This window comes from Verrucosispora sp. FIM060022 (assembly GCF_003977705.1).
GTDB lineage: Bacteria > Actinomycetota > Actinomycetes > Mycobacteriales > Micromonosporaceae > Micromonospora > Micromonospora gifhornensis.
Genome location: NZ_RQIV01000009.1, coordinates 226,473 through 272,970, shown reverse-complemented (window position 1 = coordinate 272,970; position 46,498 = coordinate 226,473). Strand labels below are relative to the sequence as shown.

48 protein-coding genes (1 of these 48 running past the window's edge) are annotated in these 46,498 nt (G+C 71.3%); 19 read left to right on the top strand and 29 right to left on the bottom strand.

Going from position 1 to position 46,498, the window contains the following annotated elements:
- Positions 1–313: 313 nt before the first annotated feature.
- Positions 314–520 carry a PspC domain-containing protein gene (locus EG812_RS23225; RefSeq protein WP_043719459.1) on the top strand — a complete coding sequence of 69 codons (207 nt, stop codon included), beginning with the start codon at positions 314–316 and terminating at the stop codon, positions 518–520.
- A gap of 167 nt (positions 521–687) precedes the next feature.
- Here the strand turns inward: EG812_RS23225 and EG812_RS23220 are convergent, their stop codons facing one another.
- From EG812_RS23220 to pdxH, 6 genes are all read right to left on the bottom strand, one after another.
- Entirely contained in the window at positions 688–1,431 is a 744-nt protein-coding gene (locus EG812_RS23220; protein WP_126712742.1) for a DUF4230 domain-containing protein, read from the bottom strand.
- 145 nt (positions 1,432–1,576) lie between these two features.
- Positions 1,577–1,882, bottom strand: a complete 306-nt coding sequence (locus EG812_RS23215) for a type II toxin-antitoxin system VapB family antitoxin (RefSeq protein ID WP_013731128.1) — start codon at positions 1,880–1,882, stop codon at positions 1,577–1,579.
- A gap of 189 nt (positions 1,883–2,071) precedes the next feature.
- Positions 2,072–2,674, bottom strand: a complete 603-nt coding sequence (locus EG812_RS23210) for a nitroreductase family protein (RefSeq protein ID WP_126712741.1) — start codon at positions 2,672–2,674, stop codon at positions 2,072–2,074.
- Positions 2,675–2,733: 59 nt separating this feature from the next.
- Positions 2,734–3,660: an aldose 1-epimerase family protein gene (locus EG812_RS23205; protein WP_126712740.1), complete on the bottom strand. Its 927-nt coding sequence runs from the start codon at positions 3,658–3,660 to the stop codon at positions 2,734–2,736.
- 35 nt (positions 3,661–3,695) lie between these two features.
- Positions 3,696–4,994, bottom strand: a complete 1,299-nt coding sequence (locus EG812_RS23200) for an MFS transporter (protein WP_126712739.1) — start codon at positions 4,992–4,994, stop codon at positions 3,696–3,698.
- Complete coding sequence (pdxH, locus tag EG812_RS23195; protein ID WP_126712763.1) at positions 4,991–5,617, bottom strand: pyridoxamine 5'-phosphate oxidase; 627 nt, start codon at positions 5,615–5,617, stop codon at positions 4,991–4,993. Before pdxH ends, EG812_RS23200 begins: the two co-directional genes overlap by 4 nt.
- A gap of 278 nt (positions 5,618–5,895) precedes the next feature.
- Here pdxH and EG812_RS23190 point away from each other — a divergent pair, with 278 nt between their 5' ends.
- From EG812_RS23190 to sepH, 3 genes are all read left to right on the top strand, one after another.
- On the top strand, positions 5,896–7,002 hold the full coding sequence (locus EG812_RS23190; RefSeq protein WP_013731123.1) for a citrate synthase 2: 1,107 nt from the start codon (positions 5,896–5,898) through the stop codon (positions 7,000–7,002).
- Positions 7,003–7,342: 340 nt separating this feature from the next.
- Complete coding sequence (gene serC, locus EG812_RS23185) at positions 7,343–8,470, top strand: phosphoserine transaminase (protein WP_126712738.1); 1,128 nt, start codon at positions 7,343–7,345, stop codon at positions 8,468–8,470.
- A 288-nt stretch (positions 8,471–8,758) separates the two neighbouring features.
- Positions 8,759–9,841 (top strand): septation protein SepH, encoded by a 1,083-nt coding sequence (gene sepH, locus EG812_RS23180; protein ID WP_013731121.1) that lies wholly within the window; start codon positions 8,759–8,761, stop codon positions 9,839–9,841.
- Between the two features lie 131 nt (positions 9,842–9,972).
- On the opposite strand, the gene thpR is transcribed toward sepH, so the two are convergent.
- From thpR to EG812_RS23155, 5 genes are all read right to left on the bottom strand, one after another.
- Positions 9,973–10,545: an RNA 2',3'-cyclic phosphodiesterase gene (gene thpR, locus EG812_RS23175; protein WP_126712737.1), complete on the bottom strand. Its 573-nt coding sequence runs from the start codon at positions 10,543–10,545 to the stop codon at positions 9,973–9,975.
- A 92-nt stretch (positions 10,546–10,637) separates the two neighbouring features.
- Positions 10,638–11,141, bottom strand: a complete 504-nt coding sequence (locus EG812_RS23170; protein WP_126712736.1) for a hypothetical protein — start codon at positions 11,139–11,141, stop codon at positions 10,638–10,640.
- Between the two features lie 91 nt (positions 11,142–11,232).
- Positions 11,233–12,510, bottom strand: coding sequence for an MFS transporter (locus tag EG812_RS23165; RefSeq protein WP_013731118.1), 1,278 nt, complete (start codon positions 12,508–12,510; stop codon positions 11,233–11,235).
- Positions 12,511–12,588: 78 nt separating this feature from the next.
- Positions 12,589–13,038 (bottom strand): MarR family winged helix-turn-helix transcriptional regulator, encoded by a 450-nt coding sequence (locus EG812_RS23160; RefSeq protein ID WP_043719449.1) that lies wholly within the window; start codon positions 13,036–13,038, stop codon positions 12,589–12,591.
- A 106-nt stretch (positions 13,039–13,144) separates the two neighbouring features.
- Entirely contained in the window at positions 13,145–14,620 is a 1,476-nt protein-coding gene (locus EG812_RS23155) for an NCS2 family permease (protein ID WP_126712735.1), read from the bottom strand.
- A gap of 91 nt (positions 14,621–14,711) precedes the next feature.
- On the opposite strand from EG812_RS23155, the gene EG812_RS23150 reads away from it, so the two are divergent.
- Complete coding sequence (locus tag EG812_RS23150; RefSeq protein ID WP_013731115.1) at positions 14,712–14,954, top strand: DUF2530 domain-containing protein; 243 nt, start codon at positions 14,712–14,714, stop codon at positions 14,952–14,954.
- A 34-nt stretch (positions 14,955–14,988) separates the two neighbouring features.
- Here EG812_RS23150 and EG812_RS23145 read toward each other — a convergent pair whose 3' ends face one another.
- The gene (locus EG812_RS23145; protein ID WP_043719444.1) at positions 14,989–15,825 is read right to left on the bottom strand and encodes a DUF3027 domain-containing protein; all 837 of its coding nucleotides are present in this window, start codon (positions 15,823–15,825) and stop codon (positions 14,989–14,991) included.
- Between the two features lie 87 nt (positions 15,826–15,912).
- Between EG812_RS23145 and EG812_RS23140 the strand changes: the two genes are divergently transcribed.
- From EG812_RS23140 to EG812_RS23130, 3 genes are all read left to right on the top strand, one after another.
- Positions 15,913–17,559, top strand: coding sequence for an MFS transporter (locus tag EG812_RS23140; RefSeq protein ID WP_043722704.1), 1,647 nt, complete (start codon positions 15,913–15,915; stop codon positions 17,557–17,559).
- Positions 17,556–18,206 (top strand): futalosine hydrolase, encoded by a 651-nt coding sequence (locus EG812_RS23135; protein ID WP_013731112.1) that lies wholly within the window; start codon positions 17,556–17,558, stop codon positions 18,204–18,206. Before EG812_RS23140 ends, EG812_RS23135 begins: the two co-directional genes overlap by 4 nt.
- A 166-nt stretch (positions 18,207–18,372) precedes the next feature.
- On the top strand, positions 18,373–19,221 hold the full coding sequence (locus EG812_RS23130) for a 1,4-dihydroxy-6-naphtoate synthase (protein WP_126712734.1): 849 nt from the start codon (positions 18,373–18,375) through the stop codon (positions 19,219–19,221).
- Here the strand turns inward: EG812_RS23130 and EG812_RS23125 are convergent.
- On the bottom strand, positions 19,182–19,568 hold the full coding sequence (locus tag EG812_RS23125; RefSeq protein ID WP_013731110.1) for a cold-shock protein: 387 nt from the start codon (positions 19,566–19,568) through the stop codon (positions 19,182–19,184). The genes EG812_RS23130 and EG812_RS23125 overlap by 40 nt on opposite strands.
- A gap of 28 nt (positions 19,569–19,596) precedes the next feature.
- Positions 19,597–20,220 (bottom strand): HAD family hydrolase, encoded by a 624-nt coding sequence (locus EG812_RS23120; protein ID WP_126712733.1) that lies wholly within the window; start codon positions 20,218–20,220, stop codon positions 19,597–19,599.
- 87 nt (positions 20,221–20,307) lie between these two features.
- On the opposite strand from EG812_RS23120, the gene EG812_RS23115 reads away from it, so the two are divergent.
- The gene (locus tag EG812_RS23115) at positions 20,308–22,782 is read left to right on the top strand and encodes a helicase-associated domain-containing protein (protein WP_126712732.1); all 2,475 of its coding nucleotides are present in this window, start codon (positions 20,308–20,310) and stop codon (positions 22,780–22,782) included.
- Positions 22,783–22,797: 15 nt separating this feature from the next.
- Here the strand turns inward: EG812_RS23115 and EG812_RS23110 are convergent, their stop codons facing one another.
- Positions 22,798–23,037 carry a hypothetical protein gene (locus EG812_RS23110; protein ID WP_013731107.1) on the bottom strand — a complete coding sequence of 80 codons (240 nt, stop codon included), beginning with the start codon at positions 23,035–23,037 and terminating at the stop codon, positions 22,798–22,800.
- 427 nt (positions 23,038–23,464) lie between these two features.
- Between EG812_RS23110 and EG812_RS23105 the strand changes: the two genes are divergently transcribed.
- Positions 23,465–25,144 carry a DNA repair helicase XPB gene (locus EG812_RS23105; RefSeq protein ID WP_126712731.1) on the top strand — a complete coding sequence of 560 codons (1,680 nt, stop codon included), beginning with the start codon at positions 23,465–23,467 and terminating at the stop codon, positions 25,142–25,144.
- A gap of 92 nt (positions 25,145–25,236) precedes the next feature.
- Here the strand turns inward: EG812_RS23105 and EG812_RS23100 are convergent, their stop codons facing one another.
- Both EG812_RS23100 and EG812_RS23095 read right to left on the bottom strand, forming a co-directional pair.
- Positions 25,237–25,581 carry a type II toxin-antitoxin system HicB family antitoxin gene (locus EG812_RS23100; RefSeq protein WP_013731105.1) on the bottom strand — a complete coding sequence of 115 codons (345 nt, stop codon included), beginning with the start codon at positions 25,579–25,581 and terminating at the stop codon, positions 25,237–25,239.
- Positions 25,581–25,835: a toxin HicA gene (locus EG812_RS23095; protein ID WP_415877987.1), complete on the bottom strand. Its 255-nt coding sequence runs from the start codon at positions 25,833–25,835 to the stop codon at positions 25,581–25,583. The genes EG812_RS23100 and EG812_RS23095 overlap by 1 nt, the downstream gene beginning before the upstream one ends.
- Before the next feature lie 146 nt (positions 25,836–25,981).
- On the opposite strand from EG812_RS23095, the gene EG812_RS23090 reads away from it, so the two are divergent.
- Positions 25,982–28,306, top strand: coding sequence for an esterase-like activity of phytase family protein (locus EG812_RS23090; RefSeq protein ID WP_126712730.1), 2,325 nt, complete (start codon positions 25,982–25,984; stop codon positions 28,304–28,306).
- 183 nt (positions 28,307–28,489) lie between these two features.
- On the opposite strand, the gene EG812_RS23085 is transcribed toward EG812_RS23090, so the two are convergent.
- The 3 genes from EG812_RS23085 to ligD (EG812_RS23075) form a co-directional block, all read right to left on the bottom strand.
- Positions 28,490–29,242 carry a TIGR03089 family protein gene (locus EG812_RS23085; RefSeq protein ID WP_126712729.1) on the bottom strand — a complete coding sequence of 251 codons (753 nt, stop codon included), beginning with the start codon at positions 29,240–29,242 and terminating at the stop codon, positions 28,490–28,492.
- Positions 29,243–29,333: 91 nt separating this feature from the next.
- On the bottom strand, positions 29,334–30,248 hold the full coding sequence (gene ligD / locus EG812_RS23080) for a non-homologous end-joining DNA ligase (RefSeq protein ID WP_126712728.1): 915 nt from the start codon (positions 30,246–30,248) through the stop codon (positions 29,334–29,336).
- On the bottom strand, positions 30,238–31,179 hold the full coding sequence (gene ligD / locus EG812_RS23075) for a non-homologous end-joining DNA ligase (RefSeq protein ID WP_043722697.1): 942 nt from the start codon (positions 31,177–31,179) through the stop codon (positions 30,238–30,240). Before ligD (EG812_RS23075) ends, ligD (EG812_RS23080) begins: the two co-directional genes overlap by 11 nt.
- An 85-nt stretch (positions 31,180–31,264) precedes the next feature.
- Between ligD (EG812_RS23075) and ku the strand changes: the two genes are divergently transcribed.
- The 6 genes from ku (at position 31,265) to EG812_RS23045 (ending at position 36,632) form a co-directional block, all read left to right on the top strand.
- On the top strand, positions 31,265–32,284 hold the full coding sequence (gene ku, locus EG812_RS23070; protein ID WP_013731099.1) for a non-homologous end joining protein Ku: 1,020 nt from the start codon (positions 31,265–31,267) through the stop codon (positions 32,282–32,284).
- Positions 32,285–32,457: 173 nt separating this feature from the next.
- Positions 32,458–33,105, top strand: coding sequence for an FKBP-type peptidyl-prolyl cis-trans isomerase (locus EG812_RS23065; protein ID WP_013731098.1), 648 nt, complete (start codon positions 32,458–32,460; stop codon positions 33,103–33,105).
- Between the two features lie 48 nt (positions 33,106–33,153).
- Complete coding sequence (locus tag EG812_RS29350; protein ID WP_199743932.1) at positions 33,154–34,017, top strand: SCO6745 family protein; 864 nt, start codon at positions 33,154–33,156, stop codon at positions 34,015–34,017.
- 95 nt (positions 34,018–34,112) lie between these two features.
- Positions 34,113–34,766 carry an HAD family hydrolase gene (locus EG812_RS23055; RefSeq protein WP_126712762.1) on the top strand — a complete coding sequence of 218 codons (654 nt, stop codon included), beginning with the start codon at positions 34,113–34,115 and terminating at the stop codon, positions 34,764–34,766.
- Between the two features lie 80 nt (positions 34,767–34,846).
- The gene (locus EG812_RS23050; RefSeq protein WP_013731095.1) at positions 34,847–35,857 is read left to right on the top strand and encodes an NADPH:quinone reductase; all 1,011 of its coding nucleotides are present in this window, start codon (positions 34,847–34,849) and stop codon (positions 35,855–35,857) included.
- A gap of 283 nt (positions 35,858–36,140) precedes the next feature.
- Positions 36,141–36,632, top strand: a complete 492-nt coding sequence (locus EG812_RS23045; protein WP_013731094.1) for an NUDIX domain-containing protein — start codon at positions 36,141–36,143, stop codon at positions 36,630–36,632.
- Between the two features lie 33 nt (positions 36,633–36,665).
- On the opposite strand, the gene EG812_RS23040 is transcribed toward EG812_RS23045, so the two are convergent.
- Together EG812_RS23040 and EG812_RS23035 are read right to left on the bottom strand one after the other, a co-directional pair.
- Positions 36,666–38,342, bottom strand: coding sequence for an MDR family MFS transporter (locus tag EG812_RS23040; RefSeq protein WP_126712726.1), 1,677 nt, complete (start codon positions 38,340–38,342; stop codon positions 36,666–36,668).
- Positions 38,343–38,469: 127 nt separating this feature from the next.
- Entirely contained in the window at positions 38,470–39,018 is a 549-nt protein-coding gene (locus tag EG812_RS23035) for a type 1 glutamine amidotransferase domain-containing protein (protein WP_126712725.1), read from the bottom strand.
- 157 nt (positions 39,019–39,175) lie between these two features.
- Between EG812_RS23035 and rfaE2 the strand changes: the two genes are divergently transcribed.
- Complete coding sequence (gene rfaE2, locus EG812_RS23030) at positions 39,176–41,062, top strand: D-glycero-beta-D-manno-heptose 1-phosphate adenylyltransferase (RefSeq protein WP_126712724.1); 1,887 nt, start codon at positions 39,176–39,178, stop codon at positions 41,060–41,062.
- Positions 41,059–41,928, top strand: a complete 870-nt coding sequence (locus EG812_RS23025) for a glycosyltransferase family 2 protein (protein ID WP_126712723.1) — start codon at positions 41,059–41,061, stop codon at positions 41,926–41,928. The genes rfaE2 and EG812_RS23025 overlap by 4 nt, the downstream gene beginning before the upstream one ends.
- Before the next feature lie 45 nt (positions 41,929–41,973).
- Here the strand turns inward: EG812_RS23025 and EG812_RS23020 are convergent, their stop codons facing one another.
- The 7 genes from EG812_RS23020 to EG812_RS22990 all read right to left on the bottom strand — a co-directional run.
- Positions 41,974–43,083 (bottom strand): glycosyltransferase family 9 protein, encoded by a 1,110-nt coding sequence (locus tag EG812_RS23020; RefSeq protein ID WP_126712722.1) that lies wholly within the window; start codon positions 43,081–43,083, stop codon positions 41,974–41,976.
- Between the two features lie 3 nt (positions 43,084–43,086).
- Positions 43,087–43,605 (bottom strand): Hsp20/alpha crystallin family protein, encoded by a 519-nt coding sequence (locus EG812_RS23015; protein ID WP_126712721.1) that lies wholly within the window; start codon positions 43,603–43,605, stop codon positions 43,087–43,089.
- Positions 43,606–43,619: 14 nt separating this feature from the next.
- Positions 43,620–44,105: a DUF2231 domain-containing protein gene (locus EG812_RS23010; RefSeq protein ID WP_126712720.1), complete on the bottom strand. Its 486-nt coding sequence runs from the start codon at positions 44,103–44,105 to the stop codon at positions 43,620–43,622.
- Between the two features lie 165 nt (positions 44,106–44,270).
- A complete protein-coding gene (locus EG812_RS23005) occupies positions 44,271–44,591 on the bottom strand; it encodes a hypothetical protein (RefSeq protein WP_126712719.1) in 321 nt (106 codons plus the stop codon).
- Positions 44,555–45,202, bottom strand: a complete 648-nt coding sequence (locus tag EG812_RS23000) for a 2'-5' RNA ligase family protein (protein WP_126712718.1) — start codon at positions 45,200–45,202, stop codon at positions 44,555–44,557. Before EG812_RS23000 ends, EG812_RS23005 begins: the two co-directional genes overlap by 37 nt.
- A 78-nt stretch (positions 45,203–45,280) precedes the next feature.
- The gene (locus EG812_RS22995; RefSeq protein WP_126712717.1) at positions 45,281–45,481 is read right to left on the bottom strand and encodes a hypothetical protein; all 201 of its coding nucleotides are present in this window, start codon (positions 45,479–45,481) and stop codon (positions 45,281–45,283) included.
- A gap of 393 nt (positions 45,482–45,874) precedes the next feature.
- A protein-coding gene (locus EG812_RS22990) for a YxiH-YxzG fusion protein (protein ID WP_126712716.1) crosses the window boundary here: on the bottom strand, positions 45,875–46,498 show its 3' portion. 291 nt of this gene lie beyond the right edge of the window; 624 of the gene's 915 nt are visible here — the last part of the coding sequence; the start codon falls outside the window, past its right edge; the stop codon is at positions 45,875–45,877.

The following is a 46,498-nucleotide window of genomic DNA, read 5'->3' as shown; positions in this document are numbered from 1 at the left end:
GCCGACGATGGACCATGCGCTGGAAAGCACCCCTGAACGCCTTCCAGATCGCCTTCGAAGGCCGACTCACCCCGGCCAACAACTGACCACCTCAACAACCAAGATCAGCCGTTAACTTGACACTCCCGGGCGGGGGCGGGGGGGGTGGGGCGGGTAGGGGTGGGTGGGTAGGGGTGGGGATAGGGAGGAGGGCGCGGGTATGTACCTACGGGTGGGCTGGGGAAGGTTCGTTCTCGGGACGGAGGGCGGGGGCAGGTCCTGGCCCTAGCGTTGACGCCAAGAGCGGCGGATCGCCGCAGAGGGGACTACCACGATGAGTCGCAAGCTTGTACGGCCCCGGCAGGGGCGCATGTTCGCCGGTGTCTGCGCCGGCCTGGCCCAGCGTTTCGGCATGTCGGCCGGGATGGTCCGGCTGCTGTTCCTGCTGTCGCTGCTGCTGCCCGGCACCCAGGTGATCATCTACCTGGCACTGTGGATCATCATGCCCAACGAGGACCGCTACCTCGCAACCGCCCGCTGACCTCCCCCACGCCGGGCTCTCGCCCCCCCCTGGGCACCCCCACGCGGGGCACCCCGCACGCGAGGCGCCAGGCAACTTCGGGGAAAGTGCTGCCAAACGGGGGCCGGAGGCAGCAACTTCCCCGAAGTTGCCCCACCGACCGGATGGGCCGGGCGGTGGGGCAGCGGTCAGGGGGCTACGTAGGTGACGGTGACGTGCTCGAAGCCGAGGGAAGCGAGCAGGCCGACCAGCATCTTGCGGGTGTTCTCCTCTGCCCGGGCAATTAACCCGCTGTCCCGTGCCGCAGCGGTGATCCGGTCCTCGGCGAGCTGGTAGACCTGCTGCTGCCGGTTCGGGTCACCGCCGATCAGGTCACCGACCCGGTTGAGCAGGCCCCGCTCCTCCGCGAAGACGTAGCTCTTGTCCAGGTCGAGGTTGGTCTCGGCGAGCTGCGGGGCCGGCAGCTTGATCTCGACGGACTTGCCGTCGGCCGACTGCACGATCGCCCCCTCGGTGAGGGTGCCGAAGTCGACGTACGCCTCGACGCTGCCTGATCCGACGAAGAGCGTGCGCTGGTTGAGCAGCCAGTCCGGCACGCTCCGGCGGTCGTTCTGCAGGTCGACGACGACCTGGAAGTTGCCCTCGGCGGCCACGTAACGGCTGAGATCCTGCATCGACTCCAGCAGCGCCGGCTGACTGCGGTCGGTCTGCTCCTTGCTGAAGGGATTGCGGAACTCGGGCAGGATCCCGGTGGTCTGCACGCCGAGCAGCACCACCACGGCGAGTGCGGCCGCGCCGAGCACCCAGAGCAGGGCCCGTGCGGCACCGCCGCCCGATGGCGGCGGGGGCGGAACATCGGACCGGTCGTCCGGGTGCAGGTCAGTGTCGGGGAACCTGCTGGTGGGCTCGTTGATGTCGCCGTCGCGTGCCATCGCCCTCACCGTCCTTGTCAGACGCGTTGTCTGTGATGACGGTAAGCCCCCTGTACGACAGCCGCTCGCCGAGTCACCCGATCGCGTGTCTGCGCAGGTCAGACCGCATGAACGTCTACTTGCCCGACGCTATGGGACCGACCGGTCACTCCACCGACTCGGCCAGCACGAACACCCGGGCGTGGATCTGGTTGCGCTGCTGCAACGCGGCGCGCAGCGCGCGGTGCAGGCCGTCCTCCAGGTAGAGACCACCGTTCCACTGCACCACGTGCGGGAACAGGTCACCGTAGAAGGTCGAGTCCTCGGCGAGGAGCTTGTCCAGCGCCAACTCGCGCTTGGTGGTGATGAGCTGGTCGAGGCGCAGCGGGCGGGGCGGGATCTCGGCCCATTGCTTGAGTGTCAGGTTGTGTTCCGGGTAGGGCCGCCCGTCCCGGACCGCTCTGAAGATCACGACGGCACGCTCCCCTCCCCCTGCCCGGGTCGTACCACGACGCCGACGCGGGTCGCGGCACGGTGCCGCGCCCCGCGGCACCGATGTCGGTGCCAGCGTAGCGGCCCCCCGCACCTCACGTTCTGCTCCCTGGTGCCAGTTTCGCTACCGGTAGTCCGGTTCTCAACAGGACGAAACCACCCGTTCGGGTCAGCTCCACCGTCCTCGGCGGACCACTTCGTCCACCGGACGACGCCCTCGACGCAGTGAGGGTGACCGATGGTCGGGTGCGCGATAACCGACAGTGACAGCCCCGATCGGGTGGTACTCCTCCGGCACACCGAACGCCTCCCGGTAGGGCTCCAGCCGCTGCGGCGGAATCCCGAAGAAGCAGGAACCCAGTCCCTCGTCGACCGCCGTCAGCATCATCAGCAGAGCGGCGAAACCGGTGTCGATGTACCAGTACGGCACCGGCCAACGGTCCGTCGAGCGGTCCGCCCAGCCCTTGTCCGCTTCGGCGTACCGGTCGAGGTAGACCGAGCGGTTGGCGTGCGGCACCACGATCAGCGGAGCGCGGCGCATCCCGGCCAGCCACCGGCCCGTACCGCCGCCCTCCGGGGTGGCGGCTGCCCAGAACCGCTCCCGGTCCGCCGGTTCCTCCAGCACCAGGAACCCCCAGCCCTGGGAGAACCCGGCGGACGGGGCCCGCACCGCGTGGTCCAGCAACCGTTCCACGACTTCCGGCGGGACCGGGCGGTCCGGGTCGTAGTTACGCACCATCCGGCGTCGCCGGACGACGTCCGCGAACTCCACCTGTCTCTCCTCGATGCTGGGCCGGGGCGGCCGACGCCGGGCGGTCGGCCGACGTCCGTTCAGACTCCGGGCCGGATTCCCCAGGCACCCCGCCAGGTCTCGCCGGGTGCCAGGACGATCAGATCCCGACCGGACCGGAACGCGTCCGGCGGGCAGGTCATCGGCTCCACCGCCACCGACCGCCGGAACCGCTCACCGGTCAGTGTGTCGCCCGTGTAGACCTGCCACCAGCCGAACTGGGCGTCCGCCCAGATGCTCAGCCCGCTGGACCCGTCCGGGCCGCGCAGCGTCACCGCCGAACCGTCGTCGTCGCGGGTCACTTCCCCGAAGGCGAGGTCCAGCACCGCATCGCCGATGCGCCGCGGCTCGGTGTAGTCGTACTCGGTGCCGGCCACCGGGGTCACGCCGACCGGCAGCAACCGCCCGTCCACCAGCATCCGGCTCCGCCCGGGCACCTGCAACGCGATCTCCTCCACCGGTACGCCGGGCAGGCGCAGGTACGGATGCACCGAGAAGCCGAACGGCACCGGCTCGACCCCGATGTTGGTCACCTCGTGCTCGCCGCGCAGCCCGTCGGCCCCGACGCTCCAGCGGGTACGCAGACGCAGCGGCCACGGGTATCCCGGCTGCGGCGGCAGGTCGAAGCCGATCGTGACCTCGTCCGGCTGCTGCTCGATCAGGTGCCAGGACGACCAGTTGACCAGGCCGTGGAGGGCGGTGTTCCGCTCCGGCTCGGTGATGTTGAGCTGCAACGACCGCCCGTCGAAGGTGTAGACCCCGTCCCGGATCCGGTTGGGCCAGGGCGCGAGCACCTGACCGGCCGAACCGGGGCAGATCTCGTCGGTGGCGTACCCGTCGACGTACTCGACGCCGTCCTGGCGGTAGGTGCGCAGCCCGCCACCCACCTCGACGATGACCGCCTCGTGACCGGCGGCGGCAATGGTCCACTGTGCCCCGGAGAGGGGACGCGGCTCACGGCTATCCATGTCGCCAGACCCTAGCTTCCAGGTCGGCTCTGCGCTCACTGCGGTCGGCGGTCACCGGTCTGGAGCGCCGCCCGGTAGCGGGTCAGCGCCGGGAACGCCACGGCGAGCAGCACCGCCAACACCGCCGCCGCCAGACCACCGCCCACCCAGGCCACGCCGCTGCCGAAACCGGCCGCCATGGCTCCCGCCCGCAGGTCACCCAGGCGCGGGCCGCCGGCCACCACGACGGTGTTGACCCCTTGCAGCCGTCCACGCATCCGGTCCGGGGCGTACACGATCAGCATCGACTGCCGTACCACCGAACTGACCAGGTCGGCCGCGCCGGCCAGCACCAGCAGCGCGACGACCAGCCAGAGCTGGCGGGCCAGCCCGGCCAACGCCACCGCGACGCCCCAGCCGACGACCGCCAGCACCAGCACCAGCCCCTGCCGGCGGACCCGGCCGATCCAGCCGGAGAACAGGCCGGCGAGCAGCGACCCGATGGCGATCGAGCTGTACAGCCAGCCCACCGCCGCGCCGCCACCGAAGCGCTCGGTCGCCACCTCGGGAAAGAGCGCCCGGGGAAAGGCGAACACCATCGCGATCAGGTCGATCGCGAAGGAGAGCAGCAGCACCGGCGCGCCGGCCAGGTAGCGGAAGCCGTCGACGATGCTGCGCAGCCCGGCCTGCCGGGGCGCACCGTCCGGGTCCGGCTCGGGTGGCATCGCGGGCAGTCGCAGCGCCGCCCAGACCAGCGCGACGAGCAGCGTGGCGTCCAGGCCGTACGCGACGGGCAGCGCGATCCCGAGCTCGAAGACGGCGAGGATCAGACCCGCGGCCAGCGGGCCGAGCACCGAGGTGGCCATCGCCGTGGTGAAGTTCAGCGTGGTGGCGGCGGGCACCAGCTCGACCGGTACCAGCCGGCCGACCAGCGCGGCGCGGGCCGGACTGGCGATCGCGAACGACACCGAACTCAACGCCACAAGCGCCAGCAGCAGCATCGGACTGCCGACGTCCAGCAGGGCCTGCGCCAGCAACCCCAGGACGGACACCCAGAGCAGCACCGAGCCACCCAGCAGCACCCGACGCCGGTCGAGGGCGTCGGCCACCGCGCCGCCCCACAACCCGAAGACCAGCAACGGTACGAAGGCAGCCACGCCGAGCAGCCCGACCCAGAGCGAGTCCTCGGTCAACGCGTACATCTCCACCGGTACGGCGACCGCGGTGAACTGGAACCCGAACATCGCGATGGCGTTGCCGACCCACAGCCGCCGGTACGCCGGCACCCGCAGTGGGCGCAGGTCGATCGCCCAGCGGCGCTGCTCACGCTGCCGGGAGGTGTCTTTCGAGGTCACGGGGCCAGCCGCTCCACGACCCAGTCGCTGTCGGTACGGCGGAACCGCAGCCGGTCGTGCAGCCGACTGGCCCGCCCCTGCCAGAACTCCACCGAGTCGGGGCGTACCCGCAGGCCACCCCAGTGCTCCGGGGCGGGGATCGGCGCCACCTCGGCGAAGCGCTGCGCCGCCGCCCGGTAGGAGTCGTCGAGCGCGGCCCGGTCCGGCAGCACCGACGACTGGGTGCTGGCCCACGCGCCGAGCTGCGAGCCGCGCGGCCGGCTGGCGAAGTACTCCTCGGTCGTGGCCCGGTCGATCCGCTCCACCGACCCGGTCACGATCACCTGCCGCTGCATCGGAAACCAGGGAAACACCAGGCTGGCGTACGCGTTGACAGCCACCTCGGCGCCCTTGCGGGACCGGTAGTTGGTAAAGAAGACGAAGCCCTGCTGGTCGTACCCCTTGAGCAGCACGGTGCGGGCGCTCGGCCGACCGGCGGCGTCGGCGGTGCCCACCACCATGGCGTTCGGCTCCGGCAGCCCGGCGGCCACCGCCTCGGCGAACCAGCGATCGAACTGGGTGCACCAGTCACCGGCCAGGTCGGCTTCGAGCAGCCCCGATCCGGCGTCGTACTCGTGGCGCATGCCCGATGGCGGTGGTGTGTCCCCCGTCACGTGTCCTCCCCTGTCCGTCCGGCGGATCCGCCCCCGACCAGCCCGTACGGTCAAGTCTCGCCGAACCGACGACGGGCGGCTCATCCGGGGATGTCGTGTGCAGCACATCGACAGTGGGTCGCACACCCGGTTACCAGCAGGCAAGATGTCACGAACACATCCGGAGAGGGTCGCCTAGGGCGCTCACCCGGCCGGGGCCGGGCACCGAGCCTGGGCGGGCGCACCGACCACACACCAGGAGTAGTGAGATGGCCGATTTCAAACCCGGACTCGAAGGCGTCGTAGCGTTCGAAACCCAGATCGCCGAACCTGACCGTGAGGGCGGCGCGCTGCGCTATCGCGGGGTCGACATCGAGGATCTGATCGGCCAGGTCTCCTTCGGCAACGTCTGGGCCCTGCTGGTCGACGGCCGGTTCGGGCCCGGCCTGCCGCCGGCCGAGCCGTTCCCGGTGCCGGTGCACTCCGGCGACATCCGGGTCGACGTGCAGTCCGCCGTGGCGATGCTCGCCCCGTACTGGGGTCTGCAGCAGATGCTCGACATCTCCGACGAGCAGGCCCGCGAGGACCTCGCCCGGGTTTCGGTCACCGCGCTGTCCTTCGTCGCCCAGTCCGCTCGGGGTCTCGGCCTGCCCGCAGTGCCGCAGAAGGAGATCGACAAGGCCTCGACGGTGGTCGAGCGCTTCATGAAGCGGTGGCGTGGCGAGCCCGACCCCCGCCACGTCAAGGCCGTCGACGCGTACTTCATCTCGGCCGCCGAGCACGGCCTGAACGCCTCCACCTTCACCGCCCGGATCGTCGCCTCCACCGGCGCGGACGCCGCCGCCTGCATCTCCTCGGGCATCGGCGCGCTCTCCGGCCCGTTGCACGGCGGCGCGCCGTCGCGGGTGCTCAGCATGCTGGAGGCGGTCGAGCGCAGCGGTGACGCCGAGAGCTACGTCAAGGGCGTCCTCGACCGGGGCGAGCGGCTGATGGGCTTCGGCCACCGGGTGTACCGGGCCGAGGACCCGCGCGCCCGGGTGCTGCGCCGTACCGCCAAGGATCTGGGTGCCCCCCGGTTCGAGGTCGCCGAGGCGCTGGAGAAGGCGGCGCTGACCGAGTTGCAGGCCCGCCGGCCGGACCGGGTACTCGCCACGAACGTCGAGTTCTGGTCCGCGGTCGTCCTCGACTTCGCCGAGGTACCGGCCCACATGTTCACCTCCATGTTCACCTGCGCCCGGATGGGCGGTTGGAGCGCGCACATCCTGGAGCAGAAGAAGCTCCAGCGCCTGGTCCGCCCCTCCGCCCGCTACGTCGGGCCGGGCCCACGCAAGCCGCACGAGGTCGACGGCTGGGACGCCGTCCCCCACGGCGTCTGAGGTGTAAGGAAGGGCCCCTTCTTAACGTTTCCGGTAGAGGAGGGGCCCCCTCTTAACACCCCGTTTCCGGCTTGTGGCGCCGCAGCGGCCGTCCGGGTCGTGGGCGGGCGGATCGTCGGCGTACGCCCGTGGCCGACACCGATGTGGGCCAGGCCACGGGCTGTGGCGGACGACTCACGGTTCGGGGTGAGACGAGCGCCCGGACGGGTACCGGCGGGTGCGAGGATGAAGGCGGCAGTGCCGCCGGAGGGTGTGATCACGCACCCACACGCGCACGCCGATCGGTCCACTCCCACCTGCTCACCCGGGCCCCGACCCATGCGGAAGGATCTTGAAAACCGTGGCTGACGCTCCGACCATCCGGATTCCCGACGAGATCAAGCCCGCCGACGGCCGATTCGGCTGCGGGCCGTCCAAGGTCCGTCCGGCGGCGGTCTCCGCGCTCGCCGAGGTGGCCACCAGCTACCTGGGCACCTCGCACCGGCAGAAGACCGTCCGCGACCAGGTGGCCCGGCTGCGCTCCGGAATCGCCGAGTTCTTCTCCCTGCCCGAGGGCTACGAGGTGATCATCGGCAACGGGGGTACCACCGCGTTCTGGGAGGTGGCGACCTTCGGCCTGATCCGCGACCGGGCACAGTTCGCCAACTTCGGCGAGTTCGGCGCAAAGTTCGCCAAGGCCGTCAAGGACGCCCCGTTCCTCGGTGAGCCCACGATCCGCAAGTCGGACGCGGGCAGCGCACCGACCCTGGTCGCCGAGGCCGGCGTGGACGTCTACGCCACCCCGCACAACGAGACCTCGACCGGTGTCGCGGTGCCGATCAACCGGGTGGCCGGTGCCGACCCGGGCTCGCTGCTGCTGGTCGACGCCACCTCCGGCGCCGGTGGCCTGGAGGTCAACGTCGGCGAGACCGACGTCTACTACTTCGCGCCGCAGAAATGCCTCGGCTCCGACGGTGGCCTGTGGCTGGCCCTGATGTCGCCGGCCGCACTGGAGCGGGCCGCCGAGGTCAAGGCCTCCGGCCGGTACATCCCCGCGTTCCTGGACCTGGTCACCGCGATCGACAACTCGCGGCTGGAGCAGACCTACAACACGCCGGCGCTGGCCACCATCTTCCTGGCCGCCGAGCAGACCGACTGGATGAACTCCCAGGGTGGGCTGGCCTGGGCGGCCAAGCGCACGGCCGAGAGCGCCGGCATCGTGTACGGCTGGGCCGAGCGCTCCGCCGTCGCCACCCCGTTCGTCGCCGACCCGGCGCTGCGCTCCAACGTGGTCGCCACCATCGACTTCGCCGACGGGGTGGACGCCACCGCGATCGCCAAGGCGCTGCGCGCCAACGGCATCGTGGACACCGAGCCGTACCGCAAGCTGGGCCGCAACCAGCTGCGCATCGCGCTCTTCCCGGCCGTCGAGCCGGCCGACGTGGAGGCGCTGACCGCGTCCATCGACTACGTGGTCGAGCGGCTCTGACCCGACGTTGAGCCGATGGGCCCGGTCGACTCCGTGGGGTCGCCGGGCCCATTACGCTGAGCGGACCGGCCGGGCTGCGGCAGTGCCGTGCACTGTCGTACCGTTGCTGTCGGCGGCCGGCAACTGACCGGCCACACAGCTCTCACCAGCACCGAAGAAGGCTGCTCAGCACGAGTTGCCCGGGCGTGGCGTCTCCCACCTGGACCCGGATGGGCGTACCGTGGTCCTCAACGCCCCGGGTGGCCGGCTCGTGGCGTACGGCCAGCGAAGCGGGACGGAGGCAACGCGATGCGCCCAGTACGCTTCGTCGCCCTCTCCGAGGACGGCCAGGCCCTGGTGCTCGCCGACGAGGTCGGGCGACTGCTCGCCCTGCCCATCGACGAGCGCGTCGCCGGAGTGCTGCACGCCGAGCCGGGTGCACCGACGCTCGCGGTGGCACCGACCACCGCCGACCCGGTGCCGTCGCTGTCCCCTCGGGACATTCAGGCCCGGATCCGTTCCGGCGAGTCCGCTGAGGACGTCGCCCGCATCGCGGGGGTACCGGTCGACCGGGTGCTCCGTTACGCCGGCCCGGTGCTCCAGGAGCGGGCGATGCTCGCCCAGCACGCTCGGCGTACCCGGCTCAAGGGTGCCGAGAAGCCGACCCCACTGGCCGAGGTGGTCAACGGACGACTCGCCCAGCACGGCATCGACACCGAGAAGATCTCCTGGGACGCGTGGCGGCGCGACGACGGCACCTGGCGGATCGTCGCCACCTGGCCGTCCGGCAAGGCCACCGCGCAGGCGGTCTGGGATCTGGACAAGACCCGTCAGTCGGTGACGCCGCACGACGACATGGCGCAGTACCTCTGCGCCGAACGCCCCACGCCCATTCTCGGCCAGGAGCCGGCACCGGAGCGGGGCGGCCACGCGCTGCCCGGTCCGTCGCGCGGCGAGCCGAGTCGGGGTGGCCACGGGCTGCCGACGCCGGCCGAGTCGGGCCGTACCGGCCGTGACCCGATCCGGGCCGGCCGGGACGCCCTGCTCGCCTCACTCGATCGGCCGCTCGGCTCCACGTCGGGCCGTGGTCTCGAACCGCGGACCCCGGCCGCACTTGCCGGATCGCCGGATTCGCCCCGGCAGCGGGCGGTCTCCGGCGGCGCTGCGGCGCTGCTCGGCGGTGGTCAGGGCTCGGCCTTCGACGACGACGCGGACGCGCCGAAGGAGGTGCCGGCCGTACCGTCGCTGGCTGTGCTGCGCCCTCGCCGTACCAACACGCCGGCCGCGGCCGCCGCCGACTCCACCGAGCCCGGCAGCAAGCCCCGCAAGCGACTGCCCAGCTGGGACGACGTCCTCTTCGGCACCGGCCCCGCCGCCCGCGAATCCTCCTAACCCCCGCACCCACCACACCCCGCACCCCGCACCCCCTGCCCCGCGCGGCCCCGCCCTTGCGGCAATACCCGGCATTTCTGCGACCAAAAGTGCAAGATCGGCGCAGGGTGTGGGGGGTGTGGGGGTGGGGTTTAGAGGGGGTAGGTGGTGAGGGGGTGGTGGGTGGGTGGGGGGCCGGGGTGGGTGTGGACCAGTACCAGTTCGGTGGCGGGCCAGGGTGGGCCGAGGTAGTTGTCGAGTACGGCCAGGTCGGCTTCGACGTTGTGGGGTGGCATCCGGTCGCCGGGGCGGGCGATGGTCAGGTGCGGGCGGAACGGCTTGTCGTCGCTGGGCACCCCGATCGCGGCCAGTCCGCCGCGGACCTCTCCGGCCAACGCTGCCAGACGATCGACGTCGCCGTGCACGTCGACCCAGAGTACGGTGCTGCGGCCCGGCCCGAATCGGCCGCCGCCACCCAGCCGCAGCATGGGCGGCGGACCGCCACCGGCCGTGGCAACGGCGAGCCGTAGGGCCTGCTGCACGGCGGTCAGCCGGGTGGGATCGACCTCGCCGAGAAAGGCGAGCGTGAGGTGGGCCTTACCGGGGTCGACCAGCCGTACGTTCGTTCCGGCGGCTGCCGCCGCGCTGAGCCGCAGCCCGGCGACCTCGCTGAACAGGTGCCCGATCGCTTCGGCAGGCGGATAGACCGCGATGAAGAGTCGCACCGACGCAGGATGTCAGCTAGGACCGGAACGCAACGACCGACCGCAGCGGCGTCGGCGAACATCGGCCGACGCGAGCACACACCCGCAGCCGTTCAGGAGTGGCGCTGGTGTTGGCCGGGTCGGGTGGCCGGCAGGCGCAGGCCGGCGGCGTCCAGTTCGCCTTCGATCCGGACCCGTTCGATCTGCTGGTCGATGCCGGTCAACTCGGCCAGGTGTTCGGTGATGCCCAGCGCCCGGCACGCCAACCGGAGTCGGTCGTCGTACGCGTCGAGGACGCTGCTGTGCCACACCACTGCCGCACCACCGACCCGGTCCCGACGCAGGCAGCGCAGGTCCGCCGCGAGTTGCTCCAACGGACGCCGGTCGGGCCGGTCGAGGGCGTCGAGGGCGTCCGGGTCGGCGAGATCCTCGACGGCCACCGCCTGATTCAGCCGGGTGATCAGGCGCCGTTCCCGTCCCCGTTCCCGCCATTCGGCGAAGCGGCAGGTGACGCGGTCGAGGACCTCGTCGGCACAGAGCACGAGGGCGATCAGCGCCGGTACGCAGACCACGGCGGCCAGCGCCAGGGACAGCAGCAGCAAGCGCAGGAACTCCACCCAACGAAGCTATGCCGTTGCGGAGCGTCATGCTGCTGATTTTCGGTTTCTGACCGTCCCGGCGCGGACCGCCTCGGCCGTGGTGACCCGCTCAGGCCTCGGTGACGTAGAAGCGGGGCATCGGCAGGACCCGGAACCGTACCCGGGCACCGTCGCGGCGCAGCTGCCAGGCGAGCGCGAGCAGGGCGGTGGCGAGGGAGACCAGGCCGCCTGCCCAGATGCTGACGCCGGCACCGAAGGTCTCCGCGACCCAACCCACCAGCGGCGCGCCGATCGGGTTGGTGCCCAGGAACACCAGCACCCACAGCGCCATCACCCGGCCGCGGAACGCGGCGTCGGTGCCGAGCTGGACCCGCTGGTTGGCAGCCTGGGCGAAGTAGACCATGAAGAAGCCGGTCGGCGGCAGCAGCGCCACGACCGTCCAGTAGGTCGGCGCGAGCCCGACGAGGGTGCCGAAGACGGCGCAGGCGATCGCGGCGCCGAGCACCAACCAGACGGACGGGCGGCTACGTCGGCCCGTACCGGCCAGCGCACCGGCCAGCGCACCGACCGCGAGGGTGGTGCTGAACAGGCCGAACGAGGCCGCGCCGGTGTTGAACACGGTCTTCGCCAGCGCCGCCAGGGTGAGCTGGAAGTTGAACAGCGCCATCCCGATCACCGACATCACCACCATCGGCAGCAGCAGGTCGGGGCGTCGGCCCACGTACCGCAGCCCGTCCATCACGGTGGCGGCGGCCCGTTCCTCACGCGGGGGCAGCGGAGGGCGGTACAGCTCGGACGACCGCATCTGGATCACTGTGACCAGGGGTGCGATCGAGCTGAGCGCGGTGACCATGAAGACCGGCCCGACGTCGAACGCCGCGATGGCCAGGCCGGCGACGGCCGGTCCGACGATCCGGGCGGAGTTGAAGACGGCCGCGTTGAGCGAGAGCGCGTTGGGCAGCAGCCGGGTGCCGACCAGTTCGGAGACGAACGCCTGCCGGACCGGGGTTTCCACCGCATTGGCCACGCCGAGCAGGGCGGCGAAGACGAAGACGTGCCAGAGCTGCACCAGGCCGGTGACGACAAGCACGCTCATCGCCAGCGACAGCACCGTCCAGAAGGCGTTGGCGACGAAGAGGAGCATCCGCTTGTCGTACCGGTCGGCGAGCCGGCCGGAGATCAGCGTGAGCAGCAGTACGGGGGTGAACTGAAGCGCGACCACCACACCGAGCGCGGTGGCCGAGTCGTCGGAAAGCTCGAGGACCAGCCAGTCCTGGGCGATGAACATCATCCAGACGCCGATCAGTTTGACCAGTTGCCCGGATGCGAAAAGCCGGTAGTTGCGGACCTGTAAGGACTGGAACATCGTGCTCAACCGTGCCTGCACTCTCGGTGCGCCTCCTCGCGGTGGTACGCGTCGTCGACAACGGACGGCGCGGCGCGAAGCACACTCGGGTGTGCGGCGTCAGGCGCGGGAGATCTGCTGGAGAATCTCTGCGGCGTGTTGCAGAGTCTCCCGGTCGGCATCGCTCAGCTCGGTCAGGCGGCGGGCCAGCCATTCATCTCGGACCCGCTCGAACTGGTCGAGCACGGCCTGGCCCCCCGCGGTCACCGCGAGGATCACCTGCCGGCCGTCGGTCGGGTGGGGGGTGCGCTGCACGAGGCCGCGCTCCTCCAGCTTCGCGACGATCTTGGTCATCGTCGGTGGCTGCACCCGTTCGACGTCGGCGAGTTCCCGCGGCGTGAGCGCTCCACCCAGCCGGATGCTGGTGAGCGCGGACAACTGGGTGACCGTCAGGTCACCCACCGGCCGGGCCTGGCGGACCCGCCGGTTGAGCCGGGTGATCGCATCACGCAGCTGATGGGCCAGCTGCGCCGGTGGCATGCTCTGCGCCGTCACCGTCCGCTCCGTCACGATAGTTAGCCTAACTAATGAGCTCGCCGGACCGCAGCGAATATGACCACCCTCACCCGACTCGGGCCAGGTGTGAGCGGATCACACCTGGCCCGGGTGCGGAACGTCAGAACACCAGCGCCTCGATGGGACCGCGCAGGAAGTACACCACGAACAGTGCCGCCACTGCGTACAGCAACGGATGGACCTCACGGGCCTTGCCCTTGGCCAGCTTGATCACCACGTAGGTGATCAGGCCGGCACCGATGCCGTTGGAGATCGAGTAGGTGAACGGCATCAACACGATGGTGAGGAACGCCGGAATGGCGATCTCGTAGTCGGACCAGTCGATGGTCCGTACCGCGGTCATCATCAGGAAGCCGACCACCACCAGCGCGACGGACGCCGCCTCGAACGGCACGACCACCACCAGCGGGGCCAGGAACATGGCCAGCAGGAACAGCGCGCCGGTGACCAGGTTCGCCACGCCGGTGCGGGCGCCCTCCGCGACACCGGCGGCACTTTCGATGTACGCGGTGTTGCTGGAGACGCTTGCCGCACCGCCGGCCGCCGCGCCGATCGAGTCGACAAGCAGGATCTCCTTCGCTCGCGGCGGGGTGCCCTGCTCGTCGAGCATGCTGCCTTCCTGCCCGACCGCGACCATCGTGCCCATGGTGTCGAAGAAGTCGGTGACCAGCAGGGTGAAGATGAACATCAGCACGACCAGCCAGCCGGCCCGCTCCCACGAGCCGAGCACGTTGAACTGACCGAGCAGCGACAGATCCGGCAGGTCGACGGGGTTGCTGGGCAGGGTCGGGACGTTCAGCGACCAACCCTTCGGGTTCGGCACGCCGTTGACGAAGGACGGGCCGACGTTGCCGAGCGCCTCGACCACCATGGCCAACGCCGTCGAGGCGAAGATGCCGATCAGGATCGCGCCCTTGACCCGGCGTACCACAAGCACCAGGGTCAGCAGCAGACCCAGCACGAAGACAAGCGTCGGCCAGCTGGCCAGCTTGCCGCCGATGCCCAGACCGAGCGGCACGGTGCTGTTCGCCGCGTCCGGGATGCGGCGGACGAAACCGGCGTCGACCAGACCGATAATGGTCAGGAACAGGCCGATGCCGACACCGATGGCCGTCTTCATCTGGGTCGGCACCGAGCGGAACACGGCGGTACGCAGGCCGGTCAGCACCAGCACCGCGATGATCACACCCTCGATCACCACCAGGCCCATGGCGTCGGCCCAGGTCATCTGCGGCGCGATCTCGTACGCCACCAGGGCGTTGACGCCGAGGCCGGCGGCGACGGCCAGCGGGAACCGGCCGACCACGCCCATCAGGATGGTCATCAGGCCGGCGACCAGCGCGGTGGCCGCGGCGATCGCCGGAATCGCGAGGGCCTTGCCGTCACCGTCGACGGCACCACCGAGGATGAGCGGGTTGAGCACCACGATGTACGCCATCGTGAAGAAGGTGGCCAGACCACCCCGTAGCTCGCGGGTCATCGTCGAGCCACGGGCAGTGACCTCGAAGTACCGATCGAAGCGGTTGACCGGCCGACTGGGGTCGGGCGGTGTGTTGTCGAGCGGCGCTACTGACATCAGGAAACCTCACAGCGAATGATCAGGTCGACGCGCGCATCGTCCCAGATGGCAGGCGGTCGGCGGAAGTTCGGTCGCGTACTCTGAGCAGGTGCCGAAGCAGCAGCCGCGACCTGAGCCACTCGATCCGCCGATGGTGCCGTTCGCGCTGGCCGGCATTGTCGCGTGGGCGGTGGCCGGGCTGGTGCTGCTCCTCTTCCGGGACCGGCTGGCCGCGAGCGGGCACGAGGACTGGCTCTGGATCTGCCTTGCCGGGTTTCTGTGGGGCTTCCCCGGTCTGGCCGTGATGATGCGGCACGACGCCCACCGACGCCGCCGCCGGGCCGCCAACTGACCACCACCCCGGCCGGAGGGCCGACCGAGGTTGATCAGGAGTGGCCGTACGGCTCCGCAGGCTCGCCCGACTCGACCGACCCCGGTGCCCGGGATACCGACATCGGCTCCACCGCACTGTCGTCGTAGACGGCAGGCACCTCCTCCACCGCCGTCTCGGCCTCGACAAGCGTCTCCGAGTGCGCGCCACAGCCGTGGTCAGTGCTGACCACCCGGCCGTCGTCCGGGGCGTAAAAGTTGCCACAGACTCCGAAGCACTGCCGCAACTGCCCGGCGAGCGGGAGGTAGAAACCGCAGGTGCCGCACCGCGCGGCGGCCGGGGCGGAAGTGGAGATCGGCGCCGACGGGCCGTGGTCGCCGTCGTACCAGCGCTGGGCCGCCTCGGCCCGCCCCTCCCGCGACAGCACCCGGGCCCGGCCCAGGCCCAACTCCCAGGCGGTCTCCTCCACCGCCGGGTCGTCGGAGAGCAGGTAGCCGGGGGCGAGCCGCTCGTCGTCGGCGGGCGTGGGCAGCAGATCACCCGGACCGAGATCACCGGGCTTGAGCCGCTCCTGCCACGGCAGCCAGCCGGGCGCGAGCAGCGCGTCCGGCCCGGGCAGCAGCACGGTCTCGCAGATCGTCACGGTACGGCTGCGCGGCACCCGGGTCACCGTGACCGCCCACCGCCAGCCGCGATAGCCGGCCAGCAGGCATTCGAAGTAGTGGGTGACGAGCCGATCGCCCTCGGCGACAGCCTGGAGGTGCTCACCGACTTCGGTGGCGTCCACCTCGGTGATGCCGGCACGCGCCACCTCGACGGCGGCGGCGCAGACCTGATCGAGACGAGCGGCGCGGGCGGAGACAGGCCTGGTCACCCAACCATTGTTCCCCATGGGTGGGGTCGACCGTGAGGCACTCCCCAGAGGTGTTCTCCGACAGTGGTGCGGCATCCGGCCAGACGATAGGTCAGGATGGGTGCCATGCCGCTGTCCTCCCACTCCGAGCGGTCCCTCCTGGGGCGGACCGTCGGCACCGGCATCCGTGCCATTCGGCTGCTGTTCCGCGGTTCGGTCAACGGTGGCCGCTGGGTGACACGCAGCGCCGCCCGCGCCCGGGCCCGGGGTGCCGGCGGCGAGACCGGCATGGTCCGCATGTTCGATCTGCATGCGGTCTCCTGCGCCGGGGACACGCTGATCGCCATCGGCCTCGCCGGCACGATCTTCTTCAACGTCCCGCTCGGCGAGGCCCGCAGCAAGGTCGCCCTCTACCTGCTGGTGACCATGGTGCCGTTCGCCATGCTCGCCCCGGTGGTCGGGCCGCTGCTCGACCACTTCCGGCACGGCCGGCGGTACGCCCTGGCGACGACCATGCTCGGCCGGGCGTTCCTGGCCTGGATGATCTCCGATTACATCCACGGCTTCGGGCTCTATCCGGCGGCCTTCGGGGTGCTGGCGCTGTCCCGGGCGTACGGGGTGGCCCGCTCCGCGGCGGTCCCCCGGCTCCTGCCCGAAGGGCTCGGCCTGTCCCAGGTCGGCGCCCGAGCCAGCGTGTACGGCACGGTCGCCGGTGCCCTGGTCGCGCCGATCGGTCTGGCCGCGTTCTGGTTCGGGGCGCAGTGGCCGTTACGGGTCGCCTCGGTCATCTTCCTGGTCGGCATGGTGATCGCCCTGCGGCTGCCGCCCAGGGCCGACTCCGAGCCACCCGAGCGGGTGCCCCGACCGTTGCGGGCGCTGCGACGAGCCACCGGCGACCGCCCGCTGGGGCGAGGACGTCCCGCCGGCCGCCTGGTGATCTCGAACCTGGTCGGGGCGGCGACGCTACGCGCGCTCTACGGCTTCCTGCTGCTCTTTCTGGCCTTCACCATCAAGGCCGGTGACCTGACCACTGTGCTGTTCGGCCGCGACCTGGGTGACAAGGGTGCGTTGGGCCTGGTCGGCGGGGCACTGGCCGTCGGCACCTTCCTGGCCACCGCGCTCGGCACCCGACTACGCATCCACCGACCGACCGCGCTCCAGTCCAGCGGCATGATCATCGTGGCCGGGGTGGCCGTCCTCGCCACGTTGTACTTCTCCCTGCTGATGGTCACCCTGCTCTGCGTGGTCGCCGCGATGATGAGCGGCATCGCGAAGCTCGCCGTGGACGCCTCGATCCAGGAACGCATCCCGGAACGGCTCCGGGCCAGTTCCTTCGCCCACTCGGAGACGGTGTTGATGCTGGCCTTCGTGGCCGGCGGCGGGCTGGGACTCGTACCGTTCCATGGTCGGATCGGTATCGCCGTCGCCGCCGGGGTCGGGGTGCTGGCCGCCGCACGGGGGCTGCTGATGGCGCACCGGTTGCGCGCCGAGCGGCTCTGTGGCCGGCCGCTGACCGACGAGGAACTCAAGGCCACGGAGCGGGACGCCGACGCCCGGGCCGCCAAGGATCAGGCCGACCGGGACCGGAAGGCCGCCGAGGACGCCGAGGACATTGCGCCCACCTCCCCCGCTCCGGTCCAGGGCGGTTCGACCCCGCCGGAGCCGGATCTGGCGCCGCCGGGCTTCCACATCTACCGGCCCTCCTCGACGGTCACCGGGTCCGGCAGCGGTGAGGACGAGCCGCGTCGCAGCTCGCCGGGGTCGGTGTCGTGACCGATCTGCTCGTGGTCACCGCGGTACCCGCCGAGGCCGAGGCGGTCCAGGCCGGCCTCGACGGCTCGACCGTCGTGGTGGTCCCGGTCGGTGTGGGACCGGCCGTCGCCGGTGCGGCGACGGCCCGACTGCTCGCCTTCGCCGAGGCCGCCGGCCGGCCGTACCGTGGGGTGGTCAGCGCGGGCGTGGCCGGTGGCTTCGCCGACCGGGTGGCGGTCGGTGACGCGGTGCTCGGCAACCGATCCGTCGCCGCCGATCTGGGCGCGGAGTCACCCGAGGGCTTCATCCCCATCGACGAGCTGGGCATGCCGCCCGAGCTTCTCGGCTGCGGCCCGACCGTGCCCGCCGACGCGGAACTGCTGGCCACCCTGCGTACGGCGTTGCCGTCGGCCACCGTGGGCCCGGTGCTGACCGTCAACACCGTGACCGGCACCGCGGCCAGCACCGAGGCGCTACGCCGACGGCATCCGGACGCGGTGGCCGAGGCCATGGAGGGGTACGGCGTGGCCGTCGCCGCCCGTCATGCCGGCGTCCCCTTCGTCGAGCTGCGTACCATCTCGAACCCGATCGGCCCGCGCGACCGCGACGCCTGGCGCCTGGGCGACGCCCTCGCCGCCCTGACCACCGCCGCCGTCGCCCTACGCTGACCGCTCGACCAGTTCGGCCGACTCCGCCACCATGCCGTTCGACCCCCGGATGTCCACCTGTGGACAACCCTGTGGACAAGTGGACAACCAGCGGTGGGATGTGACCGGGCAGGCGCGACCGCCCGCCGCCCGACGTCGTCCGAGAGGACGGGGATACGGTGGGGACGTGGCGCTCTCGATGGCGATCTCGCCCTGCCCCAACGACACGTTCGTCTTCCATGCGCTGGTGCACGGGCAGGTGCCCGGAGCACCGACGGTCGAGGTGACGTACGCCGACGTGGACGTGACGAACACGGCGGCCGAGCGCGGCGCGTTCGACCTGGTGAAGGTGAGCTACGCGGCGTTGCCGTGGCTGCTGGACGACTACGACCTGCTGCCCTGCGGCGGTGCGCTGGGGCGGGGCTGCGGGCCGCTGGTACTGACCCGAGCGGATCGCGACGGCGGGCCCGACCGCACCGACCTGCGCGACGCCACCGTGGCGGTGCCCGGTGACCGGACCACGGCGTACCTGCTGTTCCGGCTCTGGTCGGCCGGAAGAACGCCGCGGCGCATCGAGGTGGTGCCGTTCCACGAGATCATGCCCGGCGTCGCCGCTGGGCGGTACGACGCCGGGCTGGTGATCCACGAGGCCCGCTTCACCTACCCGCGCCACGGGCTGACCGCGCTTGTCGACCTGGGCGAGTGGTGGGAAGGCGACACCGGCCTGCCGATCCCGCTCGGGGCCATCCTGGCCCGGCGCGGCGTGGTCGACCCGCAGCAGGCCGCCGGCTGGATCCGGGAGTCGGTCCGGCAGGCCTGGGCCGACCCGGCGGCCAGTCGGGCGTACGTGCTGGAGCACGCCCAGGAGATGGAGCCCGACGTGGTGGACCGGCACATCGGCCTCTACGTCAACGAGTTCACCGCCGACCTGGGAGAGGCCGGGTTCGCTGCCGTCGAGGCGCTGCTCGGCCGGGCCGCCGACGCCGGGCTGGTGCCTCAGACCTCCAGCTCGCGGGCGACCGCGTGGACCAGTTGAGCGATCTTCTGGGCCGTCTTGCGATCCGGGAAGCGCCCCCGGCGCAGGTCCGGCTGGACCTTCGCCTCCAACACCTTGATCATGTCTTCGACCAGGCCGTGCAGCTCCTCGGCCGGACGGCGGCGCAGCTCCGCCACGGACGGCGGGGCCTCCAGCAGCTTGACACCCATCGCCTGCGTGCCGCGCCGGCTGTCGACCACACTGAAGTCGATGCGCTGGCCGCCCTTCAGGTCGGTGACACCCGCCGGTAGCGCGGCCTTTGGCAGGAACACGTCGCCACCCTCGTCACTGGTGACGAACCCGTATCCCTTGGTCGCGTCGTACCACTTCACTCGACCCGTAGGCACCTGAAATCCCCTGCTTCGCTTGAGACGTCTACTGCGTCAAGGCTAGCCGGATCATGCCGTCGAGTGCCGCCGGGAATCCGGTGAGATCGGGCAGCACCGCCGCGGCGTCGGCCGCCCGCAGCTCATCGACGGAACACGGGCCGGTCGCGACCGCGATTCCGGGCACGGCCGCAGCCTTGGCGGCCACCATGTCCGCCACGTGATCGCCGACATAGTATGTCGCACCGTGCTCGCGCAGCGCCGCCGCCTTCTCCTCGGCGAACAGGTCGCCGGCCAGCTCGTCCACGGCCAGCCCGAGATGGTCCAGGTGCAGCCTGGCCAGCCGACCGAGCTTCGACGTGACCACGACCACCCGTCCGCCGCGCTCGCGTACCGCGTCCAGGGCAGCCCGGGCGCCGGGCAACGGCACCGTCGGCGTGATCGCGTACGCCGGGTAGAGCTCCCGGAAGACGCGGACCGCCTCGTCGACCTGCTCGGGCGGGAACCAGTGGGCGATCTCGGTGCGCAGTGGCGGACCGAGCCGGGACACCGCCGCCTCGGCGTCGACGGGAACACCGGTCTGCGCGGTCAGCGCACGATAGGTCGCGGCGATGCCGGGACGGGAGTCGACCAGGGTCATGTCGAGGTCGAACCCGACTGTCAGAAGGGGCATCCTGGGAAAGCTACCCGGTCGGCCCCCAGGGCAGCCCGGTCGTCCGGTGGGCGCAACCCGGCCCGGCCGGGCTAGCGTGGAACGACGATGAGCACCTCACTCGCCGACCACCTACGGGCGCTGCCCGACGAGTCGCTGGCCGCGCTGCTGCAACTGCGGCCCGACCTCGTCGTGCCGGTCCCCGCCGACGTCGCCGCGCTGGCCATCCGGGCCCAGTCACGGGTTTCGGTGTCGCGCGCCCTGGACGGGCTGGACCAGTTCACCCTCCAGATCATGGATGCCGCCCGGTTGACCCGTGATCCGGTCGACGGCACCACCTCGGTCGACGGGGTCCTCGCCCTGGCCACCACCGGCCCCCACCCACCCGCGCCCACCTCCGTCCGGGCCGCCATCGACCGGCTGCGGGCGCGCTTCCTGGTGTACGGCCCCGACCACCAGTTGCAGCTCGTCGGCGGTATCGACGAGATCTCCCCGTACCCGGCGGGGCTCGGCCGACCGGCGGCGGAGCTGGACGCGCGCACGGCCGCACTCTGCGCGGACCCGGCGAAGCTGCGCCGGACCCTGCTGGCCGCACCGCCGTCGGCGCGGGCGATCCTGGACCGGCTGGCCGCCGGGCCACCGGTCGGCAGCGTGCCGCCCGGCGCGTTGCAGGCCCCGGCGACCGGCAGCGACGACGATCTGCCCCCCGACGAGACCAACGGCGGGGCACCCACCGGTTCCCCGGTCCGCTGGCTGGTCGACCACCGACTGCTGGTGCGGGTCGCCGGCGGCAAGGGCGGCACCAGCGGCATGGTCGAGCTGCCCCGGGAGATCGGGTTGCTGCTGCGCCGCGACACCGGCCCGCTGGGTCCACTGAGCGCCGGCCCGCCACCGGTGGCCAGCACGCCACGCGAGCCGAAGGCCGTCGACTCCGCCGGGGCCGGGCAGACCATGGAGGTGGTACGCCACACCGAGGCGCTGCTGGAGCAGTTGGCCGCCGAACCGGCACCGGTGCTGCGCTCCGGCGGCATCGGCGTCCGTGATCTGCGGCGACTGGCCCGCGTCACCGGGCTGGACGAACCGACGGCGGCGCTGCTGCTGGAGGTGGCGTACGCGGCCGGGCTGGCCGGCGAGATGGAACTGTCCGCAAGCGCCGGCCGGTACGGCGCGGACCAGCAGGTGCTGCCCACCGCCGGGTACGAGTTGTGGCGGGCCGGTTCGCTGGCCCAACGCTGGGAGCAGTTGGCCCGCGCCTGGCTGACCATGACCCGCCAGGTGGGGCTCATCGGCCAGCGCGACGACCGGGACCGGCCGATCACGGTGTTCTCCGCCGAGGCGGAACGGGCCGGTGCGCCGGCCGCCCGACGGGCGGTGCTCGGCGTGCTCGCCGACCTGGAACCGGCCGCCGCACCCACCGTCGACGAGGTGCTGGCGCTGCTCGACTGGCGGGCCCCGCGCCGCAGCCGGGGCCGGGAGGCCGCCCACCGGGAGGTGCTCGCCGAGGCGGCCACGCTGGGCGTGACCGGGCTGGGGGCGCTCACCTCGTACGGGCGGCTGCTGATGGCCGAGGCGACGGCGACCGAGGAGCGGGACAGCGACGACCCCCTCGGCCTGCGCACCGAGAGCGAGGACGCCGGTGGCACCGCGGTACGGGTGCTGGACGGCCTGCTGCCCGCCCCGGTGGATCACTTCCTGGTGCAGGCCGACCTGACCGTGGTGGTTCCCGGGCCGGCGGAGCCGGCGCTCGCCGCCGAACTGGACGCGGTCGCCGAACCCGAGTCCGCCGGTGGGGCCAGCGTGTACCGGGTGACCTCGGGCAGTGTGCGTCGCGCCTTGGACGCCGGCTACTCGGCCGACGACCTGCACGCGCTGTTCCGCCGCCGCTCCCGTACCCCGATCCCGCAGGGGTTGACGTACCTGGTCGACGACGTGGCCCGCCGGCACGGTGGGCTGCGGGTCGGTTCCGCCGGGGCGTACCTGCGCAGCGACGACGAGGCGTTGCTCACCGAGCTGCTGGCCGATCGGCGGGTCGAGGAGTTGACGCTGCGTCGGCTCGCGCCGACGGTGCTTGTCACCCCGTACCAGAGTGGCCGGATGTTGGCGGTGCTGCGGGAGGCCGGCTACGCGCCGGTCGCCGAGGACGCCACCGGCACGGCCGTACTGACCCGGGCCAAGGCCCGACGGGCCGCGGCCCGGGTGTCGGTGGCCACCCGGGCGATCGACCCGCTCACCACCGCGCGCCTGCCGCTGCCCCGCCTGCTCGGGGTGGTCGAGCAGATCCGCCGGGGCGATGCGACGGCCCGGGCGGCCCGGCGGGCTCCTGCCGCGGTACGCGGATCCGCAGCCTCGACCGGCCCGGCCCCCGCACACAGTCACGCCGACGCCCTGGCCGTGCTGCAACAGGCGATCCGCGACAAGGCGCTGGTCTGGGTCGGCTACGTCGACGCGCACGGGGCGACCGCGTCGCGGCTGGTCCGCCCGGTCTCCCTCGGTGCCGGCTACCTGCGCGCCGAGGACGAGCGAACGGAGATGCTGCACACCTTCGCGCTGCACCGGATCACCGCGGCGGTGCTGGAGAAGTGACCTCCGGGGCGCCGGTCAGCGCCGGCTGCGGCGCACCGAACCGACGATCGCCACGATCAGCAGCAGGGCGAAGCCGGTGCCGGCGGCTTCGCCTACCGAATCGATGAAACCCTGCTGGAGCACGAGCCAGCCGAACAGGAACCAGCCGAACAGCAGCGCCCCGACGACCGCGTACGCCACCACGGTCGCGGTGGAGACGGGTTCCGCGGACTCGGCCTTGTCGCGTTCAAGGATCAGTTCCTGGTCAACGGACATCTGCCCTCCCCGTACGGTCCGGCCTGTCATCCCAGAGTGTCATCCCGGGCGGCAACCGGCCAGCACCGCGCCGAGGGGCCTGGGCGGCTTCTACCCATCGACGAGTACGCCAAATCAGGCGTAAGGTCGGCGCGGGCGTGCCGCTCGCCCCCGTTGGCTTGTCCGCGACGGCGGCAAGGGCCCCCGCTTCCTGGCCCGCCTGATCGCGGATCGAACGCGCACGCACCGCGCCGACCTGGAAGACGAGCGACCGACCGGTCACGAGTCGTCTCCCCAGTAGCAAGACGTAGTTCCGATCGGAAAAGGTTGCTGCCCGCGTACGCATTCTTCGTACCGGTTTCTGCGTGTAACACTGGATGGTCGCCCGGTGGCAGGTCAGGCACCTACCGTGCCGACCCGATCGGCCGTACGGAGGAGGAGATTCGGTGTGAGCGGTGGACCCCTGATCGTGCAGTCGGACAAGACGCTGCTGCTAGAGATCGACCACCCCGACGCGCAGGCCTGCCGGATGGCCATCGCGCCCTTCGCCGAGCTGGAACGCTCCCCCGAGCACGTGCACACCTACCGGCTGACCCCGCTCGGGCTGTGGAACGCCCGCGCCGCCGGCCACGACGCCGAGGGCGTGGTGGACGCTCTGATCAAGTACTCCCGCTACCCGGTGCCGCACGCCCTGCTGGTCGACGTGGCCGAGACCATGGACCGGTACGGCCGACTCCAACTCGCCAACGACCCGGTGCACGGGCTGGTGCTGCGCGCCCTGGACCGGGTGGTGCTGATCGAGGTCGCCAAGAGCAAGAAGCTCACCGGGATGCTCGGCGCCAAACTCGACGACGACACGATCGCCGTACACCCGTCCGAACGCGGCCGACTCAAGCAGGCCCTGCTCAAGCTCGGCTGGCCGGCGGAGGACCTGGCCGGGTACGTCGACGGCGAGGCGCACCCGATCGAGCTGGCCGAGGCCGGCAAGGACGGCGGCAAGCCGTTCACGCTGCGGTCGTACCAGCGGGAGGCGGTGGAGGCGTTCTGGGCCGGCGGCTCGGGCGTGGTGGTGCTGCCCTGCGGGGCCGGCAAGACGCTTGTCGGTGCGGCGGCGATGGCCGAGGCGAAGGCGACCACGCTGATCCTGGTCACCAACACCGTCGCCGGTCGACAGTGGAAGCGCGAGCTGATCGCCCGCACCTCGCTGACCGAGGAGGAGATCGGCGAGTACTCCGGCGAGCGCAAGGAGATCCGGCCGGTCACCATCGCCACGTACCAGGTGCTGACCTCGCGTCGCGGCGGCGCGTTCACCCACCTGGACCTGTTCGGGGCGCGTGACTGGGGCCTGGTCGTCTACGACGAGGTGCACCTGCTGCCCGCGCCGATCTTCCGGTTCACGGCCGACCTGCAGGCCCGTCGCCGGCTCGGGCTGACCGCCACCCTGGTCCGAGAGGACGGCCGGGAGGGTGACGTGTTCAGCCTGATCGGCCCGAAGCGCTACGACGCGCCCTGGAAGGACATCGAGTCGCAGGGCTGGATCGCCCCGGCCCAGTGCACCGAGGTCAGGGTCACCCTGACCGACGCCGAGCGGATGTCGTACGCGACCGCCGAGGCCGAGGAGCGTTACCGGATGGCGGCCACCGCCCGCACCAAACTGCCGGTGGTGAAGGCACTTGTGGACCGGCATCCGGAGGAGCAGACCCTGGTCATCGGTGCGTACATCGACCAGTTGCACCAGCTGGGCGAATACCTGGACGCACCGATCGTGCAGGGGTCGACGACCAACAAGGAGCGCGAGCGGTTGTTCGACGCGTTCCGTGACGGGTCGCTGCGTACCTTGGTGATCTCGAAGGTGGGGAACTTCTCCATCGACCTGCCCGAGGCGGCGGTGGCGATCCAGGTGTCGGGCACCTTCGGCTCCCGGCAGGAGGAGGCGCAACGGCTGGGCCGGGTGCTGCGGCCGAAGGCCGACGGCCGGCAGGCGCACTTCTACACGGTCGTCTCCCGGGACACCATCGACACCGAGTACGCCGCCCACCGCCAGCGATTCCTCGCCGAGCAGGGGTACGCGTACACCATCGTCGACGCCGACGACGTCCTAGGCCCGACCCTCCCCTCCTTCGACTGACTCCGCTTGATCGACTCCATTCCGCCGATGTTGCGGTATCCAGCAGCTGTTGATACCGCAACATCGGCGGAATGGAGGCAGGGCTCGGCCGGTCAGGCGGCTCGGAGTTTGCGTAGGACGTACTGGTTGAGGCTCAGGCCGTCCTCTGCGGCCTGGATGGCGAGTTCCCGGTGCAGGCTCTCCCCGACACGCAGGTTGAACTTGCCCGAATAACTGCGCTCCGCGAACGGCAGCGGCACCTGCTCACCCTGCTCCTGCATGTCCTGGACAACCTCACGCAGCAGCTCCTCGAGCCCTTGCAGAGCCTCGACCTGCGAGGGAGCCAGCCAGGACAGCGAGGGAAACTCGGCACAGGTGGCAACGAACTCGCGATCCTCGGCGGACCAGGTGACGCGGTAGGTGTAGTGGGTGATCTCGGGGTGGGGATCGGGTTGCATCACATGGCCTCCTTCTTGTCGATCGCCCTGAGTACCTGCCGAACCTGGTACACCTTCGCCTTGCCTTTGTCGTTCTGGATGTTGACGCGTGGGTCTCCCGCCCAGGGCATCTTGAACACCGCATGGGATGTGCCGGCTTGCCGTGGCTTCCCGAAGAAGTGTTCGCACACCCTATAGAGATCGTTGTAGGCGATGTTCTGCTGACTCTTCCGCATCGCTGCAACGAGCTTGTCTATGGACGGCACAGCACTCATGGTACTACCAGCGGTACCATGGATCCAGCGACTCGGCCGGCTCCTCCGGCGGCCTGGGGATGTTCGTCCGCCGTTCATGTGCGCGTCAGTCGGTGCTCGGCCTCGGCTGCCAACCTCCGTCCCGTGTCTGTACAGACGGAGGACCAGTGACCAGCAAGAAGACGTTGCCCGTGCTGGCGGTCGCCGGCGCGACCGTCGCCGCCCTCGCCATCACCGGCACGGCCCACGCCGGGGCGCAGCCCCACCAGCACGCCGGCCACCACGGCCCGGCCAGGAGCTTCGACCGCGTCGCCACCTACCCGGTGTTCCAGAACCGCCCGGCCGGTGAGGACCCGGCCACCGAGACGGTGGCCGAGATCTCGGCGGTCAGCGCGGACGGCCGTACCCTGATCTACACCGACGCGGCGGCCCGCCGGGTCGGCTTCCTCGACATCTCCCGCCCTGGCAAGCCGCGCGGGCTGGGCACCCTCTCCCTCGCTCAGCTCGGCGACGCCGAGGACGAGCCGACCTCGGTGGCCGTGGTCGGCCGGTACGTGCTGGTCGTGGTGAACACCAGCGCCAGCTACACCGACCCGTCGGGGCGGCTCGACATCATCGAGCTGGCCACCCGTAAGCGGGTGCGCAGCCTCGACCTCGGCGGCCAGCCCGACTCGATCGCGATCAGCGCCGACGAGCGGTACGCGGCGATCGCCATCGAGAACGAGCGGGACGAGGAAGCCACCCCGCCCGGCGGCAAGAAGGGCGACCTGCCGCAGGCACCGGCCGGCTTCGTACAGATCATCGACCTGCCCGGCAGCAACCCGCACCGCTGGACGCTGCGGACCGTACCGCTGACCGGCGCCGACGGCCGGGCGCTGCCCGCGCTGGCCGCCGCCGGCATCGTCGAGCCGACCGACCCGGAGCCGGAGTACGTCACGATCAACCGGCGGAACCAGCTCGCGGTGACCCTCCAGGAGAACAACGGCATCGTCCTGGTCGACCTGCCCACCGGCCGGATCACCAGTGTGTTCTCCGCCGGCACCGCCAGCGTCACCCGGATCGACACCGCCAAGGACGGCGTCATCGACCTGACCGGCAGCATCACCGACGTGCCGCGCGAACCGGACGCCATCGCCTGGCTCGACGACCGCTACCTGGCCACCGCGAACGAGGGCGACTGGCGGGGCGGCACCCGAGGTTGGACGGTCTTCGACAGCCGTACCGGTCGGGTGGCCTGGGACGCCGGCAACAGCTTCGAGTGGCTCGCCGTCCGGCACGGCCTGCACAACGAGGACCGCGCCGGCAAGAAGGGAACCGAGCCGGAAGGGATCGCCGTCGCCGAGTACAACGGCATCCGGTACGCCTTCGTCGGCTCCGAGCGGAGCAACTTCGTCGCCGTGTACGACGTGAGCAAGCCGACCGCGCCGGTGTTCAAGCAGATGCTGGCCACCACCAACGGCCCGGAAGGTCTGCTGCCCATCCCGTCGCGTGGCCTGCTCGCCGTGTCCAGCGAGACCGACGAGGCCGACGCCAACGTCCGCGCCTCGGTGACGCTGTACCAGCTCGGCAAGGCTGCGCCCGGGTTCCCGAGCATCGTCTCCGGCCCGGACGCCACCGGCGCGCCGATCGGCTGGGGTGCGCTCGGCGCCCTCTCCGCCGCCCCGAAACAGCCGCACCTGCTCTACAGCGTGACCGATGCGGCGTACGCGAAGACTCAGATCTTCACCATCGACGTCCGCAAGAACCCGGCGTTGATCACCAAGGCGTTGCCGGTCCGCGACGAGCGCGGCGAGCCGGTCGGCTACGACGCCGAAGGCATCTTCGCCCGCCCGCAGGGCGGCTTCTGGCTGGCCGTCGAAGGTGCCACCGGCCCCGGCAACAAGCTGGTCCGGGTCGACGCCGCCGGGGTGACCCGGCAGGTCGTGCCGCTGCCCGCCGACGTCGCCCCCGGCCTGGGCAAGCAGGGCTTCGAGGGGGTCACCGCGACCACCGACAAGCGCGGCCGGGAGATCGTCTGGGCGGTACTGCAGCGGGAGGTCGCCACCGACCCGGCGGGCGTGGTCCGCATCGGCCGGTACGACGTCAGCGCCGGCACGTGGAGCTGGTTCGGGTACCGGCTGGAGCGCACCTCGGTGCCGGGCGACTGGATGGGGCTGTCCGAGGTGACAGTGGTCGGCGACCGGCTGGCCGTGATCGAACGCGACAAGCTCAACGGCCCGGCCGCCGCAGTCAAGCGGATCTACACCGTCGAGCTGCCCACCGGCCCGGCTGCCCTCGGCCCGCTGCGCGTGTTGCCGAAGCGGCTCGCTCTGGACGTCCTCCCCGCACTACGGGCCGACAACGGCTGGACGCAGGAGAAGCTGGAAGGTCTGACCGTGGCCGGCAACGGCCAGGTGTACGCGATCACCGACAACGACGGAGTGCAGGACGCGACCGGCGAGACGGTACTGCTCCGCCTCGGCCCCAGCGCAAAGGTCTTCGGCCGCCGCTGACGACCGGCTGAGGCGCGGTTCGGCAATCCGCTTGATCAACTTCGTTACGGCGTAACGGTGGTTTCGTGCCGGCCCGGATACCGCCGTTACGCCGTAACGGTGGCGGCGATCCGGGCCGGTGAGCGGAGGTGGGGCGGGTTTGGTCGGCCCCTGATTCGGGGCGTGGTGTGCGCGGCGGCGGGTCTAGAGGATGCGGGTGATCTGCTCGGCGGCGGCTACCGCGTGCCGGTCGGCGGGGTCGAGGTTGGCGCAGAGCAGCACCGACGCACCGGCCGACAGGGGCGCGAGCAGCCACTTCAGCGGCAGGTCGTGCTCGGCGACGTCGACCAGCAGGCGGTCACCGATCCGCAGGTCCCAGCTGTCGGCCAGCTCCCGCGCCAGCCCGCCCCACTGGTGGTAGGTGGTGCCGTCCGGGCTGACCGGGTCGGTGGCGTGCAGCAGGGGGCGGTCGGTCGGGGCGGTGCCGTGCCGCAGCACCTCGATCGACCAGTCGAGCCAGCCGGCCGGCACGTCGGCCAGGGGTTCCGGGGCGGTGCCGACGAGGTAGCGGTGCAGCCCGTCCGGTACGTCCTCCAGCCAGTCGTCGAGCCGTTCCGGGGTGACCAGGACCGCGTCGTACGGTCGGTCGCCGCCGGGTTCGAGCACCGGCAGCCCGGCGGTGGCGCGCGGCCGGAACGACACCTCCAGCCCGACCGCCCAGGCACCCAGCAGAACCGCGGCCGTACGCCAGTGCGGCGGCAGCAGCACCGCCACCCGGCTGCCCGGCGTCAGGCCGCAGCCGTCCCGCAGCAGGCCGGCGGCCCGCGCCGACCACTCGCCCAACTCGGCGGCGGTCAGCTGTTGACGGTGCCCGGTCCGGTGATCGAGGTAGGTGATCAGCGGCTGGTCCCGCTCGGCGAGACCGACGGCGGACAACACGGGCAGCGCAGCAGACATACCGCACTTCCTACTCCCACCGCCCCGACCTGTCCAGCGGCGTTAACAAGGGGCCCTTCCTCTACCGGAGGCGTTAACAAGGTGCCCTTCCTTACCGCTCGGGCAGTGCGGGGCCGAGGTTGAGCAGGGGGGCGAGCAGGTCGCCGTGTTCGTCGACTCGCTTGAGCACCTCGCCGGCGGTGTACGGCCGCGACGACGGTCGTTTACCGGCCGCACCGGCGGCGACCTCGTCCCAGGTCAGCGGCGCGGAGACGGACGGCACCGGCTGGGCGCGCAGCGAGTACGGCGCGACAGTCGTCTTCGCCGCGTTGTTCTGACTCCAGTCGATGAAGACCTTGCCGGGCCGCAGGTTCTTCGCCATCTTCGACACGATCAACTTCGGGTGCTCGCGTTCCAACTCCTGCGCGATCCGTCGGGCGTAGCCCGACACGTCGTCGGAGGACTGGGTGCCGGCGATCGGGCAGCTCAGTTGCATGCCCTTCTTGCCGGAGGTCTTCGGGTAGGCGTCCACCCCGTCGGCGGCGAGTCGGTCGCGCAGCAGCAGCGCCACCTGGCAGCACTGCTTGAGGGACGCCGGGGCGCCCGGGTCGAGGTCGACCACCATCAGGTCGGGGTGTTCGCCGACCTTCCACTGCGGGGTGTGCAGTTCCAGCGCGGCGAGGTTGGCCAGCCAGACCAGGGTGGGCAGGTCGTCGGCGACCACGTAGTCGATGGTTTCCCGGCCCTTGCTCGATCCGGGGGCGGGCAGGTTCTCGGTGCGCACCCAGGAGGGGGTTGCGGCGGGGGCGTTCTTCTCGAAGAACGAGTTGCCGTCCACCCCGTTCGGGTAGCGGATCCGGGTCAGCGCCCGGTCGGCCAGGTGCGGCAGCAGCACCGGGGCGATCCGGGTGTAGTAGTCGATCACCTCGCCCTTGGTGAAGCCGGCCTGTGGATAGAGCACCTTGTCCAGGTTGGACAGGTCCAGGGTGCGGCCCTCGACCTCGACCCGGAAGCGCTCAGCTGGCATCGTCGACCTCCTCGGCCGGCTTGTCCGGTCTCAGCCGCAGGATCCGGGGGAACCGCAGTCGCCCGTCCGGGGTGCGCTGGCCGTACTTCACCTCCACCACCACCTGTGGGGTTACCCAGATCGCGCCCCGGGCATCCTCGCGCGGCACGCCGGCGGCGAACGGTGAGGTGGGGGTGCGCAGTGGCTCCAGCTCGCGCAGCAGTTCCCGTTCGATCGCCGCGCCGATGCCGCCGCCGACCCGACCCCGGTAGGTGAGCCGTCCGCCGGCACCGGGCACCCCGACCAGCAGCCCACCGATCCTGCGGGCGCCGGGCCGCCAGCCACCGACCACGAAGTCGCCTGTCACCTCCAGTTTGACCTTCACCCAGTCCGGTGAGCGCACCCCGGGTCGGTAGGTCGAGTCGACCCGCTTGGCCATCACCCCCTCCAGGCCGTGCTCACCGGCGGCGGAGTAGGTGGCCGCGCCGTCGAAGAAGACCGGTGGCACCGCCCACCGCGCCGCACCCAGGCCCAGGTCGTCGAGGGCCTCCCGGCGGCGGGCGTACGGCCAGCCGGTGAGGTCCTCGCCCCGCAACCGGAGCAGGTCGAAGATCATGTACGTGACGGGGACGCTCGCCGCCAGCCGGGCCGCCTTCGCCCGGTCCCGCACGTGCATCCTCTCCGCGAGTGCGGTGAATGACGGGCGTCCCGCTTGGTCGAAGAGGACCACCTCACCGTCGAGCAGTGCGTCGTCGACCTGCTCGGCGAGCGTGATCAGTTCCGGGTAGGCGGCGGTGATCTCCACACCGGAGCGGGCGTACAGGTGCTGCCGACCAGCGGTGATGTCGGCCAGGGCGCGTACGCCGTCCCACTTGAACTCGTACGCCCAGCCGGCACCGACCGGGAGTTGCCCGGTCATCGCGAGCATCGGTCTGAGCGGCGCGCCGGGCACCATCCGACTGTAGTACCAGGCCGAACACCTCGCGTCACGTTCGCTCGGGTGCGAGCATGGTCGATACCGGCGAAGGGAGTACGGGATGCGGGCCATCTGGAAGGGTGCCGTGTCGTTCGGTCTGGTCTCGATCGGGGTGAAGCTGTACTCCGCGACCGAGGAGAAGGACATCCGGTTCCACCAGGTGCACCGGGAAGACGGCGGACGGATCCGGTACAAGCGCACCTGCCAGGTCTGCGGCGAGGAGGTCAGCTACGACGACATCGCCAAGGGCTACGACATCGGCGGCGGGGAGATGGTCATCCTCACCGACGAGGACTTCGCCGACCTGCCGTTGACCACCTCGCACGCGATCGACGTGCTGGAGTTCGTACCGGCCGAGCAGGTCGATCCGATCCTCTACAACAAGGCGTACTTCCTGGAGCCGGAGGGCACCGCGACCAAGCCGTACCTGCTGCTGCGCGACGCCCTGACCGACTCGGAGCGGGTGGCGATCGTCAAGGTGGCGCTGCGCCAGCGGGAGCAGTTGGCCACCCTGCGGGTCCGCGACGGCGTACTCCTGTTGAACACGATGCTCTGGCCGGACGAGATCCGTAAGCCGGACTTCGGCTTCCTCGATGAGGACCTGAAGATCCGCCCGCCGGAGCTGGCGATGGCCACCTCCCTGATCGACTCGATGGCCGGTGACTTCCATCCGGACGAGTTCACCGACGACTACCGGGCGGCGTTGCAGGAGGTCATCGACGCCAAGGTGGAGGGCCGTGAGGTGGTGCAGCCGGAGGAGGCCGAGGAGGCCCCGGCCGCCGCCGTCGACCTGATGGCCGCGCTGAAGGCGTCGGTCGAGCGGGCCCGCGCGGCCCGGGGCGAGGCACCGGCCGGTGGTGGCGCCGGCGAGCCGACCCCGATCACCTCGGCGCGTTCCGCCCAGCAGAAGAAGGCGGCGGCCAAGGCCCCGGCGAAGAAGGCCGCCACCAGGAAGGCCGCTCCGAAGAAGGCCGAGGCCGCCAAGAAGACCGAGGGTACGAAGAAGGCCGCCCCCAAGGCGGCGGAGAAGAAGGCCGCCAAGAAGGCCGCTCCGAAGAAGGCTGCCCGCAAGACCGCGTGACCCGCCTCCGGCCGTGATCTGTGCGGCCCGCAGGCCCCACATGTGTCCCAACGGCCCTCTGCGGTCCCACTGGTCACGATCGACCGTCGGAACTGCGCCGGCCACCAGGTACCGTGTGTCGGCGACGGCGTCCGTGGCCGGACGCATCCACCTCTGCGCAGGGAGTCGAGGACGTGAGCGAGCACGCGGGCGGGCAGGAAAGCAAGGCACGGCGGCGGTTGGCCGAACAGTTGGCCGAACAGAAGGCAGCCGAGGCCAAACGCCGCAAGCAGGCCTGGGCCGGCGCGTTCGCGGCGGTGGCCGTGGTCGCGGTGCTGATCACCGTGTTCGTGATGATCGGCCAGCGCGGCGGCGACGAGCCCACCGAGCAGGCGGCCGGTGAGCCGTCGGCCACGCCGACGCAGGGTGCCCCCCAGGACGCGCCGCCCGCCCCGCAGTTGCCCGAGGGGGCCGACCCGGCGCTGGGCACCCAGCCGGAGGCCAAGGCCGGCGAGGGCAAGCTCGACAAGCTCGTCGTCACCCCGCTGATCGAGGGCACCGGCCCGAAGGTCGAGGCGGGCCAGTCGATCACCGTCAACTACATCGGGGTGTTCTACGAGAACGGCGAGGAGTTCGACTCCTCGTGGAGCCGCGGTGAGCCGGCCACCTTCCCGATCGGTGTCGGACAGGTCATCGAGGGCTGGGACCGGGGCCTGGTCGGGGTGACCGTGGGCAGCCGGGTGCAGCTGGACATCCCGGCCGAGCAGGCGTACGGCGACGGTGCCGGTGGACGTCCGGGCGGCCCGCTGCGCTTCGTGGTCGACATCCTCGCCGCCCAGTAGGGGCTAGCGGTGACGGCGTGGGACGACCCGGCACAGGTTGCCCGGTTGATGTGGACCTGTTTCGAGCCGGTGCACGCCGTCACCTACTTTCATCCGCGCGCCCGGGCCGCGTACGAGGCGGTCGGGCTGCGCGGGTACTGGCGTGGTTATTTCGCGGGCCGGGCCGCGCCGCTGGGGCCGGTCGGCCCGGCGCCGGTGGTCGCCGCCTTCTACACCTTCGCCCCGCACATGGTTGCCCGGGCCCTGCCGTCGATCTGGCAGTTGGCCGACCCGGAGCAGGCGCTACGGGCCCGGCTGACCGGTGCGGTGCAGGCGCTCGCCGAGCTGACGTACGAGCTGCCCGAGCGGCACCTGGCGGAGACTGCGGAGCTGCTCGAAGTCGCCGCCGAGGGGGTCGGTGCGGCCCCCGGTCGGGTGCTCGGTGCGGCCAACGCCGCCCTACCGCGCGGCGACTATCCGCTCGCCCGGCTCTGGCAGGCAGCGACGACGCTGCGTGAGCATCGCGGCGACGGGCACGTGGCCGCGCTGGTCGCCGCCGACCTCGACCCGGTCGAGACGCTGGCCTGGCGGGTGGCGAACGGAATGCCGGCCCAGTCCCTGCAGGGCCGAGGCTGGTCCGACCACGAGTGGGCACAGGCCCAGTCCCGCCTGGCCGCGCGTGGCTGGCTGACCCCCGCTGATCCCTCCACCACCCCCACCACCCTGTCCTCTGCCACCCCCACCGCAGAGGGCCGAGCCGCCTTCCAGGCAATCGAAACCGCCACCGACACCGCCGCCGCCCGCCCCTGGCACTCCCTCACCCCCGACACCCTCACCCGCCTGCACACCCTCCTCCTCCCCATCGCCCAAGCCGCCCACCTGGTGATCCCCTCCACCAACCCCATCGGCCTCCCCACCCCCCAGCAGGGTTGATCAAGAGGTTTCGGTCGAGATGTGTTGCTCTCTCGCCGACCAGAACTTCTTGATCAAGTTGGGTCTGGGGGTGGGTGGGGGAGGATGAGGGGGTGATGGTGGAAGCGGTGGTTTTCGACCTTGACGGCGTGATCGTGGATTCTGAGCCGGTCTGGGAGGAGGTGCGGCGGGCGTACGTCGCGGCGCACGGTGGGACGTGGCAGGCGGACACCCAGCGGCGGTTGATGGGGATGAGCACCGGGGAGTGGGCCCGGTACCTCAGCGGGGAACTGGGCGTACGGCGGAGCGCCGAGCAGGTCGCCGCCGAGGTGGTCGAGGAGATGGCCCAGCGGTACGCGCAGCGCGTACCGGTGATCGACGGGGCCGACCAGGTGGTACGCCGGCTGGCCGCGCGGTGGCCGCTGGGGTTGGCGAGTTCGTCCCCGACCCGGCTGATCGCGGCGGCGCTGGCCGCCACCGACCTGACCGACGAGTTCCAGGCCACGTTGTCGACCGAGCAGACCGAGCGCGGCAAGCCGGCCCCGGACGTCTACCTGGCGGTCGCCCGGCAACTCGGGGTGGACCCGACGCGGTGCGTGGCGGTGGAGGACTCCTCCAACGGGGTGCGGTCGGCCGCCGCCGCGGGAATGACCGTGGTGGCGGTGCCACACCTGTCGTACCCGCTGGATCCGGACGCGCAACAGCTGGCGGCGACGGTGCTGAATTCGATCGACGAGTTGACCCCGCAGGTGGTGGACCGGCTGGCCTGAACGGCCACCGCCCGACCTCCGGCCCGCCTACGGTCGGTGACAAGGACGCCCGCCAGCGGGCCGGGCGGGAGGGGACGGCGATGAAGGCCATCGTGTACGAGCGCACCGGCGATCCCTCGGTGTTGCAACTGGTCGACCGGCCGCTGCCCGAGCCCGGTGCGGGCGAGGTGCTGGTGCGGATCGTGTTCTCCGGGGTGAACCCGACGGACTGGAAGGCCCGCCGGCAGTGGCCGCTGCCGGCCGGTTGGCAGACGCCCGGTCAGGACGGCGCCGGGATCATCGAGGCGGTCGGCGCGGGCGTCGCCCAGGATCTGATCGGCGAGCGGGTGTGGATCTGGGAGGCCGCCTGGCAGCGGCCCTGGGGCACCGCCGCCGAGTACACCGTGGTCCCGGTCCGCCAGGTGGTACGCCTCGGCGACGGCTCCTTCGAGCTGGGGGCCAGCCTGGGCATCCCGTTCCTGACCGCACACCGGTGCCTGACCGCCGGGGAGTACCTGCCGGACGGCCTGCGCCCCGGTGCGCTGAGCGACCACGCGGTGCTGGTCCAGGGCGGCGCGGGCGCGGTCGGCAACGCGGCGATCCAGCTGGCGGCCTGGGCGGACGCCTGCGTCATCGCCACGGTGAGCAGCGCCGAGAAGGCGCAGTTGGCGGCGGCAGCCGGCGCCTCCTTCGTGATCAACTATCGGGAGCAGGACGTGGTGGCCGAGGTCCGCAAGGTCGCGCCCGACGGGGTGCACGGGATCGTCGAGGTCGCCGCCGCCCGCAACGCCGCCACCGACGTCCAACTGCTGCATCCGGGCGGGGTGGTCTGTGTTTACGCCGACGACGGCGGCGACGAGGTGACCCTGCCGATCAGGCCGCTGATGACACCGAACGCGCGCTGGCAGTTCGTGCTTGTCTACACGCTGCCGAAGGCGGCGAAGGCGCAGGCGGTGATGGATGTCGCGGCGGCTGCCGCGCAGGGCGGCATCCGGGTGGGCGAGGAGGCGGGGCTGCCGCTGCACCGCTATCCCCTGTCGGCGGCAGCCGCCGCGCATCAGGCGGTGGAGGACGCGGTCGTGGGCAAGGTGTTGATCAGCGCCGCCGACTAGCGCTGGCGTGTTCTGGGCGGATTTCCCCATCAGCAGGACAGAAGCGAACAACTCTCGCAATACTGGCATTGCGGGTAACCCCCGCAAAAACGGGCGGCCCCGGCGCGGTGCGAACGCCGGGGCCGCCCTCCGGGAGTAGAGGTCTACGCGAGCCCGCTATCCCTAACGGCGATGATGCGCCGATAAGTGTTACGGCGCTGCCAGATCCCGCACATCGCCCCTACGAGTGGGTAACAAGCCGGTCTCCCGGACACCCCCGGCATCCCTGCGTACATTCGGCCGGGTGAGCATTTCCTGGGCTGATTCGTACGTCGGACAGCTGCGCGCTCTCGCCGGCGACCGGACGCTGATGTTCGTGGGCGCCCGTGCCGTGGTTCGCGACAGCTCGGCGCGGGTCCTGCTGATCCGCCGGTCGGACAACGGGCAGTGGGCGCTGCCGGCCGGGGCGATGGAACTGGGCGAGTCGATCGCCGACTGCGCCGTCCGGGAGGTCCGCGAGGAGACCGGCCTGCGCGCCCTGCGGGTCAGCGCCTTCGCCCTCTACACCGGCGCCGACCGCACCCACACCAACATGTACGGCCACACGTACCAGGTCTTCACCACGGCCTTCCGGGTCGAGGAGTGGGACGGCCAGCTCGCCCGGATCACCGACGAGACCACCGACGCGGGCTTCTTCCACCGCAAGGCGATGCCGCATCCGCTCTCCGCCAGCGTCGCGGAGACCCTCGCCGACCTGGACGTCTTCGAGCAGACCAACCGCCTGATCCTCAAGTGACACTCGTCGCCGAGACCGGACGACCGGGACCGGTCAGAGCATCGTCTGGGACTTCGCCTCCATGTCGGCGGCGGCCTCCGATTTGGACCCCTTGTCCAGCGGCTTGCCACCCGGTGCCGGGCCTTCCCCACCGAGCCCGTCCGTCCCGCCGGTGGCGCCCTGCGGGCCGGCACCCCGCAGTTGCTCGTTGGGCAGGGCCAGGGTGACCAGCAGCGCCACGATCGCGATCAGCCCGGTGGTCAGGAACACCAGGTGCAGCGACTCGACGAACGCCGTCTGAACGGCCGCCCGCACCGGGGCGGGTAGCGCCAGGATGGCCGCCGGATCGTTGATCGAGACACCCGCGCCGCCGGTGGCCCCGGCCGCGGCCTGTTCCTCGGGCGTCAACTGAGCGATCGCGCCGGGCAGCCGGTCGGCCAACTCGGCGGTGAGTCGCCAGGAGAGCACCGCGCCGAGGATCGCCACCCCGAAGGAGCCACCGAGCGACCGGAAGAAGGTCGCCGAGGAGGTGCCCGCGCCCAGGTCCCGCATGGAGACGGCGTTCTGCACGGCGAGGACCAGCGACTGCATGCAGAGCCCCAGCCCCACGCCGATCACCACCATGAAGCCGAACGCCACCCAGAGCGAGGTCTCCACCCGCAGCCGGGTGAACAGCAGCATCCCGACCAGCAGCAACGCCGCCCCGGCCACCGGGAACCACTTGTACCGGCCGAGCCGGCTCATGGCCCGGCCGGTGAGCACCGACGTGACGATGACACCCGCCATCATCGGCAGCATCAGCAGACCGCTGCGCGTCGGCGAGGCGCCCTTGACGATCTGGAGGTAGAGCGGGATGAAGATGATCGACCCGAACATCACCAGGCCGATGACGAACCCGGCACCGTTGGCCAGGGCGAAGGTGGCGCTGCGGAACAACCGCAACGGCAGGATCGGCTCGGTGACCCGGGCCTCCTGGAGCACGAAGAGCAACCCCAGCACCGCCCCGGCGACGAACAACCCGATGATCAGTGCGGAACCCCACGGGTAGGTCTCGCCACCCCAGCTCAACGCGAGCAGCAGGCAGCTCACCCCGGCGACCAGCAGCGTCGCGCCGAGCCAGTCGATCGCGTGCTTGCGCCGGGTGAACGGCACCAGCCGCAGCACCCGGGAACAGACCAGAATGGCGAGGATCGCCAGCGGCACGTTGACGTAGAAGATCCAACGCCAGTTCGTCTCCGCGAAATAGCCACCGACCAGCGGACCGGCCACCGAGGAGATGCCGAAGACGGCACCGAAGACGCCCTGGTACCGGCCGCGCTCGCGGGGCGGGACCACGTCCGAGATGATGGTGAAGGCCAGTGTGATCAGGCCACCCGCGCCGATGCCCTGCACCCCGCGGGTGACGATCAACTGGGTCATGTCCTGGGACAACCCGGCCAGCAGCGAGCCGAGCAGGAAGGTCCCGATGGAGAAGAGGAACACCGGACGGCGGCCGTACAGGTCGGCCATCTTGCCGTACAGCGGCGTCGACGCCGTCGAGGCGAGCAGGTACGCGGTCACCACCCACGAGTAGTGGCTGATGCCGCCCAGTTCACCGACGATTGTCGGCAGGGCGGTCCCGACGATTGTCTGATCGAGTGCTGCCAGCAGCATGCCGGTCATCAGGCCGAACATCAGCAGGCGAAGCTGCCCCTTGTTCAGTACCGGCTCGGAACGGCCCTCCGTGGTCATTACGCCTGCTTTCCCCGGTCACCGAAAACATGCCGCACGTCTGGAACGCGACGGCGGACCCGGCGCACGCACGCCGAAGCGGTGACAGCCCGGACGGGCCACCACCGCTTCGGCGTCGGCTGTCGGCTCAGTGCCGGCCCTCGGCGAACTCCTCGACGATCTTGGCGCAGAACGCCGGCAGGTCGTCCGGCTTACGGCTGCTGACCAGCCCGTTGTCGGTGACGACCTGCTCGTCGACCCAGTTCGCGCCGGCGTTGACCAGGTCGGTACGCAGGCTCGGCCAACTGGTGATCCGGCGACCCCGCACCACGTCCGCCTCGACAAGCGTCCACGGGCCGTGGCAGATCACCCCCACCGGCTTGCCCGCGTCGAGGAACGACCTGACGAAACGCACCGCGTCCGGGTCGGTCCGCAGGAAGTCCGGGTTGGACACCCCGCCCGGCAACACCAGGGCGTCGTACCGGTCGGGGTCCGCGTCGGCGGCGCTCACATCGACCTCGTACGTCTGCGACGGGTCCAGGTGCTGGAAGGACGTGATCTTCCCGGGCTTGATCGACACCAGTTCGGCGGTGGCACCGGCCTGCTCGACCGCCTGGCGCGGTTGGACGTACTCGACCTCCTCCACGCCGTCGGTGGCCAGGAACGCGACTCGCTTGCCCTGCAATGTGGCTGCCATGCTGCTACTCCTCTCCGGGGGTTCGAAATCCGGGGGGTTCGAAGGAATCCCTTCCCGACCCGGAGGCACCGAAACGCGCGCCTGTGGTGGCGCACGCCGCATCCGCTCCTGGTCCGCGCGGCAGGTTTGACCCCGTCGGGCAGGGGGATCCGCCGGCATGGCACGAGCAGCAGCGGAACAGCTCCGGCTCGCCGAGGTCGTGCAGAGCTGGCTCGGACGCCCCGTCCTGGTACTCGGCGACGCCATGCTCGACGAGTGGCGGTTCGCCGACTCGGACCGGCTGTGCCGGGAAGCCCCGGCACCCGTCCTCACCCTGCGCCGCCGGATCTCCGCAGCGGGTGGGGCGGCCAACACGGCAGTCAACATCGCCGCGCTGGGCGGCCGGTCGGTGCTGGTGGCACCCGTCGGCGCGGACGTGGCCGGCGACGAACTGCACGACTGCCTGGATCGGGCCGGTGTCTGGGACCGTACGGTCAGCCAGCCGGGCCGGCACACCCCGGTCAAGCGCCGGATGCTCGCCGGTGACCAGATCCTGCTGCGGGAGGACTCCGGCGACCCCGACGACCCGCTCAGCGAGGACGGGGTGGACCGGCTGCTCACCGCCCTGGACTGCGCCACCCGGGAGTTGCAGGCCGCTGCCGACGGCGTGGCGCCGACCCTGGTGATCTGCGACTACGGCCTGGGCGCACTGCCGGCTCGGGTACGCGCCTGGCTGGTCGCCCAACGGGACCGGTACGCCACCGTCGCCCTCGACGCGCACGACCTCGCCGACTGGCGCGGCCTCGCCCCGACCGTGGTGACCCCGAGCTTCGCGGAGGCCACCCGCCTGCTCGCCCGCGCCGGGCGCGGCGGCGGTGAACTGCAACTGGAACATCCCGAGGTGGACTTGGGCGACGGCCCGTCCGAGCTGACCGTCGGTGCCGCGCCGGGCGGGGCGGGGCAGCGTACCGGCGGGCCGACCGGGGAGCCGACGCCGGGCGAGGACCGGGTGGCGATGACCCATGACGGGCTCAGCGTCACCGGCACCGGGGTGACCGTGAACGCCGACGCGGGGGCCGGTGTGGACCGGGCGGTACTGGCCGAGTCCCGGCTGGCCGAGCTGCGCGCACACACCGGCGCGGACGTGGTCGCGGTGACGCTGGACACCGACGGGGCGGTGGTCGGCGGCGCGGACGGGCAACCCAGTCGCAGCCACAGCACGCCCGTACCGGCCAGTCATGCGGTCGGTGCCGGGGACGCGTACCTGGCGGCCATGACGCTCGCGCTGGCCGCCGACGCCCCGCTGTCCACCGCGGCCCACCTGGCGCAGCTCGCCGCCACCAGCACCGTAACCGGCACCGGCACCTGCGTGTGCCGCCGCGAGGATCTGCTGACCGCGCTCGGGCAACCGGCCCTGGGCGGAGACGACCGGCAGGTGCTGATCGGCACCGAAGGGCTGGACGCCCTCGTCGCCGAGCATCGTCGCGCCGGCCGGTCGGTGGTCTTCACCAACGGCTGCTTCGACGTGCTGCACCGGGGCCATGTGCGCTATCTGGAGCAGGCGCGGGCGCTCGGTGACCTGCTGGTGGTGGCGGTCAACTCCGACGGCAGCGTCCGGCGGCTGAAGGGGCCCGACCGCCCGGTCAACCCGGTCGAGGACCGCACCGCCCTGCTCGCCGCACTGTCCTGCGTGGACCATGTGGTGGTCTTCGAGGAGGACTCGCCGACCGCGCTGATCGAGGCGATCCGGCCGGACGTCTACGTCAAGGGTGGCGACTACCCGCCCGAACTGGTGCCGGAGGCGCCGCTCGTGCAGCGGCTCGGCGGGCAGGTACGCACCCTCGGCTACGTACCGGACCGGTCCACCTCCGCGATCATCGACCGGATCCGGGCGTACGGCCAGGAAGGCTCGCCGGAGGTGGTGGTCGGCGGCCCACCGACGCGGCCCGACCCCGACGTTGATCGGGTCCTCGACGCGGACCGGGCGCTCGGGGTGACGCTGCCCGACCCGGCGGACGAGATGACCGGGTCGGCCGCGCCACCGATGACCGGTAAGGCACCGTGAACCGACCGCTCGACACCGGTACGCACGCCGACTTCCGCGCCGAACGGCTGCTGGACGTGCTGATTCCGACCCGCGACCGGCCCGCCGAACTGGCCGTCACCCTCTCCGGGCTCGCCGCCCAGGAGGGGGTGCCGGGGTTCGGTGTGGTGGTCAGTGACCAGTCCGACCACGAGCCCGGCTACGCCCACCCGGCGGCGGCCACCATGGTCCGGGCGCTGCGCCACCGGGGGCACCCGGTGCTGCTGACCCGCCGGCTGCCCCGCCGCGGCCTGGCCGAACACCGCGCTTCGCTGCTCGCCGCCTCCGCCGCCCGGTACGTGCTCTGCCTCGACGACGACGTCTGGCTGGAACCGGGCACGTTGCGTCGGCTGGTGACCGCCATCGAGGAGCTGGGCTGCGGGTTCGTCGGCAACGCGGTGCACGGACTGTCCTATCTGCACGACGTACGGCCGCAGACCCACCGGCACTACCAGGAGTGGAGCGGTCGACCGGTGCCAGAGCGCATCGGGCCGGACACCCCCGAGTGGGACCGGGCGCAGATCCACTCGGCGGCGAACCTGCTGCACGTCACCGAGGCGCTGGCGCTGCCTGAGGGCAGTTGGCGGGCGTACCGGATCTCCTGGATCGGCGGCTGTGTGCTGTACGACCGGGCGAAGCTCGTCGACTCCGGCGGTTTCGACTTCTGGCGTCGGGTGCCGCCGCGCCACCAGGGCGAGGATGTCGCCGCCCAGCTCGCCGTGCTGGCGCGCCACGGTGGCGCCGGCGTCCTGCCCAGCGGGGCCTACCACCTGGAGTCACCGACCACCGTTACCGACCGGGACGTGGAGGCGTGGGAGGTCGTCCTCGCCGACGACCTTGGTTGTTAACAAGGGGCCCCTGCTCTACCGCAGACGTTAAGAAGGTGCCCTTCCTTACGACCGGAACAGCAGCTCGCGCGCGGCTTCCAGCACCTCGGCCACCGGCACGTCGGTTACGAACGAGTCGCGGTGCGGGCACTCGCCGTCGCCCGGACGATGCGGGTAGATGCCCGGAGTGCAGTCCACCCCGCAGACCGGGCAGTGCACCGTCCACGAGGTGATCGGCCGGTGCCGGGCACGCAGCGGGGTGGCCGTGGTGATCAGGTTCCCGACCCAGAAGATGCCGACCGTCGGGGTGCCCACGGCAGCGGCCAGGTGCAGCGGGCCGGTGTCGTTGGAGACCACCAGCTCGCAGTCGGCGTAGCAGCCGGCCAATCCACCGAGGCTCAACGTGCCGACCTGCGGCCGGAGGGGCACCCGGGCCGCCGCGACCACCTGGTCGACCACGTCGTGCTCGGCGGGGGTGCCGGTGACCAGCACCTCGTACCCGTCCGCGTGCAGCGTCCGGGCCACCTCGGCGAACCGCTCGGCGGGCCAGCGTCGGCGGGTGTCGGTGGCCCCTGGATGCAGCACCACCCGGGGCCGTTCCGCCGCGCCGAGCACCGACCGGGCCTCGGCCCGGTCCGCGTCGGTGACCGTCAACGTCGGGGTGATCGTGGTCGCCGGGGCACCGACGAGCGCCACCGCCTCCAGGTAGCGGATCACCTCGGGCTGGTAGTAGACGTAGCGCAGCCAGCGGTCCAGCGGCGGGGCGTCCTCGGCCCGCAGACCGGCGCTGACCCGGGCACCGAGCGCGGCCACCAGCGGGTTGGAGTTGGCGCCGCCACCGTGCAGTTGCAGGGCCAGGTCGAAACGCTCGGTGCGGGCGGCGGCCAGGAAGTCGACCATGCTGGCCTCGGCCTCACCGGGGCCCGCCGCGCGGATGCCCGGCGCGGGCGGCACCACAAGCACCCGATCCACCGGGCCGGGGCGGTCGCGCCACAGCTGCGCGTGCCACGGCGCACCGAGCAACACGATCTCCGCCTGCGGGTACGCCGACCGCAGCGCGTCCAGCGCCGGCAGGACGAAGATGAAGTCGCCGAGCGCGTTGGCGCGCAGCACGGCGATCCGGGCCACGTCCGGTACCAGCCCGGCGGCCGAGGTGAGCAGGGCCGGGTCGCTCATCGGCTACCGGTCGGCTTCGCCGAGGGCGACGTCCGGATGGTGCAGTTCCCGGTCGGCGGCCGGGTCGATGCCGCTCGACGTGCCGCTGTACGGCCCGCCCCGGCCGACGGGGATGGTGCGAGGGCTGGGGCGGTTCGGTCGCGGCAGCCGCACCCGGAGCAGGCCGTGATCCATCACCGCGTCGATCGTGTCCGGGTCCACCCGTGCCGGCAACTGCACCCGGTAGTCGAAGCCTCGGGTCTCGAAGCCACCGGAGATCCCGTGATCGGCGTTGACCTCGGCCTCGGTCCGGGCGCGTACGCACAGTTCGCGGTCGTCCAACTCCACCGCGACCTCCTCGGGCGCGACACCGGGCAGCCGGACGATCACCTCCCAGCCGTCGGCGGTCTCCCCCAACTCCACCTCGGGCGGCCCTGGCCGACCACCGACCAACCGCCTCAGCTCGGTACGCAGGGACTGCAACTCGCCCAGCGGGTCCCAGCCCTGCTGGCCTGCGCGCCAACCACGCCCCGGTCCGGTCATCGCTGATCTCCCATTCACTGGCTGCCAGATGTACGCAGGGAACTCGGCGCGTCCAGATGGGCGTCACGGTCGACGCCGACGCCGAGCCGGTCGACCAGTTCCCCGCCGAGCCAGGCACTGACACTGAGAATGCCGAGCGCCACCACCTCGATGGCGATCAGTGCGCCACCGGCGGCCCGTGAGTCGGCGTTGAGGCGTACCACCCAGACCGCGGCGAAGAGCAGGATCACCGCCACGTTGGCGGCGGCGTGGGTGAGCGCCACCCGCTTCGCCCGCGTACCGGCCGGGATGGCCAGCAGGTCGAACAGTCCCGCCGCCGCGGCCAGCAGGCCACCGATCAGCCCGACAGTGATGTTCCAGTACGCCACCTCGCCGAGGAAGTCCGGCCCACCGACGGTGTCGATGACGTCGAACAGCACCGCCGTGATCAGCAGCGCCGCCGGAAACATCACCAGCATGGGATGGACGGGGTGACCCAGCACCTTGAGTCGACTCTCCATCTCCGTCCTCCACTGCTTTCACTCGTCGGCGTACCGTCGCCGCATCCGTGGGCGGTACCCCGGTCACCATGGGACAAACCTGACGACAGGCACGATGCACCGACCGTGGCAGCCGCCGACATGGTCAACGTCCCCGGTAGCGCACAGTGACGGTGCCAGCGATTGTCAGGGTGCCGGGGCGTGTTCCGATCGGGCGGGCGACGCCGGCCAGCCGGCCGGCCCGTCCGACCACCGCCGCGCGAGCAGCGCGACGAGTGCCGCCGTGAGCAGGGCGAACACCCCGGCGATGAGATAGGCCACCAGTTGACCTCGCGCGTTCGCGTCCGGCGTACCGGGTGCCGGTCCGGCACCGATCGAGACCCCGGCCAGCAGCACGGCGATGCCCACCGCGGTGCCGATCTGCGCGGCGGCGTTCAGGATGCCGCCGAACAGGCCGGCGTTGTCAGGTCTCAGTGACCGATCGGGATCTGCACGTCGCGAGTCCACTCGTACATGCGGTTGTCACGGTGGAACTCAATCAGGCCGACGTGATCGAGGATTACCGTGACCGCTGGCGCGTCCACCTGGGTCACCGCGTCGACTATCGGCCCTGCGGCTTGTGTCGAGTTGGAATAGGCGACGCTCACATGCGGTCGGTACGCCGCCACCTGCTCGGGTGCCAACTCGACATGGTCCTGCCCGAGGACTTCTGCGATGGCGGCCCTGACCTGGTTCCGCACGGAGGCGATGGGCTCAGATGGCGTCGCTGGCAGGTATACGGCTTCCCGGCGCACCACAGGTCGGTGAAACGTGACGATCGGCGTAGGCACGCGGGCAAGCCGCTGTCGGATGGCATACTCCAGATCGGCGACCTGGTCCTCACTGAGAACGTCCAGGAAGCCGACGCCTTGCATGGTCAGGTGCAACCAGGGTGTCGGAATGAGATCGAGGCCGGAAAACGGCCGCAATGCCTGCTGGTAGAGCCGCGCCAGCTTCACCAACTCGGTGTGCGGACTCATGGTGAAGTGGCAGGCGTGGAAATGGCGGCCAGCCCGCCATCCCGGCCGCCACCACCAGTGGTCCTGCATGTTGTCGGCGTGCTCGACCAGGTCGGACATGTGGCTCCCTGGATTCCTGTCGGCGTCTTCGGCTACTTCCCTCACCCTTGCTGACGCCGGGCAACGACGAGCCGGTGGTCAGCGGTTCATGAAGCCGGGACAGGCATCAACTACCCCGATGCTCCTCTGCACCAGAAGGTGGCCGTCCTCGACCCAGATGGTCTCGCCGGGTTGCACCAGAACCGGTCGATCCAGGACGAAGTGATGCCATTGATCGACAAGCGTGAGGCGGTCAGCCTGCTCACGGTGGACCGGCCGCCGCTTCCTGGCTGTACCCATGACCACAGCATCGGCTCGATTCCGCCAAGCGACAAGTCCCGACGACCGGGAGATTTGCCAACGGGGCCGCTGGACGGTGCTGGTGTCAGGCAGTCCGCTCGGCGGGGAGTTCGTACGGTGGGACGGCGACGACCTGAACGCCGGGCTGTCACGGGTGCTGGCCGAGCTTCAGGAGCGGGTTCCGGGACTGCTCGACTGAGCTACGGCCTGAGGCTTGAAGAAGATCACGGATGGCTGGTCAGGTATCCGCGCGCCTGATCAGCCCGTCCGTCGTTGTCGGGCTGCGTCGGCGTCTCACGGTAGCCCTGGCTGTACGGATGGCGGCGGGCGTCAATGTCAGACGGAGGCCATCCAGGTTCTCAGGATCGCGCATCGCGGCAACGCCGGACGAGGTCAGGGCAGATCGTCGAGGCTGACCCGGTACCACTCCGTGTTCGCGAAGACGTGCAGCTCCGGGCCTCGTCCGACCATTTGGACTCGGTCGGGGAGGGGCCGATCGCCGGGCAGGACAAGCAATCCTTCGCTGACCGGCTCGTACTGAGTGTCAGCGAGACGGCCGATCACTACTCGGCTGCGCTCGCCGCTGTAGCCGCCGAACAAGGCGCAGGTGTCGTCGTGGGCGACAAGCGCCTTCGCTCCCCTGATTTTGTTGTGCCAGCCGGTCACGGTCCCGTCGGAAATCCGCACGATCGGGAAGCTGCTGTAGTAGCACGCCCAGGCGGTTTCCCCCTCGACGTTCAGGCTGTAGCAGTCGTCGATCGGGCCGAACTCAACCCCGAAGGCGTATCTCCAATTTGGTTCGAGGCCGGCGGTGAGGCGGACGATGCCGTGCGGGGAACCGTCGCCGTAGACGCCTTCATCGAAGTAGCCGATCCACAGCTGCCCGGTCGGCGTGGCCAGCGCATGCTCAATGCCATCGCCGACATCGCCTTGGAGCACAGGCGTGCCGTCGGCGTCGAAGACCACGGCCTTGCCACCCCTGCCCGCCACCACCACAATCCGTCCGTCGGGTAGCGG

Coding starts and splice junctions, on each gene's coding strand:
- EG812_RS23225 (WP_043719459.1), top strand. CDS start 314: ATGAGTCGCAAGCTTGTACGGCCCCGGCAGGGGCGCATGTTCGCCGGT.
- EG812_RS23220 (WP_126712742.1), bottom strand. CDS start 1,431: ATGGCACGCGACGGCGACATCAACGAGCCCACCAGCAGGTTCCCCGAC.
- EG812_RS23205 (WP_126712740.1), bottom strand. CDS start 3,660: ATGGATAGCCGTGAGCCGCGTCCCCTCTCCGGGGCACAGTGGACCATT.
- pdxH (WP_126712763.1), bottom strand. CDS start 5,617: ATGCGCCACGAGTACGACGCCGGATCGGGGCTGCTCGAAGCCGACCTG.
- EG812_RS23190 (WP_013731123.1), top strand. CDS start 5,896: ATGGCCGATTTCAAACCCGGACTCGAAGGCGTCGTAGCGTTCGAAACC.
- sepH (WP_013731121.1), top strand. CDS start 8,759: ATGCGCCCAGTACGCTTCGTCGCCCTCTCCGAGGACGGCCAGGCCCTG.
- EG812_RS23155 (WP_126712735.1), bottom strand. CDS start 14,620: ATGTCAGTAGCGCCGCTCGACAACACACCGCCCGACCCCAGTCGGCCG.
- EG812_RS23145 (WP_043719444.1), bottom strand. CDS start 15,825: ATGGGGAACAATGGTTGGGTGACCAGGCCTGTCTCCGCCCGCGCCGCT.
- EG812_RS23140 (WP_043722704.1), top strand. CDS start 15,913: ATGCCGCTGTCCTCCCACTCCGAGCGGTCCCTCCTGGGGCGGACCGTC.
- EG812_RS23120 (WP_126712733.1), bottom strand. CDS start 20,220: ATGCCCCTTCTGACAGTCGGGTTCGACCTCGACATGACCCTGGTCGAC.
- EG812_RS23115 (WP_126712732.1), top strand. CDS start 20,308: ATGAGCACCTCACTCGCCGACCACCTACGGGCGCTGCCCGACGAGTCG.
- EG812_RS23110 (WP_013731107.1), bottom strand. CDS start 23,037: ATGTCCGTTGACCAGGAACTGATCCTTGAACGCGACAAGGCCGAGTCC.
- EG812_RS23100 (WP_013731105.1), bottom strand. CDS start 25,581: ATGCAACCCGATCCCCACCCCGAGATCACCCACTACACCTACCGCGTC.
- EG812_RS23095 (WP_415877987.1), bottom strand. CDS start 25,835: ATGAGTGCTGTGCCGTCCATAGACAAGCTCGTTGCAGCGATGCGGAAG.
- EG812_RS23085 (WP_126712729.1), bottom strand. CDS start 29,242: ATGTCTGCTGCGCTGCCCGTGTTGTCCGCCGTCGGTCTCGCCGAGCGG.
- ligD (WP_126712728.1), bottom strand. CDS start 30,248: ATGCCAGCTGAGCGCTTCCGGGTCGAGGTCGAGGGCCGCACCCTGGAC.
- ku (WP_013731099.1), top strand. CDS start 31,265: ATGCGGGCCATCTGGAAGGGTGCCGTGTCGTTCGGTCTGGTCTCGATC.
- EG812_RS29350 (WP_199743932.1), top strand. CDS start 33,154: ATGTGGACCTGTTTCGAGCCGGTGCACGCCGTCACCTACTTTCATCCG.
- EG812_RS23055 (WP_126712762.1), top strand. CDS start 34,113: ATGGTGGAAGCGGTGGTTTTCGACCTTGACGGCGTGATCGTGGATTCT.
- EG812_RS23050 (WP_013731095.1), top strand. CDS start 34,847: ATGAAGGCCATCGTGTACGAGCGCACCGGCGATCCCTCGGTGTTGCAA.
- EG812_RS23040 (WP_126712726.1), bottom strand. CDS start 38,342: ATGACCACGGAGGGCCGTTCCGAGCCGGTACTGAACAAGGGGCAGCTT.
- EG812_RS23035 (WP_126712725.1), bottom strand. CDS start 39,018: ATGGCAGCCACATTGCAGGGCAAGCGAGTCGCGTTCCTGGCCACCGAC.
- rfaE2 (WP_126712724.1), top strand. CDS start 39,176: ATGGCACGAGCAGCAGCGGAACAGCTCCGGCTCGCCGAGGTCGTGCAG.
- EG812_RS23020 (WP_126712722.1), bottom strand. CDS start 43,083: ATGAGCGACCCGGCCCTGCTCACCTCGGCCGCCGGGCTGGTACCGGAC.
- EG812_RS23015 (WP_126712721.1), bottom strand. CDS start 43,605: ATGACCGGACCGGGGCGTGGTTGGCGCGCAGGCCAGCAGGGCTGGGAC.
- EG812_RS23010 (WP_126712720.1), bottom strand. CDS start 44,105: ATGGAGAGTCGACTCAAGGTGCTGGGTCACCCCGTCCATCCCATGCTG.
- EG812_RS23000 (WP_126712718.1), bottom strand. CDS start 45,202: ATGTCCGACCTGGTCGAGCACGCCGACAACATGCAGGACCACTGGTGG.
- EG812_RS22995 (WP_126712717.1), bottom strand. CDS start 45,481: ATGGGTACAGCCAGGAAGCGGCGGCCGGTCCACCGTGAGCAGGCTGAC.